General features: G+C 56.5%; 50 protein-coding genes and 1 pseudogene (2 of these 51 running past the window's edge). 29 read left to right on the top strand and 22 right to left on the bottom strand.

What is annotated here, in order from left to right; genetic code table 11:
• The 5 genes in view from QRN55_RS03085 to QRN55_RS03065 are tightly spaced (at most 51 nt apart) and all read left to right on the top strand, a layout consistent with a single transcriptional unit that may run on beyond the window.
• On the top strand, positions 1–959 hold the 3' portion of the coding sequence (locus QRN55_RS03085; RefSeq protein WP_284774704.1) for an ABC transporter substrate-binding protein. 64 nt of this gene lie to the left of the window's left edge; 959 of the gene's 1023 nt are visible here — the last part of the coding sequence; its start codon lies off the left edge, out of view; the stop codon is at positions 957–959.
• A 51-nt stretch (positions 960–1010) separates the two neighbouring features.
• Positions 1011–1778 carry an ABC transporter ATP-binding protein gene (locus tag QRN55_RS03080; RefSeq protein ID WP_112500237.1) on the top strand — a complete coding sequence of 256 codons (768 nt, stop codon included), beginning with the start codon at positions 1011–1013 and terminating at the stop codon, positions 1776–1778.
• Positions 1735–2628 (top strand): ABC transporter permease, encoded by an 894-nt coding sequence (locus QRN55_RS03075; protein ID WP_233136744.1) that lies wholly within the window; start codon positions 1735–1737, stop codon positions 2626–2628. The genes QRN55_RS03080 and QRN55_RS03075 overlap by 44 nt, the downstream gene beginning before the upstream one ends.
• 29 nt (positions 2629–2657) lie before the next feature.
• A complete protein-coding gene (locus tag QRN55_RS03070) occupies positions 2658–3689 on the top strand; it encodes a zinc-dependent alcohol dehydrogenase (RefSeq protein WP_233123600.1) in 1032 nt (343 codons plus the stop codon).
• Positions 3689–4417, top strand: coding sequence for a DUF4286 family protein (locus QRN55_RS03065; RefSeq protein WP_112500234.1), 729 nt, complete (start codon positions 3689–3691; stop codon positions 4415–4417). Before QRN55_RS03070 ends, QRN55_RS03065 begins: the two co-directional genes overlap by 1 nt.
• Positions 4418–4460: 43 nt before the next feature.
• Here the strand turns inward: QRN55_RS03065 and QRN55_RS03060 are convergent, their stop codons facing one another.
• From QRN55_RS03060 to QRN55_RS03020, 9 genes are all read right to left on the bottom strand, one after another.
• Positions 4461–6200: a M14 family metallopeptidase gene (locus QRN55_RS03060; protein ID WP_233123601.1), complete on the bottom strand. Its 1740-nt coding sequence runs from the start codon at positions 6198–6200 to the stop codon at positions 4461–4463.
• Positions 6201–6205: 5 nt separating this feature from the next.
• Positions 6206–7054, bottom strand: a complete 849-nt coding sequence (locus QRN55_RS03055; RefSeq protein ID WP_233123602.1) for an ABC transporter permease — start codon at positions 7052–7054, stop codon at positions 6206–6208.
• A gap of 5 nt (positions 7055–7059) precedes the next feature.
• Complete coding sequence (locus QRN55_RS03050; protein ID WP_233124931.1) at positions 7060–7983, bottom strand: ABC transporter permease; 924 nt, start codon at positions 7981–7983, stop codon at positions 7060–7062.
• A 63-nt stretch (positions 7984–8046) separates the two neighbouring features.
• Positions 8047–9579, bottom strand: a complete 1533-nt coding sequence (locus QRN55_RS03045) for an ABC transporter substrate-binding protein (RefSeq protein ID WP_284774697.1) — start codon at positions 9577–9579, stop codon at positions 8047–8049.
• Positions 9580–9620: 41 nt separating this feature from the next.
• Positions 9621–11447, bottom strand: coding sequence for an ABC transporter ATP-binding protein (locus QRN55_RS03040; RefSeq protein ID WP_284774695.1), 1827 nt, complete (start codon positions 11445–11447; stop codon positions 9621–9623).
• A 553-nt stretch (positions 11448–12000) separates the two neighbouring features.
• Complete coding sequence (locus QRN55_RS03035) at positions 12001–12768, bottom strand: EAL domain-containing protein (protein ID WP_502871276.1); 768 nt, start codon at positions 12766–12768, stop codon at positions 12001–12003.
• Between the two features lie 232 nt (positions 12769–13000).
• The gene (locus tag QRN55_RS03030; RefSeq protein ID WP_233123606.1) at positions 13001–14071 is read right to left on the bottom strand and encodes a lipocalin-like domain-containing protein; all 1071 of its coding nucleotides are present in this window, start codon (positions 14069–14071) and stop codon (positions 13001–13003) included.
• Positions 14061–16469: an ABC transporter permease gene (locus QRN55_RS03025; RefSeq protein WP_233123607.1), complete on the bottom strand. Its 2409-nt coding sequence runs from the start codon at positions 16467–16469 to the stop codon at positions 14061–14063. The genes QRN55_RS03030 and QRN55_RS03025 overlap by 11 nt, the downstream gene beginning before the upstream one ends.
• Positions 16466–17125 (bottom strand): ABC transporter ATP-binding protein, encoded by a 660-nt coding sequence (locus QRN55_RS03020; RefSeq protein ID WP_111839270.1) that lies wholly within the window; start codon positions 17123–17125, stop codon positions 16466–16468. The genes QRN55_RS03025 and QRN55_RS03020 overlap by 4 nt, the downstream gene beginning before the upstream one ends.
• An 835-nt stretch (positions 17126–17960) precedes the next feature.
• Between QRN55_RS03020 and QRN55_RS03015 the strand changes: the two genes are divergently transcribed.
• Complete coding sequence (locus QRN55_RS03015) at positions 17961–18695, top strand: FadR/GntR family transcriptional regulator (RefSeq protein WP_111839625.1); 735 nt, start codon at positions 17961–17963, stop codon at positions 18693–18695.
• On the opposite strand, the gene QRN55_RS03010 is transcribed toward QRN55_RS03015, so the two are convergent.
• Both QRN55_RS03010 and QRN55_RS03005 read right to left on the bottom strand, forming a co-directional pair.
• The gene (locus QRN55_RS03010; RefSeq protein WP_284774688.1) at positions 18692–19480 is read right to left on the bottom strand and encodes a DUF7402 domain-containing protein; all 789 of its coding nucleotides are present in this window, start codon (positions 19478–19480) and stop codon (positions 18692–18694) included. The genes QRN55_RS03015 and QRN55_RS03010 overlap by 4 nt on opposite strands.
• A 12-nt stretch (positions 19481–19492) precedes the next feature.
• Positions 19493–21271: a heparinase II/III domain-containing protein gene (locus QRN55_RS03005; protein ID WP_284774759.1), complete on the bottom strand. Its 1779-nt coding sequence runs from the start codon at positions 21269–21271 to the stop codon at positions 19493–19495.
• 222 nt (positions 21272–21493) lie between these two features.
• Between QRN55_RS03005 and QRN55_RS03000 the strand changes: the two genes are divergently transcribed.
• From QRN55_RS03000 to QRN55_RS02965, 8 genes are all read left to right on the top strand, one after another.
• Positions 21494–22438 carry a carbohydrate ABC transporter permease gene (locus tag QRN55_RS03000; RefSeq protein WP_233123610.1) on the top strand — a complete coding sequence of 315 codons (945 nt, stop codon included), beginning with the start codon at positions 21494–21496 and terminating at the stop codon, positions 22436–22438.
• A gap of 4 nt (positions 22439–22442) precedes the next feature.
• The gene (locus tag QRN55_RS02995) at positions 22443–23279 is read left to right on the top strand and encodes a carbohydrate ABC transporter permease (RefSeq protein ID WP_045231938.1); all 837 of its coding nucleotides are present in this window, start codon (positions 22443–22445) and stop codon (positions 23277–23279) included.
• Positions 23280–23283: 4 nt separating this feature from the next.
• Positions 23284–24456, top strand: a complete 1173-nt coding sequence (locus tag QRN55_RS02990; protein ID WP_233123611.1) for a glycoside hydrolase family 88 protein — start codon at positions 23284–23286, stop codon at positions 24454–24456.
• A 15-nt stretch (positions 24457–24471) separates the two neighbouring features.
• Entirely contained in the window at positions 24472–25581 is a 1110-nt protein-coding gene (locus QRN55_RS02985; RefSeq protein WP_233123612.1) for an ABC transporter ATP-binding protein, read from the top strand.
• Between the two features lie 18 nt (positions 25582–25599).
• Complete coding sequence (locus tag QRN55_RS02980) at positions 25600–26283, top strand: DUF624 domain-containing protein (RefSeq protein WP_284774681.1); 684 nt, start codon at positions 25600–25602, stop codon at positions 26281–26283.
• A 43-nt stretch (positions 26284–26326) separates the two neighbouring features.
• Positions 26327–27607 carry an ABC transporter substrate-binding protein gene (locus QRN55_RS02975; RefSeq protein WP_233123614.1) on the top strand — a complete coding sequence of 427 codons (1281 nt, stop codon included), beginning with the start codon at positions 26327–26329 and terminating at the stop codon, positions 27605–27607.
• A 64-nt stretch (positions 27608–27671) separates the two neighbouring features.
• The gene (locus QRN55_RS02970; RefSeq protein WP_233123615.1) at positions 27672–29537 is read left to right on the top strand and encodes a DUF2264 domain-containing protein; all 1866 of its coding nucleotides are present in this window, start codon (positions 27672–27674) and stop codon (positions 29535–29537) included.
• A 5-nt stretch (positions 29538–29542) separates the two neighbouring features.
• Positions 29543–31171 carry an acyltransferase gene (locus tag QRN55_RS02965; protein ID WP_233123616.1) on the top strand — a complete coding sequence of 543 codons (1629 nt, stop codon included), beginning with the start codon at positions 29543–29545 and terminating at the stop codon, positions 31169–31171.
• On the opposite strand, the gene QRN55_RS02960 is transcribed toward QRN55_RS02965, so the two are convergent.
• The gene (locus tag QRN55_RS02960; RefSeq protein WP_284774757.1) at positions 31158–32732 is read right to left on the bottom strand and encodes an LTA synthase family protein; all 1575 of its coding nucleotides are present in this window, start codon (positions 32730–32732) and stop codon (positions 31158–31160) included. The genes QRN55_RS02965 and QRN55_RS02960 overlap by 14 nt on opposite strands.
• 116 nt (positions 32733–32848) lie before the next feature.
• On the opposite strand from QRN55_RS02960, the gene QRN55_RS02955 reads away from it, so the two are divergent.
• Positions 32849–33766 (top strand): lysylphosphatidylglycerol synthase transmembrane domain-containing protein, encoded by a 918-nt coding sequence (locus QRN55_RS02955; RefSeq protein WP_284774676.1) that lies wholly within the window; start codon positions 32849–32851, stop codon positions 33764–33766.
• Between the two features lie 52 nt (positions 33767–33818).
• On the opposite strand, the gene QRN55_RS02950 is transcribed toward QRN55_RS02955, so the two are convergent.
• A complete protein-coding gene (locus QRN55_RS02950; RefSeq protein WP_233123618.1) occupies positions 33819–34583 on the bottom strand; it encodes a CDP-alcohol phosphatidyltransferase family protein in 765 nt (254 codons plus the stop codon).
• Between the two features lie 21 nt (positions 34584–34604).
• Positions 34605–35711 carry a GTP cyclohydrolase II RibA gene (gene ribA, locus QRN55_RS02945; RefSeq protein WP_233123619.1) on the bottom strand — a complete coding sequence of 369 codons (1107 nt, stop codon included), beginning with the start codon at positions 35709–35711 and terminating at the stop codon, positions 34605–34607.
• 366 nt (positions 35712–36077) lie between these two features.
• Between ribA and QRN55_RS02940 the strand changes: the two genes are divergently transcribed.
• Genes QRN55_RS02940 through QRN55_RS02925 form a run of 4 tightly spaced genes read left to right on the top strand, consistent with a single transcriptional unit; the run spans position 36078 to position 39115 of the window.
• A complete protein-coding gene (locus tag QRN55_RS02940; RefSeq protein ID WP_233123620.1) occupies positions 36078–36866 on the top strand; it encodes a zinc-dependent alcohol dehydrogenase in 789 nt (262 codons plus the stop codon).
• Between the two features lie 13 nt (positions 36867–36879).
• Positions 36880–37278, top strand: coding sequence for a 6-pyruvoyl trahydropterin synthase family protein (locus tag QRN55_RS02935; protein ID WP_233123621.1), 399 nt, complete (start codon positions 36880–36882; stop codon positions 37276–37278).
• Positions 37275–38321, top strand: coding sequence for a glycosyltransferase family 4 protein (locus tag QRN55_RS02930; protein ID WP_284774664.1), 1047 nt, complete (start codon positions 37275–37277; stop codon positions 38319–38321). Before QRN55_RS02935 ends, QRN55_RS02930 begins: the two co-directional genes overlap by 4 nt.
• On the top strand, positions 38318–39115 hold the full coding sequence (locus QRN55_RS02925) for a class I SAM-dependent methyltransferase (protein ID WP_284774662.1): 798 nt from the start codon (positions 38318–38320) through the stop codon (positions 39113–39115). The genes QRN55_RS02930 and QRN55_RS02925 overlap by 4 nt, the downstream gene beginning before the upstream one ends.
• Here QRN55_RS02925 and QRN55_RS02920 read toward each other — a convergent pair.
• The 3 genes and pseudogenes from QRN55_RS02920 to QRN55_RS02910 all read right to left on the bottom strand — a co-directional run bounded on the left by QRN55_RS02920 (position 39044) and on the right by QRN55_RS02910 (position 40876).
• Positions 39044–39862: a RibD family protein gene (locus tag QRN55_RS02920; protein WP_284774660.1), complete on the bottom strand. Its 819-nt coding sequence runs from the start codon at positions 39860–39862 to the stop codon at positions 39044–39046. The genes QRN55_RS02925 and QRN55_RS02920 overlap by 72 nt on opposite strands.
• Before the next feature lie 27 nt (positions 39863–39889).
• A pseudogene (locus QRN55_RS02915) lies at positions 39890–40421 on the bottom strand (cytochrome b).
• A gap of 182 nt (positions 40422–40603) precedes the next feature.
• Positions 40604–40876: a PepSY domain-containing protein gene (locus QRN55_RS02910; RefSeq protein WP_112500206.1), complete on the bottom strand. Its 273-nt coding sequence runs from the start codon at positions 40874–40876 to the stop codon at positions 40604–40606.
• Between the two features lie 142 nt (positions 40877–41018).
• Between QRN55_RS02910 and QRN55_RS02905 the strand changes: the two genes are divergently transcribed.
• From QRN55_RS02905 to QRN55_RS02895, 3 genes are read left to right on the top strand one after another with little or no spacing between them, the layout of a single operon-like run.
• The gene (locus QRN55_RS02905; RefSeq protein ID WP_112500205.1) at positions 41019–41330 is read left to right on the top strand and encodes a PepSY domain-containing protein; all 312 of its coding nucleotides are present in this window, start codon (positions 41019–41021) and stop codon (positions 41328–41330) included.
• A gap of 6 nt (positions 41331–41336) precedes the next feature.
• Entirely contained in the window at positions 41337–41996 is a 660-nt protein-coding gene (locus QRN55_RS02900; RefSeq protein WP_112500204.1) for a response regulator transcription factor, read from the top strand.
• A complete protein-coding gene (locus tag QRN55_RS02895) occupies positions 41993–43354 on the top strand; it encodes a sensor histidine kinase (RefSeq protein ID WP_284774657.1) in 1362 nt (453 codons plus the stop codon). The genes QRN55_RS02900 and QRN55_RS02895 overlap by 4 nt, the downstream gene beginning before the upstream one ends.
• A 49-nt stretch (positions 43355–43403) precedes the next feature.
• Here QRN55_RS02895 and QRN55_RS02890 read toward each other — a convergent pair whose 3' ends face one another.
• Entirely contained in the window at positions 43404–44975 is a 1572-nt protein-coding gene (locus QRN55_RS02890) for a SulP family inorganic anion transporter (RefSeq protein WP_112500202.1), read from the bottom strand.
• Positions 44976–44980: 5 nt separating this feature from the next.
• The gene (locus QRN55_RS02885; protein ID WP_111839295.1) at positions 44981–45685 is read right to left on the bottom strand and encodes a carbonic anhydrase; all 705 of its coding nucleotides are present in this window, start codon (positions 45683–45685) and stop codon (positions 44981–44983) included.
• Positions 45686–46215: 530 nt separating this feature from the next.
• Between QRN55_RS02885 and QRN55_RS02880 the strand changes: the two genes are divergently transcribed.
• Complete coding sequence (locus tag QRN55_RS02880) at positions 46216–46602, top strand: DUF6180 family protein (RefSeq protein WP_233123626.1); 387 nt, start codon at positions 46216–46218, stop codon at positions 46600–46602.
• 8 nt (positions 46603–46610) lie between these two features.
• Positions 46611–47087, top strand: a complete 477-nt coding sequence (locus tag QRN55_RS02875) for a heme-degrading domain-containing protein (RefSeq protein ID WP_422387333.1) — start codon at positions 46611–46613, stop codon at positions 47085–47087.
• Positions 47088–47181: 94 nt separating this feature from the next.
• Here QRN55_RS02875 and QRN55_RS02870 read toward each other — a convergent pair whose 3' ends face one another.
• Together QRN55_RS02870 and QRN55_RS02865 are read right to left on the bottom strand one after the other, a co-directional pair.
• Positions 47182–50040 (bottom strand): CHAT domain-containing protein, encoded by a 2859-nt coding sequence (locus tag QRN55_RS02870; protein WP_284774652.1) that lies wholly within the window; start codon positions 50038–50040, stop codon positions 47182–47184.
• A 611-nt stretch (positions 50041–50651) separates the two neighbouring features.
• Positions 50652–51080, bottom strand: coding sequence for a hypothetical protein (locus QRN55_RS02865; RefSeq protein WP_284774650.1), 429 nt, complete (start codon positions 51078–51080; stop codon positions 50652–50654).
• 181 nt (positions 51081–51261) lie between these two features.
• Here QRN55_RS02865 and QRN55_RS02860 point away from each other — a divergent pair, with 181 nt between their 5' ends.
• Positions 51262–53349, top strand: coding sequence for an ankyrin repeat domain-containing protein (locus tag QRN55_RS02860; RefSeq protein WP_284774649.1), 2088 nt, complete (start codon positions 51262–51264; stop codon positions 53347–53349).
• Positions 53350–53578: 229 nt separating this feature from the next.
• Here the strand turns inward: QRN55_RS02860 and QRN55_RS02855 are convergent, their stop codons facing one another.
• Positions 53579–54271 (bottom strand): FadR/GntR family transcriptional regulator, encoded by a 693-nt coding sequence (locus tag QRN55_RS02855; protein WP_284774647.1) that lies wholly within the window; start codon positions 54269–54271, stop codon positions 53579–53581.
• Between the two features lie 156 nt (positions 54272–54427).
• Between QRN55_RS02855 and QRN55_RS02850 the strand changes: the two genes are divergently transcribed.
• The 4 genes from QRN55_RS02850 to QRN55_RS02835 form a co-directional block, all read left to right on the top strand.
• The gene (locus QRN55_RS02850) at positions 54428–55225 is read left to right on the top strand and encodes an ABC transporter substrate-binding protein (RefSeq protein ID WP_284774645.1); all 798 of its coding nucleotides are present in this window, start codon (positions 54428–54430) and stop codon (positions 55223–55225) included.
• 64 nt (positions 55226–55289) lie between these two features.
• Positions 55290–55961, top strand: a complete 672-nt coding sequence (locus tag QRN55_RS02845) for an amino acid ABC transporter permease (RefSeq protein WP_284774643.1) — start codon at positions 55290–55292, stop codon at positions 55959–55961.
• Positions 55961–56710, top strand: a complete 750-nt coding sequence (locus QRN55_RS02840) for an amino acid ABC transporter ATP-binding protein (RefSeq protein WP_284774641.1) — start codon at positions 55961–55963, stop codon at positions 56708–56710. Before QRN55_RS02845 ends, QRN55_RS02840 begins: the two co-directional genes overlap by 1 nt.
• A gap of 29 nt (positions 56711–56739) precedes the next feature.
• Positions 56740–57671, top strand: partial view of a cysteine desulfurase-like protein gene (locus QRN55_RS02835; protein ID WP_284774640.1) — the 5' portion only. The gene runs 334 nt beyond the window's last position; the window shows 932 of its 1266 coding nt (coding positions 1–932); it begins with the start codon at positions 56740–56742; the stop codon falls past the right edge of the window.

Below are 57671 nucleotides of genomic sequence, written 5' to 3'. Positions count from 1 at the left end.
CTTTCGGCCTGCCAGCGCGCGCCGCAACGCGTAATCTCGCAGTGCTTCACCTTGCCAGCCATGCGCCAAGCTTCATCGCTTTCGAGCGCGGCTACTACAAGGAAGCCGGACTGGACATTGAACTGAAATTCTTTGAAGCAGCGCAGCCTATGGCCGTTGCAATTGCGTCAGGTGATGCCGATTTCGGTGTGACCGCGATGAGCGGCGGGCTCATCAGTCTTGCTCAGAAAGACGCCATCAAGGTTATTGGCGGGGCGCTGACCGAACAAAAGGGCGTTACAGGCGCGATCATTCTTGCTTCGAACAAAGCCTATGACGCTGGGCTTACCGATCCTTCAAAGCTCGCGGGAAAAAGCTTCGGCATCACCACGGCTGGCTCCTCCTTCCACTTCATGGCCCACAAGATTGCCATGGCGAACAATATCAAACTGTCTGACATGCAGCTCCGCCCGCTGCAAAAGCTCGGCGCTATCGTCGGCGCTCTCACAACCGGTCAGATCGATGCCTGGGCGATTCAGCCAAATGTCGCTAAAAAGATGATCCGTGAAGGCGCCGCCAAGCAGATCGGCCTAGTCTCGGACTATGCGCCGGATTACCAGGTTACGACCGCTTTCACCTCGACCAAGAACGCAGCCAATGAACGCGAAATGACGGCGGCGTTTGTCAAAGCCTATTCGCGAGCAATTGGGGACTACAATGCTGCTTTCATGGATAACAAGGCTGACGACGCCGAACGCGACGCTCTGGCAAAAATCGTTCACAAATATGTCGAAAGTGACAGCCCGTTCGAGACTGCCAAGCAGAACCTGATCGATGGAGCCATGCGCATCAACGCCGATCTCGCACTGTCGCTCGGTAGCTGTGTCGAGCAACTGGAATGGTTCAAGGCCGAAGGCATGGTCAAGGACGCCATAACCAATGAACAGTTGTTCGATACGTCCTACGTCAAGACAATCTAATCAGCTTGCGATTTTTCGCGGAGGCATCGCGCCTCCGCCAAGGAGGCCCGTATGGACCTTAAGCTTAAAAACATCAGCCATTCCTACGGATCGGTCGAGGTTCTCAAAGATATCTCGCTTGATATACAGCAGGGACAGATCATCTGTCTGATAGGGCCATCCGGTTGCGGTAAATCGACCTTGCTCCGCTTTTTAGGTGGTTTAGAAAGACCGAGTTCGGGCGAAGTGCTGCAAATCGGCAATCCGCCGAAGGGGTCTCTCAATCCTCTGACCTATGTTTTTCAGCACTTTGCGCTACTTCCCTGGCGTACCGTGGAAGGTAACATCAAGCTCGTTCTCGAAGATCACGGCCTGAGCAAACGCGATATGGACGACATCGTGACGGATGTTCTCGAGCGTACCCGTTTATCAGATTTCAGGCAGGCACTCCCGAAACAGCTGTCGGGTGGCATGCGCCAGCGTGTCGCGATCAGCCGCGCTCTTGCCGTGCGCCCCGCCGTGATGTTGATGGATGAGCCGCTTTCAGCACTCGACAGCCAGACCCGTGAACTTTTGATGGATGATCTGATTTCACTGTGGACTCGCCAGCCATTCACGTCTGTCTATGTGACGCACAATCTCAACGAAGCCGTTCGGCTCGGCCACCGCGTTGTCGTCTTGTCTCGCCGACCCGGCCAGATACGCGAAATCGTCGATATCGACATCCCACTGTCCGAGCGCCATCTCGGAGATTCCGTGCTGGAAGAGAAGCAGAAGCAACTCTGGGACCTGATGCGTGAAGAAGCCATGGCCGCTGACAAGGAGTTGGTCAATGTCTGACGTTAACGCAGTTGCCAATGCTGCCGGATTATCAGGCGACAACAGGACAGAAAACAAGAGAGCACCGGTGCGATCAGTCGAGTTTCGCGGCGGTGGTTTTGCGCCAATGCCTGTGCGTGGCATGGGCATTGCTGTCTTTGTCGTCCTGATCGCGCTGGCCGAAATCGGTACCCGTAGCGGCATCATTTCCAACCTGACCCTGCCACGACCATCCGCCGTTCTGGATACCTTCGTGCAACTCTGGCAAACCGGACTGCTGTGGAAACACTTGCTGCCATCGCTACAGCGACTGTTCGTCGGGGCATTCCTTGGCATCGCGGTTGGCATATCGGTTGGGGTCATGATCGGTCTGTTCAGCTATGTCCGTGCCGGTCTGGTGCCCTTGGTCGCTGCGCTCTTTCCGATCCCCAAGATCGCGCTTTTACCGCTGTTCGTGATTTGGTTCGGCATCGATGAAACGTCGAAATACGCGTTGATTGCCTTTGGCACATTCACGCCGACAGTGGTCGCGACCTACGGCGCCGTCGACAACGTCGATCGCACGCTGATCCGCATGGGCCAGAGTTTTGGTCTGAGTTGGTGGTCGATCATCAGAAAGATCGTGCTGCCCGGCGCTTTTCCGGCCATCTTGTCCGGCCTACGTGTGTCGATTTCCATTGCCATTATCCTCCTCGTCGCAGCCGAAATGCTCGGTGCTCAATATGGTGTTGGCTCCTACATCCTGGAGGCAGGCTCACTCTATGATCTCGAAAAGCTTTTCGCCGGTGTGACGATACTCTCTGTCATGGGTTTGATCGTCAATTTTGCAATCGGACAGGTCGAGAAGCGCTTTCTAAGCTGGCGCGGCTGACACCCAGACTTCACCAACGGAGATTCAATATGCTGGCATTGCAAAAGGTCCGGCCCGGCAGCGGCGTGCAATTCAACACTCTGGCCGAGCCCGACCACGTCGCCTTGGGCGAAGTGTTGATCCGTGTGCATTCCGCTGGCATCTGCGGTACCGACCTGCATATCGCGCAATGGACACCTGGATACGAATCGATGGAGCGGGCAATGCCCGTCACGCTGGGCCATGAGTTTTCCGGCACGATTGAACGGGTTGGCAAAGATGTCCCGGCGAACGCCGTGGGCACTCGTGTGACAGCAAGACCCTCCACCACCTGCGGCAAGTGCGATGCTTGCCTGAAAGGTGACGAGGACAATTGCTCCGACCGCAAGGGTGTCGGTATCGGCCGGAACGGTGCTTTCACCTCCTACGTCAGCGTTCCCTTCAAGAACTGCCACGCTCTACCTGATAGTATCGATATGAATGTCGCTGCTTTAACAGAGCCGATGACCGTTTGCGCGGAAGCTGTTGCGACAGCAGAGGTGCAGCCAAGTCAGACCATCTTGGTCATCGGGCCTGGCTTTATCGGTCAAGGCATTGCGATCCTTGCCCGCCACAAAGGAGCGAAAGTGGTGATTATGGGACGCGACGACAGTCCGCGCCTCGACCGCCTCCGAGCTGCAGGTTTTGAACATCTGATCGATACAAGTGATGTCGAGATGGGACCGGCGCTTGCTGAGTTTGGGCCCTTCGACGCGATTATCGAAGCGGCAGGCGTGCCAGCGCTTGTTGCTGCTACGCTGCCATTCCTGAAGAAGCGCGGTATTTTCACTGTTGTCGGCATCCACGCCACTCCTGCGCAGATCGATCTTACCTCGCTCGTGCGGATGCATCAGCAAATACGCGGATCCTACAGAGCACCTGCCGATAGCTGGGATGACGTCATCTCCTTCCTCGATGGTCATCAGGATTTGATGCGGCAGCTGATTTCACACAATCTACCTTTGACTGACGCGTTAGTGGGCTTTGAGGCTGCGCGCAGCCGTGAAGCATCCAAAGTCATTTTACGCATGGGAGACGTTTGATGGCCGCTGCCATTTTAGCACTCTGGAACGATTACCCTTCAAACCTCGCCGAAGAATACGCGGCCTGGCACACGTTCGAACACGTGCCAGAGCGCTTGACAGTACCCGGAATGCGAGCTGCACGCCGCTACGTTTCTTCGGTCGACAGCGAAAGATATTTCACGCTTTACGAGCTTGAAGACATCAAAGTCATTGAGCAAGACGCTTACTTCGATCTTGTCCGCAACCCGACATCTTGGTCGCTTAAAATGCGCCAGCATTTTTCAAGAGTTCTGAGAATTCCAGGCGAAATCGCGATAATCGGCGGTAAAGGCATCGGTGGAGCGGCAATCGTCCAAGCATATGCTGTAGAGCGTACCAAGGCCAAGGCATCAATGTCAGAGCTCGAAACTCTGTTGAGGCAATTGCTCATTGAAGCGCAAATTGTGTGCTTCCGAGCCACAATAGCAGAACCTAACCAGAATTATGAGGTTTTCACACAGGAAGAGACGACTGACCTGGACACTGTGAATGTCGTGGTCCTAATCGAGGGTGAATCAGTTGAGGCACTCTCGCGCAATCAAACAATCATCACGCAACGCATAGAAGCACTACTTACGCCACGTAAATGTCTGCGGGCAGACCTCTTCAGCCTGCTCGTAAGCTACCGCGAGGACGAGTTTCCCGATAACCGGGCAGGCATTTCAAGCCGTATAAGTGACACATATCTGAACCCATCCGATCCATAGGAATAAATCTCCAATATGATTTTTCATACGGGTTCAGCCAAATCTATACGCCTGATCGATTAGAATAACCTCTCATAATCTCCTGCCACGCCTCGTACGCAGACACCACCGTCTGCATCTGCGCGGTGTGACCAGCTATGAAATCGTCGCCGTAGATCGTTTCGTCTGGATACTCGGTTATCAGCGTCATCGGTACCGTGTGTCGATCATCGACCGATGAAAGGCACGGAAAACCGTTGATGATGCGAAAACCGGTCTCGCCGGCGTGGATTTCGTAGAGTGCGATCTGGCGATCATTATAGTCCAGCAGACCGGGGATTGTGCCAAGATGGCGGGTAACCTTGTCGAGCAAGGCCTCGGCCTGTTCGGTCCAGCCAGCGTGATGACGCATGACAAGAAAGAAGCCTTTTGGCAAAGTCCACATCGCAAAATTACGCGGCACATACCCCGAGAGCGGACGGGTCCATTCGTGCGAGGGATAACCGTGAAGATTGACGTGCAAGGTAGCTCCGCTTAAGTCTTGCGCTTTGAAACGGATTTCCTTTTCGTTGAGATACGCTCCCGAATTCTCAGGCGTCCGATACTCGAGATCATCTCCCAACGCGGTATAGCGCGCGGCGTGATGCATATGTCTTGGATTATCGACGCGAAGCCGTTGATGGATGGCGTAACCATCAGGGTTTTCCAGCGGCGAAATGGTGAAGTGCGCACCCGCCTTCGTCTGCAATTCAAGGGCCGCACGGAGAGCCCCGACGATGCCTGTCGTTTCATTCGGGTGTTGTCCGCCGCTGATCATGACGGCGGCGTCGTTTCCGCTGACATAGCGTGCGGTCACTTGCCTGCCTGATCTGGCGCGGGCAGTGAACGCGTCGCCACCTATTTCGGTCAGCAGATTTGATATCTGATCTGTCGATAGCGGGGCAGCAGCTGTTTCGATTGCTTGGTCCGCGCTATCCAGAAATGCCGTGCCCAATGGCCTGGTTTCGATACGCACCGAAATTCCCGCGTCACTTTTGATGACTTCCGGGACGATCTGGCCGGGTTTCAAGCCACGATCACCAAGTGGACGACCGGATTTTTTCTGGAAGAATTCGAGAAGTGAGAAGTAGAAATCCTCATGCAGGGCTTCCCGCAGGCTGACCATCTCATCGCCAATGGAAAGCGGCAGATCCTCGGAAGGATAAAGGACGCGAATATTGAGCTCATCGAAATAGGGCTCTTTATTTCCCCAATAGTGTGTTGCGACTGCGTTAATCGCGCTCTCGAACAAACGCTCGTAGTCCGTTTCAAGCCGCTCATCATGCTCGCCGTGGCGCAGCCAGCCGGTTGGCGAGACATTGGTTTCTCCAACGATATCGACATGGACGCGATTTGGCGCGAATACCTTCAGTGTCTCGGTACCAGCTGCCCGTTTCAGAGAAACGTCATAGAAAAACGCATCATCTGCACGCGGCACGAAGTCAATTTTGATCTCTCCGACCAAAGCGGCCAACGGATAGGCCTCGAGCCGAAACCGATTTTCGGGTGCGTCTGGGTGAACGGGATATGCGATCTGAATGCTCTCGACGCCTTCCAGGTCAATCTCTTCCAGAAAGCTATGGAGCAACGGCTTGTAGGCACTGCGGATGCGTGCCGTCACGCCTTTTTCTGCAAGGCGGCGCTCGGCATCACGTCTGCTCTTCACGTCATCGAATGTCCATGCTTCCAGGGACTGCCCGGGAACCGCCTGCTCGACCAAATCATCAAGAGTGCGCTTGAATGTCTGTCTAAATATCTCTGTCATGGCATTTACCTTGAAGTTCTACCGGTCGGATCGAGGCTATCGCGCAGCCAGTCGCCCAGAAGATTGAGGCCAAGCACAGTGAGAAGGATTGCCAGACCAGGGAAGACGCTGACCCACCAGGCGATCTGCAAATAGGTGCGACCATCCGCCAGCATGCCGCCCCAGCTTGGAATGGTTGGATCGACCCCCATGCCAAGGAAGGTAAGGCTGCTTTCCAGCAGGATATTGTTGGCCACATTCAGCGTCATCAGCACGATGACCGGGCCGATGAGGTTTGGCAGCAGATGCTGGAAGATGATGCGCCAGTCTTTGACGCCGATAGCGCGCGCCGACAGGATGAATTCCCGCTCACGCAGTGTGAGCACCGAGCCGCGCACGAGGCGCGCATATTGCACCCACTGCGACACGATCAGCAATATGATGGTGTTGGTGAGGCTGCCACCCACAATGGCAATGAATGTAATGGCCAGCAGAATGAAAGGCATGGCAAGCTGGATATCGGCAAAGCGCATCACGACCATATCCCAGAAGCCGCGGTAGTAGCCTGCAATCAGGCCCATCAGCACACCGAAAACCACGGCACCGATGACAGACGTAAAGCCCACCAGCAGCGAAATCTTGCCACCTGCCACGACACGCGCCAGAACATCACGGCCCAACGGGTCAGTGCCGAAAGGGTGTGCCGCGCTAGCAAACGGTTTTGCAAGCCGCGCCATCAGATCGATCTTTTCCGCACCGCCGGGGAAAAGCACGTCGGACAGAAGCACGGCAGCGCAGATGACGATGGTCAAGGTTGCACCCAGCACGAATTCAAGGCTGTAGAACCGCGAAAGGCGGAAGGTTTTGGTTGCCATGTCGGTTACTCCGTGCGGATACGGGGATCGACCAGCCCGTAGGCGATATCGACCAGAAGATTGATGCCGACGATCATCAGCGACAGCACGGTAATGACGGCCTGCAACACGGGGTAATCGCGTGCACCAACGGCATCGAATGCCAGCGAGCCCATGCCCGGCCAGTTGAACACCCGCTCGATGACAACGATGCCGCCCAGCAACCCGCCGAACTGCAAACCGAAATAGGTGATGAGCGGAATAGCGCAGTTGCGCAGCGCGTGCTTGTAAAGAACCTTGCTTTCGCTCAAGCCCTTGGCACGCGCAACCATGATGTATTGCGATTGCAGAGTATCCAGCATGGCCGTGCGAACGAGACGGACATTGGTGGCGGTGAGAATAACGCCCATCGTCACCGCAGGCATGACGTAGCTGACCGCGCCACCCATACCACTTGGCGGAAGCCAGCCGAGTGTGATCGAAAACAGCAGGACGAGCATCAGCGCGAGCCAGAAATTCGGAAAGGACAGGCCGAGCAGCGAGAATATCCTGATGGCCTGATCGACACCCTTCCCTTTCGAGGTCGCCGCCTTGATGCCCAGTGGGATCGACAGCGCAATCGACACGATCATAGAAATGAACGCCAGCATCAGCGTTGCCGGTAGCGCATCACCGATCAGGCGCGAGACTGGCGTGCCACCGATGAAGCTCTTGCCAAGGTCCAACGTGACTAGGCCCTTTAAGAAGTTCATGTATTGCACGAAGAACGGTTGATCCGTGCCAAGCGCGACACGTATGCGCATCAAATCTTCTTCCGTCATGCTGCCACCGCCCTGAAACATGGTAACGGCAGGGTCGCCGGTCAGGCGAATGGCGAATGAGACGAGCAGCGTGATGGCGATGACGACGAATAACGCCTGCAACAATCGCTTGATGAGGAAACCGGCCACGTTCTTTTCCTTGCAATGGGGATGGTGACGCCGCCCCTTGAGAGCAGCGTCAAACATTCATTTTTACTCGACGGTGACGTCGGTCAGTTTCAGGCGGTTATCCGGCGGGGCGACGAAGCCCTTGACCTTCTTGCTGACGCCATAGATCGCGTTGCTGTTGTAGAGCGGCAGCTCAAGAGCCTTCTCGGCAGTCGCTTTGCCGATTTCCTTCAGGATGCGCTCACGCTCCGCGCGGTCCGTCAGCGGGCGTTGGGATTCCAGCAGCTTGTCCAGCGCAGCGTCCTTTTCGTAAGGATTCCACTTTTCACCGGAGTGATACATGGAATAGGCGGTGTTGTCGTAATCGAAGGTCCAGCCGCCCCACTTCTGCTGGAACATGGCACCGGTCTTACCCTGCGGAATGATATCATTCAGCAGAACGTTGGTTTCATAAGGCTTGATGGTGGCGGTAATGCCGACCATCTGGAGGTAGCTGGCGATGACCTGCGTAACCTCGTTCATCGTCGCGTCATTACCACGAATATCGATCTGAACAGTTGCACCCGGCTTTACGCCAGCCTCTGCCAGAAGCTTTTTTGCGCCTTCTGGATCGTAAGGAAGCGGTTTCAGTTCTGAGTCGTAACCAAATGACAACGCGCCCTGGAAGCTTGCGATTTCAGAGCCCTGCCCTGCAAGGATCGACTTGACGATGGTCGCACGATCCACTGCCATGATGATCGCCTTGCGAACCTTCGGATCAGCCGTGATGCCATCACGCGTATTGAAGCGCAGAGCATCGACGGTTGGGCCGGGAACGCTCACGATTTCCAGCTTGGAATCGCCCTGAATGACCGGCAGCATGCCAATAGGGATCGTAGGCGGAATGACGAGATCGACACGGCCAGCCTGGAGCTCGGCAACGGCTGTCGCCGGTTCGGAGATGAAGCGGTAATCGAGCTCAGACAACTTCGGCGGGCCGCCCCAGTAATCCGGGTTTGCTTCCAGCTTGATGTTCACCTTCGGCGCGTAGGACACGAATTTGAATGCACCCGTGCCGACAGGATTGGTGTTGAAGTTGTCTTCACCCTTTTCCTGAATGTACTTTGGCGGCACGATCATGGCACCATATCCGGCAAGCTTGGTCAGCAGAACGGGATCGGGAGCCTTCAGCTTCATGTCCACGGTGTTCTCGTCGATGATCTCGACGCTTTCGATGGCCGTGTAGTTGGAACGCTGCGGCCCCTTCGCACCCTGTTCGCCAAGCAGGCGATCGAAGGTGAACTTGACGGCTTCCGCGTTGAATGGCTCGCCATTGTGGAACTTAACGTTCTGGCGAAGCTTGAAGCGAATGCGCTTGCCTTCGTCCAATTCTTCCCAGGATTCAGCAAGACCCGGCACGAGCTTCAGATCAGGGCCACGATAGGTCAGGCCATCGAAGATGTTGGTGGCAACGGCAGCCCACTGGACCAGAAATGTATCGATGGGGTCCCAGCTGCCTGGGTCCTGCGGGGTGGAAATCGTCATTTTTCCGGCTGCAATTGCCGGTGCGGCAGTAAAAGCCACGCTTGACAGGGCAAGCGCCACGAAGGCCGTCAGCCCGCTGTTTATTCTGGTCATTGATCTGTTCCTCTCAGATAGATGCGATTTTTCGCGGTTTTTCAGGCGCTTCTTGCGACGAAGTGACCTGGATTGATTTCCTCGTGAACGAGAATTGCGGGCTCATCGCCGACGCGACGAACAGGATTGGGAATTTCACCCTCGATCATTGCGGTGTGCCTGACGGCAGCAGGATCAGCGACCGGCACTGCCGACAGCAACCGGCGTGTGTAATCATGCGTCGGTGTCTCAAAGACCTGTCGGCGGCTGCCCAATTCCATGATCTGGCCGAGATAAAGAACAGCAACGCGGTGGCTGATCTTCTCAACCACGGCCATGTCATGGCTGATGAACAGGTAGGCGAGACCGCGTTCGGCCTGCAAATCCATGAACAGGTTGATGATCTGCGCCTGAATGGACACGTCGAGCGCCGACAGCGCTTCGTCGGCGATGATCAGCTTCGGATCGGATGCCAATGCGCGCGCAATGCAGACGCGTTGGCGCTGGCCACCCGAGAACTCGTGAGGATAACGCTCGGCCACGGCGGAGCTCAGGCCAACGCGTTCGAGGAGTTCGTCGACCCGACGGCGAACCGCCTTACTGCCGGAGATCAAGCCATGCGTGTTGATCGGCTCGGCAATCGAAAACGCAACCGTCTTGCGCGGATCGAGCGAGGCAAATGGGTCTTGGAAGATGTATTGAACTTCCTGTCGCATGCGAAAACGTTCCGCCGCAGACATGGATGAGTAGGTCCGCCCGGCAAAGGCGATCTCGCCACCCATTGACGCCTGAAGCTGCTGGATCGTACGACCGATGGTCGATTTGCCGGAACCGGATTCACCGACCAGCGCCAGAGTTTCACCCGGATGAATGTCGAAACTGACGTTCTGGACGGCACTGAGGCGATGGGTCGCCTTGCCGAAAAGGTTCTTCTTCACATCAAACCGAACCAGCAAATCCTTGACCGACAAAAGCGGCTTTTCATCGTATTTCGCGGTGTCCTGCACGCGCTCTTCACCGATGATTTTGGGCTCACCATCTTCCAGAACCGTCAGCGGCGTGCGTTTGGGAAACTCCTCCCCGGCCATGCTGCCGAGACGCGGCACGGCCGATAGAAGCATGCGCGTGTAGGGATGCTGCGGGTTGGCGAATATCTGCCCAACGGGGCCTTCCTCGACCTTCTTGCCTTTCCACATGACGACGACGTCATCGGCCATTTCGGCAACGACACCCATGTCATGCGTGATGAAGACCATGGCCATGCCGAGTTCTCTTTGAAGGTCGCGCATGATGTTGAGGATTTGCGCCTGAATGGTGACGTCGAGAGCCGTGGTCGGCTCGTCTGCGATCAGGAGCTTTGGGCGGCAGGCCAGCGCCATGGCGATCATCACGCGCTGTCGCATTCCGCCCGACAATTGGTGCGGATAGCGATCCAGAAGTGCGGCCGAATCCGGCAAACGCACCATATCGAGAAGCCTTCGCGCCTCTGCGGAAGCGGCCGTCTTGCCCATCTTTTCGTGGAGGATCAGCACCTCGCAAATCTGATCACCGATAGTGAAAACAGGATTGAGCGAGGTCATCGGCTCCTGAAAGATCATGGCGATGTCTTTGCCCCTGATGGAGCGCATGTCCCTCTGCGAAACCTGGAGCAGATTCTTCTCACCAAACATGATCCTGCCGGTCGGAAACTTCGCGCCCATCATATCTGCCAGACGCATGGTCGAAAGCGAGGTTATCGACTTTCCTGAACCCGACTCTCCTACGATAGCAACTGTCTTCCCAGCTGCAACGGAGAAGGAAAGATCATCGACAACGCGACTGGCGCCAAACTCGACACTCAACCCCTCAACCGAAAGGAGCGGCGCGAGTTTGTCCATTGCGTTCGTCATGTCTGCGTCTCCAGCGGCGCTTGCACCATATTATTCAATTTCAAATCCGTCATGGGTACGAAGACATTGAGCTACAATCAAATGCGCCCTTACGGTCCCGACCCACCAAAAACAGGAAATGAATTGCTAATTAAGACGCTACCAAAGCGGAACAATCATGTCTATACTGTTGAACAATATTCTATCATTGCCTAACAATCGTGCATTTGACCACTCAAAAAGCAGTGGGTTGGTGAACCAGTCGGCATTGGGTGCCCGACTGAATCAAGGCGAAAAAATGCGCGCTTCTCGACCACATCGGTCAAGCTGAGCCGCTGCACGCTTTAACGCGCTGTCATTGATGAGTTTTCGAAGGATGTTGCCTTTACCGCTTGTGTGCGGGACTATATGGCCATCAGGCTAGGGCGACTCGGGTATCCGCCTTTTTTTTCAGACAGTTCTATCGTCGAGGCAGGTTGTTGACCACGGCTAGCCAATCTCTCTAAGCGATTTCTGTTCCAGCGACTGGCACGCAGGTTCCGTGAGCGAATTCATTTGGTAGTTGCTATAGCAATCACGCAACCTTTGAAAAGAGTGCTGCTGGCATATTTGGAATTGCTAGGGCTTCGAAGCTTGGTTTCGCCAGCACATAGCCCTGAATAAGCGAGACTCCAAGGTCCTTCAGCACGGCCAACTCATCCACTGTCTCGACACCTTCGCACAGTGGGACAATTGCTAGGTCTTCCAGCATGTTTAACGTGTGCTTGACGATCGTGCGTCTGACCGGGTCGATATCGATGCCACGGATTATGTCCATGTCGAGCTTGACGATGTCTGGCTGAAAGTGGGTCAGAAGACCCAATCCTGAGTGACCTGCTCCGAAGTCATCTATTGCCGTCTTGAAACCCATGTCCCTGTATGTTCTCAAAATATGGAGCACATGTTTGGTGTCGAGGACTTCGCTTTCGGTAAACTCGAAAATGATACGATCCAGTGGAAACCCGGTTTTCATGGCGGTGGCCAGTGTAAGGCGAATGCAGGCACGAGGCTCGTATACGGCGTTTGGCATGAAATTGATCGAGAGCTTCACATCGTCAGCCGGGCTGTAAAGGCTTGACGCCAGTTCAATCGCCTTGACACGACATTGCTGATCGAATGCATAACGATTATCAGTCCTGACCTGCCCAAGAACGGAACCAGCGCCTTCGCCATTCGGCCCGCGCACCAATGCTTCATGAGCAAAGACTTTACCCGTGGTGATATCTACGATGGGCTGAAACGCCATTGAAAATGGCACGTCGAATGCTGCACCATCGTGGCAACCACTGCACTGTGTCGGCATCCGTCATCATCCCATGTCCGCTATTTTCGAAATACTAAATTATAAGGCGTTAAGATTGTGCTGATGTGCGATCTCTAATTTCAACATTCGAGCTTACCGCTCAAGCCTCTAGTTTTGGGAACAGGTATGTACTTCGCCATAAAGTGGCATCACGACCAGGCAAAGAAGGAAAATGAGACAGTGAACCGCAAGCGAGCCGCCCAGCGTTCTGTCCACATACCGACTGGTTTCTCTAATAGCCGGTCATCTCGAGGTACCCCGCTCCCTTCGTGCTGCCGCTGATGCTGATCGGACCCTCCCAATATGGTGGCGACGTCGCCATCCAAGACCCGTCGTTTAATGGCTGGGTTGTGATGTCGAGCGATTTCTTAGGGATTTGTATACGCCATCCAACCGGTATACTGCGCCCGCCTGCCTCAGCCCGCCGGATGAGTTCCAGACGAACGTCGTCCTTCGACAGCGGTGTCGTCTCCCCATCAGCGGCAATCCAGTTTGCCGAAATGAACCCATCCTTGTCATCGCGCAGCCTGAACGCCATCAGCTTCTCACCCGCTTCCAAATGAATTGAGAACCAATCCCACCCAGTCTGATTGCTGGCGAGCGGCTGAGATGACCATTCCCTATCCAGCCATGCCTTGCCGGTGACCTTTACGTCGGAGCCGGCAAGCTTGATCGCCCCTGTTACCCGATAGAACGGCTGCGAGTAATAGTAGCTAGCTTGGCCCGCCGCGGATTTTACGGAAAAACCGCGATCTCCTTGCAGGACGAGAGGTCCAATTGCTTTTAGGTTCAGGTCGTAGCTGAAGTCGCTTCCATTGGCTACCAGGGTGAGATCCGCCAGTTGATCCCCACGCGACGATGTTGCGCCCTTCATTTTCCAGTCATCGATCCAAGCTTCAAAAGGTGCGGTACTGACCCCTGCCTGCCCGACGCCTCCCCGACCGAGGCGCTCAGCGAAGTAGTGCTGGTCTTCCGTTGTGAGGGCGGCATGGCCGATCCAGACCTGTGGGTCTGAAAATCCCTCGCTGTTTCCCGGCACCAAGGCTGACCGGAACAGTGTCCACTGCGCGCCATATGTTTTGCCATCCTCACCTTCAAGATTGGCTGTTACGTACCACCATTCGATCCGATAATCGGGGTGAGCGCCGTGGTCTGCCGGGAAGGATAATGCGTGTCCTTGCTGGGGCACTGCAAAACCGTCTGCATCTGAACCCAGCCCGGCGAAGCCTTGCGACTGGCTGCTACCAGCGGAGACGGCCATGAATATGGCGGACAGGATCGCGACCGACTTTCTAGCGTTCATTGGCGAATATCCTGAGCAGATCGGCGGGGTTGATCGTCGCCAAGCGGCGGACAGGCACAGCGACCGATAGCAGAGCGGCAATCAACGCAATTGCGCCCAGCCATACCCAGTCCAGCGGGAAGACCATCATCGGTAGACGCCAGCCGAATGCCTGAACGTTGACGATTGCCAAGAGCACCCACGCCAATCCGAGGCCGACAGGAATGGCGGCGATGAAGGTGGCGAGCCAGAGCGCCAGAGTGCGGGCGATTTCGTACAGTGCCAGATCTCGCCGCCGGATGCCCATTGCCCAGACCGGCGCCAATTGCGGAAGGCGAATGCCGGAGAGTGTGAGCAAGCTGGCGAACATCGCGAACCCGGCAACTCCGAGCGTCAGCACGTTCAAGGCGCCGGTGACTGTGAATGTCTGTTCGAAGATGGCTCTTGATTGCTGCTTGAGAGATGCCTGATCGATAACGGCGGTTTCGGGAAGGCCGAACTCGCTGACGATCTGCCGCTTGAGATCTTGTGCGCGTTCGGGCGGCACACGGACGCCGTAGCGGAGTTTGGCCACATCGGGATAATAGGCGACGAGGCTGTCTATTCCGACCATGACCTGACCCTTGGTATTGCCGTAGTCCGAATAGGTCCCCACTACAGTAACGCTCCATTCGCCTGGCATGGGAAGGATTTGCCCAAGCTTTACATCGCCTCGGCGCCACATTTGCTCATTGATGAGAGCACCAGTGCCCGCAGCAATCTTGTCCCAGGCATCTGCATCCGCCACGATCAAGGGCCAGTGGGCACGGTAGGTTGGGTCGTCAGCCACACCGAAGATTTGCATTTGCTCTCCCAGCACATCGCGCTCCACGCTCCAGATTGGGAGCACCGCTGCGGCGTGCTGTGAGAGCCATTCGCGGAGGCGTCTGGCTTGCTCCACGTCCTGTGCGGTCACGTAGAGTTCCGCTGCCAGGCGCTGATCCAGCCAACCAAGGAATGTTAGCCGGAAGCTTGAGACCATTGTTCCGACGCCGATATTTGCTGATAGTGCGAGCAGAAGTGCCATCAGCGCGAGCGACAGGCCCGGTAGTTGCAGTCTTGTGTCCGCCCAGAACCATTGCGTCAAAGCCCCGCGGGAAAAGCGTTCTGCCAGAGAAAGGCCGATGGCGAGCATACCGGGGAGCAGAAACGCGCTCCCTAACAACAAGCAGCCCAGCACTGTAAACCCCACGACAAGCCCGGACCCGCCAGCGGCCAAGATGACCCCGAGAGCCAGCAACGCTGCCGCCGCTGTGACCTGATAGGTGAGTGTTCTTGCCGAAGCTCTTGCCCAGGCTCTGGGCTGAGCGGACATCGGAATGGGCAATGTCCAGACCCGCCACAGGCTCTGCGCTGAGGAGATCGTCGTCCCGCCAAACGCTATTGCCAGCCCTGTCGCCCACCACTCTGGTCGTATCGTCAAGGAGCCTGACACGCTTGCGCCGTAGAGACCGCGCAGGGTTGCCGCCACGCCCGGCATCAGAGCGGAGGCGATGAAATAGCCCATGATGACGCCGATCAGGCCGGAGATGAGCGCCAACCCGGCCAGTTCGATGACCAGCATGATTGTGAGCGCTGGCAGCGAGACACCGAGGGACCGTAATGTCCGAAACGTTCCACGCCGCTGTTCAAACGTCAATCCGGTTGCCGAATAGACTATGAAAAGGCCGACGACGAAAGATAGGAAACCGAACGCGGTGAGGTTGAGATGGAAACTGTCCGTGAGGCGAGCGACGTCCGGTTGATCGTTGTTTTCCCGCAGCGTCAGTTCCGGCGCGATGTTTTCAACGGGTGCCAATCCCGGCTTTTGCGCGCCAGCGACGACGAGCCGGGTGATCTTGCCATGAGTCTCCAGCAGACGGTCGGCGACCGAGATATCTACGAAGGCCGCTTCATCCGGCACGCTATCGGAGATATTGATATCCATATCCGTTTTGCCGCGCAGCTTTTCTGCCGTTGCAGCTGAGACGACAAGTTGGCCAGGGGGCGAGAGGAACGTCAGAAGATCGGACCCATCAGAAACCGGCGCCACCTGCCCTTCCTTCGGCATGCTGAGCGGATCGATGCCAATCAACCTGATGCGTGCTTGGCCGAACCGGTGAATACCTTCGATGACGGGAGAAACGTTCCAACCTGTACGGCGCAGATTGCCGTAGGACCGGATCGAAATGCCGGTGCCATCCTTGGATACGACTTGGTCCAAAGCGCCTTGTTCAAGAACGGATGCGGCTCGGGCATAGCTGGCGCTTGCCTCAGCATTGATGGCCTGCACCCCCGACCAAAGCGCTGTTGCCAGCGCTATACCCATCACCAGTGTCAGCAATTGCAGTGGCTTACGCCGCCAGTGGGACAGCAGGGCCATGAATGCAACAAACCTCATCCGGCAATCCGCCCGCTACACAGGACGACTTTCCGATCCAGCCGATCCGCCAATCTGGATGAATGGGTAACGAGGAGAAGCGCAGAGCCTGCGTTGCGTGCAAGCGTAAGCATCAAATCCAGCACGGTATCGCCGGTGGCCTCGTCGAGATTGCCGGTGGGTTCGTCTGCTAGAATAAGAGGAGGCCTGACCGCAAGCGTCCGCCCAATCGCCACACGCTGCTGCTGCCCACCAGACAGTTGCTCTGGATACCGGGCAAGGTAAGCACTCAAGCCCAATTCTTCCGTGAGTCCGGCTTCCCATGCCGGGTCGTGTCGACCCGCAAGTCTCGCGTGAAAGGAAATATTCGCCGCGACATTCAACGACGGGATCAGGTTGAATTGCTGAAACACGAGGCCGACTTGCGTTCTGCGATATCTTGCACGCCCTCCATCGTCAAAAGACGAAATATCCTGCCCGCCTACGACCACCGAGCCACCGTCTGGATGATCGAGCCCTCCCACTAGGTGAAGGAGCGTGCTCTTGCCGCTGCCAGACTCACCCGTCAGCGCCACGCTTTCGCCTGCCAACACATCAAGATCGATACCTTTCAATATCTCGATTGTCCCTTCAGTGGTCGTATAGGATTTGCGAACGCCGGAAAGGGAAAGAATCATAATGGCCTCAAGGCGGTTGATGAATGCCTAAGGTAACATGTCTGAACCTCTTTGGAGAAACCTGTTCTTGACGCGAGACTACGCGTGTTACTCGATCACTCCACTATCTCGCCGGACCGATCTGGTAAGAAAGAACAAAGGACTGGTCCCGCGTCAGAATGCTGACTAGCACGCGAAGGCGGATCGGTAAGCGCTGAAGGGCGAAGACTCAACGCGAAACCACGTGCTGGCACATACCAGGAAAACCGTTTTCTATGGGCCACGGGGGCACATTATACGACCAACTGAACAAACCGGTTCAGCGGCTGTTGTTATCCAACGACCCGATACAACATGATTTCCGGTATAAAAAGGACCCATACACTCCGAATGCCGCTTTGCCCGTGTTCATCAAGCGACCTAAAAAAATAGATCGGTTTCACAACGCTTGGTGCGAAGAAAATAACCTCAGCAAAACGAATGATAGAGCCACCGAAGTGGCATCGGGCTTGGTGGACTGGTACGTCTTATCCTCAGCGCACGAAGCTGGATAATCACCTGAGCTACCGGTATCCGAAACGATAGAAACGCTGCCGGGGCGGCTTAGCCGGCTGAGCGCGGCATCTATAGGTTGGGGCTGGGACGACACGTAGCGTCTATTAATGACGTCGAACTTGCCAACTGTAACGGCACCACTCTCCGCTTCCTAGGGATAGCCAACACAGTTTTTGAGATCATATTAAGTTCGTTTCCACAAATATCCAGTAAATTGGTATGATCATTGAACTTTCCTGAAATTCATCATACATATTTGTAGGAGCTTACTCTTCGCTCGATTTTCAATGATGGTGACCGCGTGCCCCAAAAGCAGAAACGTAGCAAATCCTCCGGGTCTCTTGTCACCAAAGTCAGCGTGAGTCTCAGAGACGCCATTGCATCCGGTCAATACGGCCCTGGAGACCGCTTGCCCAGCGAGATTCAAATGACGGAAACGCATGGCGTCAGCCGTACCGTTGTTAGAGAAGCGGTCACGGCGTTGCGTTGCGACGGGTTGGTGGAGGTCCGTCAGGGGGCCGGAATTTTTGTTCTCAAGAAGGAAAGAGACGGCGCTCCGGTAAAGATAGACAAAGCGAGACTGTCTTCGGATCTCGAAGTGTTGGAAATTCGCACCCCGCTGGAAATCGAGGCAGCGGGGCTTGCGGCACTTCGCAGGTCGCCGTCTCAGGAAGAGGCGATTTTCGAGTGCCACGCCAAAGTGCTGGACTGTCTCGAGAACAACCAGTCCATCCGCGAGGCGGATCTGGCGCTGCATTTTGCGATTGCGGCGGCGACCAACAATCCGCTGTTCACGCAATTTCTGGAACTGCATGGACCCGCGGCCATTCCGCAATCCCGCTTCGTTCCCAAGCAGCAGGAGGTTGACCAGACCGCCTATCGACGCCTGATCCACAGGGAGCATGAGGCCATCATCGTTGCGATTTCAGACCGGGACGAACAGGCGGCAAAGCTGGCCATGCAGGAGCATCTGCGCGGCAGCCAGCTTCGCTACCGCGAGATGATGCGCGATCTGCGCGGGATCGCTGCTAACTAGGCGACGTCTGCGCCCCACACCTCGAATTGGGTGAGCGCTGGAAACGGCGATGGATCATCTGCCTTTTTCAGGTCATGCAAGCGCACCCATTCGACCGTGCGCGGCGGCATGGCGAAGGCTTGAGCGGCACCGGATTTGACCAAGGGGACCGTCAGCACGTGGCCATCTGAAAAGGTCATGCTGGCCTCGTTCCACCAGGCATCATGGGGGAAATCTGCCCTGAGATACAGCGTGACCTGATCAACTAGCACGGGACGCCCGAACGCCAAAGTGAGCGTTGCCGCCGGGTCCTGATTGATGCCCCAGCTGGTATAGGGCCAGAAGCCGTGATCCGTGTTGGCCTTTTCGCCATCGATGGCATTGCGCGCAGCAAAGACGGCCTCGCCGCGCGTTTCCACATTGGCTTTCGCATGGGGAAAGAGCGTCGTGTTGTCGTGGTGATCGAAGGGATTGAAGGCTAGGTTTCGGCGCGTCAAAGCCTCATCTGGGTGAACGCGACAGGCGGATAAGCGGTGGAGGTTGCCCAAGAAGGACTGCGGCGGATAGGTCTTGCGCGTCAGGCCGAACGGGATAGGAAGAGAGAACTCCGTACCCGCCAGAAAGACACGCGCGGGCGGCATGCCGGCATCGAGGCTAAGATCGATATAGCCAGGTTCTGCCGCTTCGATGACGATCCTGTTACCTTGCGCATACTCACTACGATAGACCAGAAAGACTTCGTCGTCGCAACTGGCTTGCGACAGGACCGTGCCTGCGGCGTTGACAACTTTGAGTGTGAGCTTCATCGGCATTCTCCCTTAGCGGATGACGAGGCGAAGGCGTTTGCCTTTGAGCGGAATGAGGGTGCGGTGGATCGCGTCTGGCCATGACTGGCGCAAGCGCGGATCAGCGATCTCGATCATTTCGACGGTGGGCACCGCCGCACCCTCGATATCGATGGAACCCAGGTCACCCAGAACCAGCATGTTGCCAGCGATACGGGGCTTTTCGACCGTCATGAGCGACAGAACGGCATCTCGCTCGCCCTGGTGGTCATCGACGATTTCGACATACTGACCACGGACAAGCCTGATGGTTCTGGTGTAGCTTTGGACACCGGCCTCCGGCGGATAGGCATCGGCGAGATCAAGAGAGATTTCAGCATGCTGTTCAGTGAAATCGACACGGAAATTGCGGGCGGCGAAGGCATCGCCATCCTTCTGCATAACGGCGCCGAAGCTGGGGAGATTGTGGAAGGCCGATTGCATGGTCCAGATGTCGTAACGCTGCGGCGAGAAGGTTTTGGCCGTGTAGGTCTCGACGCCGACATCGATGAGGAAGGGACGGCCATGCTTGTAGAGCGTGACGCTGCCGACATCATTGTGGTTATGGCTTTCGCCATTGTTGCCGCCCTTGACCGCAAGATCGAAGATATCATCGCGGGCGATGGCGAGTTCTATGCCGGAGTAGAACATATCGACTTTGGCGGGCGGCGTGACACTAGCCTCGGCCAGTTCCTGCTCTGCCAGAACCGCTTGCACACGATACCAGAGGTTCCATTCGTCCTGCCTCAAGCGCCTGGGCGAACGCTGCCAGCGATCTACGGCGAAGGCCTGAAGCGCTGGCGATGCGATGGTTTTGCCGACGAGATATTCACGCAGGCCGCTGGTCTCGAACCGCGCAGGGGCGTCTGCGAAGTTGAAGAACTGGTCATCGGCGACATGCATATGCCGAATGAATTCGGCCATGTTGCGGAGCTTGTCTTCGCTCAAAAGCGCGGCTGTCACGCCGGGGGCCGCTTCTTCTAGAACCGCTAGTCCTGTGAACAGGCACAGTGTCGCATGCCCGTAATAGAGTGCGCCCTCTTCACAGGCCCCGTCCTCCGCGTAGTCTTTTTGGAAGGCATCGAGGCTTTTCAGGGCCTGTTCGGCAACGGCGCGGCGGGTGGGCTGATCGGTGGGCTGCAAAAATGTGGATAGGAGGACGTTCTGCGTGATCCACGCCGTCCAGTTGTTCATCCGCTCATCGCCACTGCCCATCCACCAGAAATGGCGCGAGAGGTAGGGCCGGGTGATGCGCTGGTCGATTTCGCTCGATATTCGCGCCAAGAGGGTGGCGTCCAGTTGGGAGGCGAGCAGGAACGAGACGAGCGCCAGATTGGCCGCTGTTTCCGCCGCGAAGAGATCGATCACTGGGTTCTGCGGGTCGGGAAGCGGGGTGCGAGGACCGCCACGGACATGAGAATTGTGCGCGGGCAACTGCCAGCCGCTTTCTTCGCAGATGAGCCACAGGCCGTCGACGATTTCAGCGAGGAAACGTCCATCACCCTCGATACATTCTCCCAGAATCAGCGCGTTCAGCTTGAGGCGGCGCGCAAAATAGAGTGCTTCGAAGCGCGAGCGGTTGCCGTTTTGAGTGTACTCCATGTAGTCGCTGGCGAGGATGGTGGACCACGGCTCATTGAGCGCCTTCACGGCAGCATCGATCAGCTCTGCGCGGCTGGCCTGCGATGCGGAGCGGCGGATGCGTTCAGCCGTGACATCGGCTGCAAAATCACCCAGCCTATTCGGCAAGAGCGGTATCAACTCTGCAAACACGCCCTGACCTCCCGCGCGTTCGATCTTCGATAGCAAGGCTCCTATCATACGTCTTTTTGAATCTCCAGAGAATTTGTCTGACTTTAAGTGAAGTTGTTTGACCAATGCGGATTTTGTGCTATCAAAACGGCAGGAGGCATCAGGTGAAAATCTGATGGCAGGAGAGAGTGCAACAGTGTGCGCCGGTCATGATGACGGCGGGCCGACAATGGGAGGAATGCCGTGGCCATTGCGACCGCGACTGACACACAGGCAGCCCCATACCGCAAGAAGAAGGTCCGGATCGTTTCCAAGAGACGACGCCGGATCGAAAATGCGCTGATCGCCTATTCCTTCATCGCCCCGAACTTTCTCGGCTTCGCCATCTTCACGCTCGGCCCTATTCTCTTCGCCTTTGCGCTCGCGTTCATGCATTGGGATGGCTCCAATGCCATGAGCTTTGCGGGGCTGGATAATTTCTGGCGCCTGTTCGAAGACAAGGCGTTCATTTCAGCCTTCTGGAATACGATCGTCTATACCGTCGTTTCCGTGCCTGCGACGCTGGCGTGCGCGCTGGGACTGGCGGTGCTCCTCAACCAGAAAATTCTCGGGCGCGACTTCTTCCGCACGGCGATGTTCTTTCCCTACGTCGCGTCGCTGGTGGCAGTGGCCGTCGTCTGGAACATGATTTTCAACCCCGAAATGGGGCCGGTCAACATGCTGCTCTATACGCTGGGCATGGACCCTGCCGATATGCCCGGCTGGGCAGCGGACCGGCATTGGGCGATGGTGACAGTCATTCTCTTCGGCATCTGGAAGAGCATGGGTTACTACATGGTGATCTATCTCGCCGGGCTTCAGGGCATCAATTCCGAGCTTTACGAGGCGGCAGGGCTGGATGGCGCCAATGCCTGGCAGAAGTTTATCCACGTCACGCTGCCGCAACTGGCGCCGACGACGTTTTTCGTCACCGTCATGCTGACGATCCAATCCTTCAAAGTGTTCGATCAGGTCTACATGATAACGCAGGGCGGGCCCGGCACATCCACGCTGGTTCTGGTCTATCACATCTACAACGAAGCCTTCATTTCCTGGGATCTCGGTTATTCCAGCATGATTGCGCTCGTTCTGTTCTTCCTCGTGCTGGCCGTGACCGTCGTCCAGTTCAAACGGCAGCGGGAGGACTGAGACGATGCGAATCATGGGCCGGAAAGTCACCGTGGGAACGATTGCCGTCTACGCCACGGTCATCGCGATCACCATCGTCATGCTGCTACCGTTTGCGTGGATGCTCTCGGCATCGCTCAAGCTCAGCCGCGATGTTTTTGCCTTCCCCATCGAATGGATACCGGCGCAGCCGCGTTGGGAAAACTACACCGAGATATGGACGAAAATCCCGCTGGCGCTGTTCATCTACAACACGTCGAAGCTGACAATCATCGTCACGATCATGCAGTTGCTGACATCGAGTTTCGCTGCCTATGCCTTTGCCAAGCTGCACTTTCCCTACAAGAACACGCTGTTCCTGGGCTACATCGCTACCATCGCCATGCCGTGGCAGGTTTATATGGTGCCGCAATTCCTGCTGATGCGGGAATTCGGCCTCAACAACACCCATCTGGCGCTGATCCTGCTGCAAGCCTTTACCGCCTTCGGCGTGTTTCTGATGCGGCAGTTCTATATGTCGATACCCAACGAGTTGTGCGAGGCGGCGCGCATCGACGGCATGAACGAATACCAGATCTGGGCGAAGATCATGCTGCCTCTCTCCAAGCCTGCGCTGTCGACGCTGACGATCTTCACCTTCGTCACGACCTGGAACGACTTTCTCGGGCCGATGATCTATCTGACGAAAACCGAACTGAAGACCATCCAGATCGGGCTTCGCATGTTCATTTCGCAATATTCGGCAGAATACGGGTTGATCATGGCCGCGTCCGTGGTGGCGCTGATCCCGGTTCTCATCGTTTTCCTGGCGCTGCAACGTTTCTTCGTCGAAGGCGTCGCTTCCTCAGGGATCAAGGGTTGATGCCATGCTGAATTTTACCAACACCCAACCGAACCCGATTACCTCTGCCGAAGTCGATGCGGCGATGGCAAAGGCCGTTGAACAGGTGCGGCGCAACCTGCCGGTGTTTACCTACAAGGCACAGAACCATTCCAGCGTTGGCAATTTTTATCCGGCCGTTGCCAACGACCAATGGACCGCCGGGTTCTGGCCGGGGCAGATATGGCTGGCCTTCGAGCATACGGGCGACAAGGTGTTTCAGCATGCGGCGCAGATACAGGTGCAGAGCTTTTTGCACCGGATCGAAAACCGCATCGAGACGGACCATCACGATATGGGCTTTCTCTATTCGCCCTCCTGTATCGCCGCCTGGAAGCTGGTGGGGGATGAGGACGGCAAGCGTGCGGCGCTGATGGCAGCCGACCAGTTGATGGAGCGGTTCCAGCCCATCGGCCAGTTCATCCAGGCATGGGGGCGCAAGGGCAACCCGAATGAATATCGCTACATCATCGACTGCCTGCTGAACCTGCCGCTGCTCTACTGGGCAGCTGAACAGACGGGGCGCGAGGACTACCGCGATGTTGCGCTGGCCCATGCCCGCACCACGCTTGCCCATTCGGTACGGCCCGACGATTCCACCTATCACACGTTCTATATGGACCCGGATACCGGCGCACCGGTACGGGGTGTGACGAAGCAGGGTTATAGCGACGAGAGCTACTGGGCGCGTGGCCAGGCCTGGGGCATTGCGGGAATGGCGTTTTCCTACCGCTACGAGCGCCTGTCCGCCTACCGCGATGCCTTCGAGCGGCTGCTGGCCTTCTATCTGAAACGCCTACCGTCCGATCTCGTGCCCTATTGGGACCTTGTCTTCACGGAAAAAGACGGCGAGCCACGCGACAGTTCGGCAGCGTCCATCGTTGCTTGCGGCCTGTTGGAAATGGCCGATCTGGAAGAGGCTGAGAAGGCGCAGCAGTATCGCGATCTGGCCCGACGCATGGTGAAAAGTCTTGTCGATAGCTACTCGGTCAAGGACCCCGGCATCTCAAATGGGCAGCTTCTGCACGGCACCTATTCGAAGAAAACGCAGCACAACACCTGCCGCGGCGAAGGCGTTGATGAGTGCGTGTCCTGGGGCGATTATTATTATCTGGAAGCACTGACGCGATTGTCGCGCAACTGGGCCTCCTACTGGTGAGCGCGTGAGGGACATATGGCAAGCATTTCGCTGAAAAAACTCAACAAGACTTTTGGTGCGCTCAAGGTCGTCCACGATATCGATCTGGAGATTGCCGACAAGGAATTCATCATTCTGGTCGGCCCGTCCGGCTGCGGTAAATCCACCACGTTGCGGATGATTGCCGGGCTGGAGGAAATTTCCGGCGGCGAGCTTTGCATCGGCGAGGACGTGATGAATGACGTGCCATCCAAGGACCGTGACATCGCCATGGTGTTCCAGAACTATGCGCTCTATCCGCATATGACGGTCTATAAAAACATGGCGTTCGGGCTGCAACTGAGAAAGGCACCGCGCGACTTCATCGATGAAAAAGTGAAGGAAGCCGCCAATATTCTCGACATCACACATCTGTTGAACCGCAAACCGAAGGCGCTGTCCGGTGGGCAGCGGCAACGTGTGGCGCTGGGCCGCGCCATGGTGCGCAACCCAGAGGTCTTTCTTCTCGATGAGCCGCTATCCAACCTCGATGCCAAGCTGCGCGGCACGATGCGGGCTGAGATCAGCAAGCTCCACAAGCGGCTGGATGCGACCTTCATCTATGTGACGCATGACCAGATCGAAGCGATGACGATGGCCGACCGCATCGTGGTGATGAAGGATGGCCACATTCAGCAGGTGGATACGCCACAACAGCTTTACGACCGGCCTATTAATATGTTCGTTGCCGGTTTCATCGGCGCCCCGCAAATGAACATGCTGCCGGTAACCTTGAAGCGCGACGGTGAGCGTTTCACGGCTGTCTTCGATGGCAAGCCGATGCCCTTGCCCGCCAGCATCGATATTGAGCGGCTGCGCCCTTACGAAAACAAGGAGGTCATTCTCGGCATTCGGCCTGAGAATTTTCACGAGTTTGCACCTGCTGATATCGACGCAGCCAACACCGTGCCATTCAATGCCACGCTGGAGCTGGCCGAGCCAATGGGATCGGAGGTTCACCTCAATCTCGTCGCAAACGGCAAGGCACTGATCGCGCGCGTCTCGCCGCGCTTCAAGGGCAGACTGGGCGACGATATCACCCTCATTGCCGACCTGACTGGCGCGCAGGTGTTCGACCCGGAAACCGAACGCTCCATTCTCTACTAACCCGCTGGGAGGCGCATGATGCAATGGCTTGAAGGACTTTGGACAAGGGAGGGAGCCGGGATCGAAAAGGATGCCCCGCGCGCCACCGGCCTTGCCCTGTTCTTCGATATCCTGAAACGCGAATGGTGGGAGTTGGTGAAGCTCAACCTGTTGTTCCTGATTGCCAGCTTGCCAGTGGTGACAATCCCTACCGCGACATTCGCCATGGCGCGGGTGTCCCGCTCCATCGTCTCGGATGAAAACACCTATCTGCTGCGCGACTTTCTAGAGGCGTTTCAGCGCTATGCGGTGCGTGGCACGGTTCTGATGCTGGCCAGTGCAGCGCTAATGGCCGCCAGCACCTATGCCGTTATCACCTACGCAAAAGCGGTGCCGGATGGGCTGATCTATAGCCTGCCGTTGGCGATCAGCGTCGTGATGACGCTGTTTGTCAGTCTCGTCTCCGCCTATGCCATCGTGCTGACGGTGACTCGCGATCTACCGCTTATCAGCTTGTTTCGGCAATCGGCATTAATGGCGCTGGTGAAGCCGCTTCCGATGCTGGCAGCACTGGCTTTCGTCGCAGCGCTGTGGCTTGCGCATATCCTGTTTTATCCGGTGTCGGTGTTCATGCCTGCCACCATTAATTTTTCGCTGGGCATCTTCGCTATCTGCTTTGCAGCAAGGCATATCGAGGTCTTTGACCTCAAAGGGACGCGCTGACCGACACTATCAATAAACCACACAGTCCGGGAGGAAACCGACTATGGAATTCAACACGACACGACGTGCATTCGCACTGGCCACCGCAGGCATCGGCTTTGCCATTGGTATGGGAGGGGCGGCATTTGCGCAGAGCGATGCGCCGGTGACGCTCAAATGGGCGCTGTGGGATCTCGACAAGGGCGCCTACTTCAAGCCGCTGATGGATGCTTATAAAGCCAAGCATCCCAATGTCAGTTTCGAGCCTGTCGATCTGGGTTCGCAGGACTACACGCAGATGATTTCAACGCAACTGACGGGCGGTTCGAAAGACATCGATATCGTTACCATCAAGGATGTGCCTGGCTATGCCAACCTCGTGCGTGCTGGCAACATCACCGATCTCAGCAGCTATATGAAAGACCAGAAGATCGACCCGGCGGGTTATGGCGGGCTGATCGAGGAACTGAGCGTGGATGGCAAGATTTTTGCTTTGCCGTTCCGCTCGGATTTCTGGATCGTCTATTACAACAAGGACGTCTTCGACAAGGCGGGCGTCCCCTATCCAACCAATGACATGACATGGGCGCAGTTCGATGAAATCGCCACCAAGCTCAAGGGCGGCATGGGCCAGAACCGCGTCTATGGCGCGCTGCTGCACACATGGCGCTCCACGGTCCAACTACCCGGCATTCAGGACGGCAAGCAGACGCTGGTCGATGGCAAATACGAGTTTCTAAAGCCATGGTATGAGCGGGCGCTTGCCCTGCAAAAGAGCGGCGCAATCCCGTCCTATGCATCGCTGAAAACCTCCAACACTCATTATTCCGCGCTGTTCTTCAACGGCACCATCGGGATGATGCCGATGGGAACGTGGTTCATGGGCACGCAGATCGCCAAAGTGAAATCTGGCGAATCCAAGAGCGCCAATTGGGGTATCGTCAAGTTTCCGCACCCCGATGGCGTCGAAGCGGGTACGACGGCAGCGCAGATTTCCGGCCTGTCGGTCAATTCCAATTCCGCACACAAGGAAGCGGCGCTTGATTTCATCAAGTTCGTGACCGGGCCGGAGGGTGCGGCCATCGTCGCCTCGACCGGCACCTTCCCGGCGTTGCGATCGGACACGGTTGCGCAGACGATTGCCGCACTTCCCGGCTTTCCGCAGGACCAGAACAGCAAGGATGCGCTGAAAGCTGGCAAGGCCTATCTGGAAATGGCCGTCAACCCGAATGCTGCCCGCATCGAGGTGGTTCTGAACCGCGTCCACGATGCGCTGATGACCGACAACATCTCCATCGATGACGGCATCAAGGACATGGACGACGGTGTCAAAGCCATTAAGTAAGCATCAGGCGGTCGCAGGTCTCTTGCGACCGCCGTTTTTATGATCTGTTTTTGGATAACATGCCGTGCATCACGATAACGCCAAGGCTAACCCGCTTTTCAACAATCCACTTTTGACGAGAGACGATCTCGCAAAGGCTGTGATGGATCTGTTCAACCCGCTTTTACCGTATTTTTCCGAAGGTGGGGCGCGGGTCCGGCTGAGTGCCACGGGCGCGATCTTCGATTATCCGGCAGCGGAACTGGAAGGCTTTGCGCGCCCGCTTTGGGGAATCGTACCGTTGTCAGCGGGCGGATATGACTTCCCGTATTGGGAACTGTACCGGCGCGGTCTGGCGAACGGCACCAACCCGGATCATGCCGAATATTGGGGCGATGTTTCAGACCGCAACCAGCGGCTTGTGGAGCTGGCCGCGATCGGTTTTGCGCTGGCCATGGTGCCTGAGCACATCTGGGAGCCCTTGAGGGATGCGGACAAAGAAGTCGTTGCCGCCTATCTGCTGGCAGCGCGCGAACGGGAATTCGTCGATAATAACTGGAAGTTCTTCCGCGTTCTGATCGATCTCGGTCTGGAGCGCGTGGGCGTTGCTTTCGACAAAACCAAGACGCACGCCTATCTCGATGAACTCGAGGCCTTCGACATTGGCGATGGCTGGTACCGCGACGGACCGGTGCGGCGGGTCGATCACTACGTGCCCTTCGCCATGCATTTCTACGGGCTAATCTATACGGTGTTGGCCAAGGGCGATGATGCGCGCAAAACCCGGCTGCTCCAGCGCTCCAAACGCTTCGCCAGCGATATCCGCCACTGGTTTGGCCCGGATGGCGCTTCGCTCGCCTTCGGGCGCAGCCAGACCTATCGTTTCGCGGCGGGCGGTTTCTGGGGCGGGCTCGCCTTTGCAGATCTGGAAGCTCTGCCGTGGTCTCAGGTCAAAGGCTATTACATGCGTCACATCAGATGGTGGGCGAAGCTACCGATTTGTGACCGCGACGGCGTCTTGTCCATCGGTTACGGCTATCCCAACCTGTTGATGAGCGAGAGTTACAACTCGCCCTGCTCGCCCTATTGGGCGCTGAAGTTCTTCCTGCCTTTGGCACTGCCGGGCGACCATCCGTTCTGGGTTGCGGAAGAAGCAGAGCCAGAAACATTTGCCGAGCCGGTGCCCTTGCCGAAACCCGGCATGGTCGCTTTCCACACGCCCGGCAATGTCGTGGTTCTCTCCTCGGGCCAGCAGCATGACAAAATGCGCGGCGCGCAGGAGAAATATTCAAAATTCGTCTATTCGACGCGCTACGCCTTCAACATCGAGGCAGACGACCGGCATTTTGCAGCGGCCAGTTTCGACGGAATGCTGGGGCTATCGGATGACGGCGTGCATTTTCGCACGCGTGAGACGATGGAGGAGGCTTTGATTGCCGGGGAATGCCTCTACTCGCGCTGGCGGCCATGGGCGGATGTCGATATCGAGACGTGGCTCGTGCCGCGCAACCCTTGGCACATAAGGCTGCATCGCATCCGCACCCCACGTCCTCTGCAAATATCCGAAGGTGGATTTGCCATCGAACGAGCCGATTTTAATCGTGACCGGACGGAAGAGGGCGAAGGCGGTGCTGTCTGTTACGGGCAGGCCGATACAAGCGCCATCTTCGATCTATCGACTGGCACCCGGCGGGTCGGTCTATGCCACCAAGCCATCGCCAACACCAATCTCATACATGCCAGAACGCTTGTTCCGCAGTTACGAGGCACGATCGCGACAGGCGAGACGCATCTTATCACGGCCTGCATGGCTCTCCCCGCCGACACGGCAGCGGAAGCGGCATTGGCCGAATTGCCGGTTACTGCTGATCTGTCTGCGTTGGAAGAGACGTTCAGGCGCGATGGACGGCGGGTTGCGGCCTTTGCTCTGAACGAAAATCGCGAAGGCTGACGCAGATGAATTCCCAACGGTCGGATCGGCTGAATATCGTTACCTGGGAACGGACACAGGAAGATATCGACAGCCCTGACCATCAGGCCCGTCTAGAAAGTTTGAAGCACTGCGCCAATGCTCAATTCGGGCCAGGCGTTTACATCGCCGACAAAGCTGAGGTGTATACGGACAGGTTGATAATGGGTGCGCAGTCGTGGATTGCCGGTCATGCAATCGTGCGCGGTGACATTGAACTCGGCGACAACGTATCGATCAACCCTTATGCCTGTATTTCAGGGAAGGTGAAGATCGGTAACGGCGTGCGTATCGCATCTCATGTCAGCATCGTCGGCTTCAATCACGGCTTCGATGATATCGAGACCCCTATCTACCGCCAGCCGCTGACCTCGCTCGGCATAGAGATTGGCGACGATGTCTGGATGGGTGCCAATGCGGTTGTTTTGGACGGCGTGAAGATAGGACGCGGAGCGATCATTGCAGCGGGCGCGGTGGTGGCAAAGGACATTCCAGCCATGGCCATCGCAGGTGGCGTTCCCGCCCGGGTTTTGAGATATCGCGGCGAGCAGACGCACGCGACAAAACTGCCGGAAACCGAGCGTCTATTGCGGGAAATCGGAGTAGAGATAGCGGGCGACTGGCGCACCGTCATTCGCTCACATGAAAAGGGCGGCGTCTATCGTTCACCCGATGCATCCGGCAATGACGTCGAAAGCGTGAGGCATCTGTGCGACGCAATCGAGATCGCGGCAGCATTCGGAGAGGAAGCTACGGCCTTCGACGCCAGAAAAACCGTAGCTGACTTTCAGGCGATGCAGGATAGCAAAACGGGGCTGTTTTTCGACGCCAACCACAGCCATTCCTCGCCGCCGGAACAAGACCAGAATGTTCTCTACAATATTCTGGCGGTCGGATATGCGCTGGAATGTTTCGAGGCTGCGCCCAAGCACCCTATCGCGTTCGTGGAGAATATGACTGCCGACGACCTTATTCGCCTTCTGGACAATCTGCCATGGCAAAGCCGCGCTTGGCACTGTGGTGCCACGGTCGACGCCGTCGCCACGGCGCACCATTTCAACAGGCGATATTTCACATCCAGCGACAACCTTGCCGTTCTCTTCGGATGGCTGGCGCTAAATGTCGATAAAACGACAGGGCTGTGGGGTGAGCCAACGACCACGCAGGGTCTGCTGCAACCGGTCAACGGCTTCTACCGGCTGACCCGAGGTTCCTACGCCCAATTCGGTCTGCCCGTTCCCTATCCGCAGGCGGCAATCGATTCCGTTATTGCAAACTACCGCGCATATGGAGCGTTTCAGGGCAAGGATTACAACGCCTGCAACCTGCTCGACACGATCCATCCTCTTCTTCTCTGCCTGAAACAGACCAATCACAGACAAGAGGAGGCAAAAAATATTGCCCGCGAAACTGTGAGACGGATCAGGGAGCGTTGGCAAAAAGGCAGGGGATTTGCTTTTGCGGAAGGACACTCTCCTGGGTTACAGGGCACAGAAATGTGGATGTCAGTCCTTTGGCTGGCCGCGAAGCTGCTGGGCGAAGACCAATTTCTGCCATTCAAACCGATGGGCGTTCATCGCGTTGAAATCGTCGGCGCGAACCCTACCGCCCGCTGAGTGCATCGATTAACAGTTCACGCAGTTCGTTCATCGGCCACTCGCGCGTCGCGTTCATGGGTGTCATACTCGCGGTAAAGCCTTCTCTTTGAAATCGGTTGAGGAGCTGCATATCGTCCGTGACGATGTGCACCGGTACGGCTCTTGATGCGGCTGGGCCAGTGATGATGGATGCGGGCTGGTGATCCCCGAGAATAATATAGACAGTGCCACGCCCCTGTCGCGCCATGAAGTCGCCCAGCGTGGCGAGCGAGTAATCGATGGTCTGGATATACTGGCTGCGCACGCGGTCTGGATCGGCCCAGACGACAGCAGGAGGATCGCCGCTGGTTGCTTGGTCGTTGAAAACCGATCCATCGCCAATCTGATCCCAGTCGATAAGCTTTGGCACTGGCGTCCAAGGCGCGTGGCTTGAGATAAGTGCGATTTCCGCCATCACGTTTTGTTCACGGGCGTGGGCAGGTTTTACCGCAAGGCGATCAAAGGCGGACATTGTGTACTGGTCCGGCATCGTGACCCAGTTGAAGGGCTTGCCGCGATATTCGAGACCCGACGCTGGAAGTATCTGATCATAGCCGAAATAGTCAGACTCCGGCCAATCCATGGTAATGGCTGGCATGACAGCGACGCTATGCCAGCCAGCTTGAGAGAACAGTCGGTTCAAGCTCGGTTGCTGGCTGATCATCAAGCGGTCGTACCGCGCCTGACTATCGACCCAAAGGCCTGATAGCAATGTGCCGTGCGCCAGCCAGCTTAGCCCACCAACGGTGGGAGAGGTGATCCAGCCGCTTGCCGCATGGAGTCCTGCCGCTTCGATCTGTTTATCGATTGCGGACAACCTAGGGAGCGTCACGCCTGAGTATCGCGGGTCGTCGACTGCTGATCGCCCGTAGGATTCCACGAAGATCAGGACGACATCCTTGCCCTTCACCGCCTGAAAGAGGTCCTTTCCATGGCGAGGGCCAAGTCCGCTTGCGAGCTGCTGCTCGAAAACCTGCATATCCGCGGCAGAACGAACGATAAGAGCAAGTCTTGCCGAAAGATAAGTTGGCGTTTCAAACTCGACCTGCGGCTTGCCGAGAAGAAGGGCCAATCCGCCGATGACAAGGATGGCTGCGAAAGCGCCGAGCAGCATCTGCCGTAAGCGTCCTCGCGCCTGCGCCATCCACCGCAGCGACATGAGAAAGACTGCCGCTACTGCCACGATGAGGATTATTCCGCCTGCCAGTGCGGCCACGGCGGCGGGCGTGCCCAATGTGCGTGATATGAGGTTCCAGCCGTCACTCAGCATCTTGATGTCGAGATATGGATTGAACTGCCGCTGGAATGCGCTCTGCACGCCGATATCGGAAAGCTTCAGGAAGAGAACGAGAAAGACAACAGCGCCGGAAAAAAGGATAACGACACGCCTCAACCATCCCCGCAATATCAGTGCCAGAATCGCGATGAGAGGCCATTCCAGCGGTAGGCGCGCAAAGGCCCCGTAGCCCAGTGCGTCGGGATGATCAGGCAGGGTGAAGGCAAGGAAAGCAGCGACAGAGAAAAGGAGTGCTCCGACCATCGCTTTCAAGTTAATGTGTTCTCCACCTGTCCCGAATTTTCCCATCAAACCAAACTGCTCCTGTTTATCGCACGTAAAATCTGATGGAAGCCGACATACTGTAAAGGCCGCAACGCTTGAACATACTGCGAATATTCGTGTCCGTCATGATGTTGGCAATCCTTGCCATGATTGTGGTTCGCACCGATCTGACCGCGCTTCAGCAATCCCTCGCGCGCGTTTCGTGGGCGGCCATCATTTCTTGTATCGCGCTGGTACAGGTGCAGATCATCCTTTCCGCCCTGCGATGGCGCTTCACCTCGCAGCGTCTAGGGCAGGACATCGCGCCGCTGAAAGCGATCCGTGAATATTACGTCGCGAGCCTTCTCAACCAGACGCTTCCGGGAGGAATGAGCGGTGATGCCGTGCGCGCGTGGAGAATGCGGGGTGATGAACCGGGCGGATGGAAGCAGCCTGCCAAAGCCGTTCTCTTTGAGCGACTTTCCGGGCAGATTGCGCTCTTCGTTCTGGCGTTGGTGGGGCTTGCCATATGGCCCATCGTCACCGGTGCCAATTTCGGCCAACATACGCGGCATTACCTTGTTTTCGGCGCAACAGTGATTGCGGCGGCTGTGATTGTGCTGCTTTTGAAGAAGCGACGTGGTGAGGCCAGAAGCGCTCTGCGCGAGAGCCTTCTGGATGTTTTCGTCAGGCGCAAGGCCTGGCTTTTTCACACCGTCACGAGCATCGGCATTCTCTCTGCTTACATCGGCGTATTCTTCATTGCGGCACAGGCAGCTGATTCCGGGCTGCCGTGGATCGCGTGTTTTACGATCATTCCGTTCTGTCTCGTGGCGATGCTGATCCCGACCGGATTTGGCGGCTGGGGTACTCGTGAAGCTGCGGCCATGGTACTCTGGCCCATGCTGGGGGCGGCGTCGGTCGATGGACTTGCTGCAAGCATTACGTATGGAGGGCTCTCGCTTGCCGGTGCAGCACCCGGAGCCATCTTCCTCGCCACAGCGGTATTGCGAAAGCGGCCAAGCCACGCCTGAGGCAGGCATCACGAGTGCGCGATCTGTCAAGACAGCAAGTCGGCTGCGACGGTCACGCTGCCATCCGCTTGCGTAGCAGATAAACGATGTCGATGGCAAATGAGATCACCAGCATTGCAAGAGCGGCGGCGGCGAGATAGGCCGAAACCGGCGCCGTGACAGCCGGAACCAGAACAAAACACAGTATTGCCCCCTGCACGACGCAAACGAATTTGCGCCGCAGCGAAGGTGGAAGATCACCAGAGAGAAACGGAGCCACCCAGCCTGCTGCCACAAAGAGGTATCGCATCAAGCCGATCATAAGAACCCACGCGCCAGCCTTATCGAGCATGGCGGCTGCTGCCGAGAGGATCAGGATGAGGAACGCATCCACCTCCATATCGAAACGAGCGCCTAACTCGGATTCCTGACGGTATCGGCGGGCAAGATACCCATCGATACCATCCAACGCCAGCGCGACGACCACGACACCGACCAATATCCAGAGAACCGTATCCGCCGTGTGCAGGCTTTCAAAACACAGCACCATCGCGCCTGTGAGGCTTACGAGCGAGGCCCGAAAGGCGGTCACGATATTGGCGTAGCCGAACCTGCGGTGTGGATATTTCGGGAGAAGATACACCACGAAGCCGAAGATGACCGACAGGGAAATCACGGCAGAGGCGACGAAATCCCAACCCAAGGACATTTCTGTGCGAACGAGCAGCGCAACAATGATCGTGCCCAGCATCAGACAGGCGAGATGTGCCAGCGTGTTTTGAAAAAGGGGCCTTCGGTCCCTGAGACTATTGGGCGTACCGCCATCGATCAGTGTCATTCATTCACCCGCCCACATATGTCACTCAGCCGCAACAAGTGCCTTCAAATCCATGAGATGCCCGGCACGAAGGGTCTTTGTGCGAAGATAGTTCTCGTTTTCCGCCGTCACCGTTCCCGTCACCGGAGCACGCGCATCCACTTCGATACCCCCTGCCCTGATCGCACTGATCTTTGTCGGATTGTTGGTGTAAATGGCGACCTTTGAAATATTCAAATGCTGCAGCATTGCGATGGCCGCCTCGTAGTGTCGGTGGTCCGCTTCTAGACCGAGTTCAGCGTCTGCATCGATCGTATCTAGGCCAAGATGCTGATATCCATAGGCACGCATTTTCGCGCCGATACCCGTGCCGCGTCCCTCCTGATCGAGATAAAGGAGAACACCACCGCCCGCTTGTTTCAGCAGCACCAGTCCATTGCGAAGCTGATCGCCGCAATCGCATTTCAGCGAACCGCAAAGATCGCCGGTGATGCAGGAAGAGTGGATGCGGATAGGCACGGTGCGCGATACGTCCGGTTTGCCGACGACAATGGCAATCTGGTCCTTTTGCGCAAGTCCACCCCGGAAAACGACGAATTCGGAGTCCCCCAAATCCTTGAGGGGAACGCGCGTGCGGACGACCTTCTCGAAGCGCTGACGTGCAACATCTGTGCCCTTCAAGCGATCTGCGGATAATTCGCAGCACCCATCAAAGCTGCCGTGCGAGCTCGAGACGTCGGCAATCACCATGGCTGGGAGAAGAAGCGCGATGCGCGCCAGTTCTGCGGTTTGCGATGCGAGCGCGTCAGCCTCCATCCACCTTTCAGGCCTTTCAGCACCGAGCACGTAGGATAGTGTGGAGGCCTGCTCAAAATTCACGCCGGAGAGTGGCGTCACGATATCTCCGTTGCCGACGATGCCGAGCCGCGTGGCGCGGGGAGCCGTTAGCAACAATGAGTGCCGGTTCTCAGTCGCCATGGCAAACTGGTCATAGAGCGAGGGCGCGACAGCATCCAGCGCCAAAACGGCAAGCTTTCTCTCATTGGAAGACAGAAGAACCGGGCGACCATAACGAAGCTCCGAAACGGCGCGTTCGACTTCAATTTCAGGCGTGGTGAATTGAAAAGGTGACTGGCTAATAGGCGACATATGGCATGCTCTCCCTAGACGTTTTTATTTTTTACGGAGAAGATCGTTCTTGGATTTCTCGGGGGGCAGAAATTTATTTCGGCATTGTGCACGGAACAAAACGCGCCTCTCAGCGATACGCTCCATTGAATAAGCATTTGTGGGATCACGCTTTTGGCATCTTCTATCGGCACCGCAGCGCAGAATCGGCAACGAACAAGTCGCGCGCTATGGATTGCGCGCGCAAATCATTGCGAGATAAGAGACGATAGCCTCAGACAGCTTGATGACAACGAGGTAATCGTCCGCAGTCTCTACAGCGGTATCAGTCGCGGAACGGAATCCCTCGTCTTCAACGGCGCGGTCCCATCAAGTGAATTTGCGCGGATGCGCGGCCCTCATATGGAAGGCGATTTTTCGTTTCCTGTGAAGTACGGCTATTCCTCCGTTGGGGTCATCGAGGTCGGGCCAGCGGAGTTGATCGGCAAAAACGTCTTTTGCCTTCATCCCCATCAGGATAACTTCATCACGACGAAAGACATGGTTTCCGTGCTGCCGGAAAATCTTCCGTCAGGCCGCGCCGTGCTGGCGGCCAATATGGAAACTGCGCTCAATATCGTCTGGGATGCTCTCATCCAACCCGGCGACCGTGTCGCGGTGTTTGGCGGTGGTGTTGTCGGGACTTTGATTGCCAATCTGATCGGACGGATTGCGGGGACAGAGAGCGTTCTCGTTGACAGCAACCCCGAGCGCCGCGCGCACGTGCAAGCGATGGGCATCAGCTTCGCAGAGGCGGGTAAGCTAGATGGCGAATTCGACGTGCTCATCAATGCGTCAGCGTCCGGCGCCGCCCTCGCAGATGCCATTCAGCATGGGGGCATCGAAGCGCGGATTGTCGAAGCAAGCTGGTACGGCGACAAACCGGTTACCATATCGCTAGGCGGTGCGTTTCATTCCAAGCGGCTTTCTCTCATCAGTTCGCAGGTAGGGTCCATTCCTGCGACGCGCAAGGCACGCTGGAGTTTTGCGCGGCGAATGGCGAAGGCTCTTGATCTGCTACACGACGACCGCCTCGACAACCTCATTTCCGGCGAGACGGCCTTTGCTGATCTGGCAGAGGACTATCCACGTATTTTGTCATCACAAGACACGCTTTGCCATCGCATCCACTACTAACGAAAGAGAGACCATGTTCGCAGTCGAAGTCAGAGACCACATCATGATTGCCCATAGCCTTCCACGCCCGGTTTTCGGCCCGGCACAGGGAATGCACGGCGCAACCTTCGTCGTGGATGCGGCCTTCTTCACCAAAGACGTCGATGAGGACGGACTGGCCGTTGACATAGGCGCAGCCACCACTGTCCTCTCGGAGGTTTTAAAGCCTTTGAACTATAAGAATCTGGATGAACTCAGCATCTTCACAGGCAAGATCAGCACGACGGAAGTCATCGCGAAACATGTCTTCGATGAGCTTGCTTCTGCGGTTGCCGCAAAGCGCCTCGGTCCCGGAAGCCACCGAATTTGCCGTCTGAAAATAACGCTGCATGAGTCTCACGCGGCACGCGGCTGGTATGAGGCTGATCTTTGAAAAAGCGCCTCACGTTTGCATACCCCGGAAATCTTGAGCTCAAGACAGGAGGATATGGCTACGACCGGGAAATCATAAAGGGTTTGCGTGATCTCGGTTGGGACATAGACCTTCTCGCGGTTGGGGACGGATTTCCTTCACCTTCCGCGCAAACGCTGCAGGAAGCTGGAGATCGCCTTTCAGCACTTGAGGACAGTAAACTGGTGATGGTCGACGGCCTAGCTTTCGGCATTATGGATGATTGGGCGAAACAGGAGTCCGAGCGCCTCAGGATCATAGCCCTCGTTCACCATCCGCTAGTACTTGAGACTGGATTGAGCGAAGAGCAACAGGTGCGCTTACACGTCAGCGAAACAGCAGCGCTGGCTGCAACGCGCCATGTCGTGGTGACATCTACGATGACGGCGGGCGAGTTGGCTAGGAAATTCAATGTGTCGCCTGATAAAATCACGGTGGCAGTTCCAGGCACAATTAAGCCGCCTGTTGAGAATAAGCAGCGGAACGAGACCCCGCAAATCCTTTCAGTTGGATCCCTTACCAAGCGCAAAGGATATGACATCCTGATTGCAGCGCTTGAACAAGTCGCCGATCTTCCATGGCAAGCAACGATCATTGGGAGTCCGCATCTGGACCCACCCACAGCCCATGCCCTGGCAGAGCAAATCAATACGCTGAAGCTTTCGGATCGCATCATTCTGGCTGGGGAGTCTGACGACCTCGTCCCCGCTTACGCAAACGCAGACATCTTCGCGCTTGCCAGCCGCTATGAGGGTTATGGCATGGTCTTTGCTGAAGCCCTGTCGCATGGTCTGCCGATTGTAGCCTGCAAAGCGGGCGCGGTGCCGGATGTCGTGCCTGACGATGCGGGCTTTCTGGTGCCGGTGGACGACGTGGACGCGATGGCGGCCGCACTCAGGGCGCTGCTGAGCGATCCCCTGGAACGCAGACGTCGTGCAGAGGCTGCTGCGCGCGCTGGTGCGCTGTTGCCAAGCTGGGCTGACACATCGGAAATCATTTCGAACGCATTGAAAGAGTTTGCATGAGCGGCTTCGACAAGAACTGGCTGACACTTCGGGAAGCAGCGGACCGAGACGCCAGATCGAAAGTCCTGCTTGATACGGTCAACACGTATCTCGGTCCGCATCCGCTACCTCACATCATCATGGATATCGGATGCGGCACGGGATCGACTTATCGAACGCTGTCTCCTGCTTTGCCGGGGGCCGTATGGAAGCTGCTTGATTACGAGACAGCCCTTTTAGACGAGGCGAAGCGTCAAATCGGAGACAGTGAAAACATCGAGTTTCACTGTCAGGACCTAAACCAGTTGGACGAGACACTGTTTAACGGCGTCGCTCTGGTGACAGCATCGGCGCTCTTCGATCTCTGTTCGGAGGAGTTCTGTAACCGGTTCGTCGATCATCTCGCACGACGCAAGATCGGACTCTACGCCGCTCTCAACTACGATGGCATCATGGAGTGGTCGCTCAAGCACCCGTTGGATAAGCAGATCGTGAAAGATTTCAATCGTCACCAGCAGTCCGATAAAGGTTTTGGTCCGGCGCTGGGCCCAGATGCCTCAGATCGTCTCACTGCTTTGTGCGAAGCGCGCGGCTTCATCGTGGAAACGGCAAAAAGCCCGTGGCGACTTGGGCCTGAGACAGCCGAATTGCAGAAAGAGTTTCTCTTAGGATTCCGCCAGCCTATTCAGGAAATCGGAAACATCAGCAGCGCAGACTTCAAAGAATGGCTCGACTTCCGCCTATCAAACATTGGCAAAAAGGGCAGCGTCTGCATCGTCGGCCATACGGATTTCCTTGCTCTCCCGGACGCTTGAATTCACCTCCGATTTCAAGCGGCAGTCGAACAGCACATCACTGCCGAGCGCATAAACGTCGGCGGTGGGACGGTGGGCATTGCAGAGCTTGGCAATCGGCGGCAAGGATATGCCGCACGGGCCAGATCCAATGATCAAGGGTGAAATGGCAACGTGGAGGCGGTCCACGAGATTTCCGTCGATGAAGCGGGCGATCGTTCTTGCTCCACCTTCCACCAAAATTCGCTTCAAGCCGCGCTGCGCGAGAGCGTCGAGAATATGAGAAGGGTCCAGCCCCACAGGTCCTCGCTTCAGCGTCACTACATCGCCACGGTGTGAAGTCTGCGGCGCGTCATGCCCTCGGATGACTATGACGGGCGCGCCGCCATCATGAAACAGACCCTCATTTCCTGTCAGTTCACCGCGACAATCGATGATGACACGGGTTGGGCTTGGGCCACTGACCTCACGCACAGACAGGCGTGGATTGTCGTTCTTGATCGTGCCGATCCCCACGATGACGGCATCGACCAGAGCGCGACAGCGATGGAGATGCGCAAGTCCATCGGGCCCGGATATGTCCCGCGCGTCTCCGCTCGGTGTAGCGATGCGGCCATCCAGGGACTGACCGACCTGTGCCAGAACAAAACCTCCTGTTGCCGAGGCGATAGGGCCGTAGAGCGTAAGGGCAGCATCCGCCTCTTTTCTCCTCACCACATCCTTGCCGTCACGAATGGAAAGAAGCCGTGCCCAGATTCTGTCAGTCATGTGAAGATTGCGCATCGACGTTCCTGTCTAGAGAATACGGTAGAGCGTGGTGTCCCGACGGATCAGATGATGGAAGATCACTGCCAGCATGTGTAACGCAAAAAGCCCCAAAACGATCCACGCGCTCCATTCATGGATGGCGGACAGTGTCGGAGCGATCTGCGGAGATTTACCGAGGGGACTCCAGACCGGCACCACCCCGAACCATTCCAACGGAAAGCCGTGAGCGTTGGTTGCCAGAAATCCCGACCGGCATGACGATGAGAAAGACGTAGATCAAGCCATGGACCGTATGTGCGGCGATGCGTTCCAGCGCCGGACCTTGGATCGGAGGAGCGGGTGTGTACAACCGGGCACCGACCCGCAGTAACATGACCCAGAGCACGAGGAAGCCCAGGCTTTCATGGACGAGATAAAAATCGAGCTTCACCTCTTCCTTTACAAAGCCGATCATCAACCCCATCGGCCATGTCAGGAAAACGAGCAGTGCGACGATCCAGTGCAGAACGCGTGAGAACCGGCTGTATTTCGCCACTTGATAGGTTTGATCGTGGGCCATGCTCTTCCTCCTCCGATACGAAGATACTCTCTGAAGAGCAATGAGCAACCAGTCGGTTCAAATCTCCAACATGCTTTGAACATAATCGGTTTTGTTGGCTTCGTGCGTGTTGATTGGAAGGTATGGCAACAGAGGGTTTGGACAAGGGATTCTTTCCCTTGTCCACTGAGCCTCCACAAGGCTCAATCTGCGTCGATATGAACCTGTTCGCCCGTCTGTGGATGAAATGATATTTCGACTTCCCGTCCGTCCTTGTTGCGGGCCTCGACCTCATAGCATCCGTCATCGATATCGATCTCTCGCACGTCGATATCGAGAGGTGCAATTTTTGCCCTCAGGTCGGCTTCGCTCATCCAATCGGCGATCGGCACATTTCCACAACGACGGTCGTCATCTGCGTGCGCCGTGGTTGCAAAAGCAGTGAGTGCGATAGCGGTTGCTGCGAGAATTTTCATGGGATGTTCCTCTATTAGGGCTTCGCTGTGTTGATCCAGGCGTCTTGCTCATGGATTGATCGCACAGTACGAATGTCCCGCTGAGGAACCGCTGACACGGTCTGTCAGCGAAATTTCAGCCAGAGCCTGCTATAGACTGACAATGAACAGCGTCGTTTCCACATTTGCGTTTCTGATGATCGCTTTTGCCTTCGCACTACCTGCACATGCGGATGATAGCGAGTTGGACAGGCTACGTGATGCTGTTCAACGGGGGGAGGTCATGCCGCTTTCCGAACTTCAAGCCCATGTGCACCGCGTGGCTCCGGGTGAGATCGTCAAGGTCGAACTGGAAGAGGATGACGGCAAGTTCATCTACGAGTTCAAGGTCCTCCAGGCAAACGGCCGTCTGGTCGAGATTGAAATGGACGCGCGGGACGCCCGCGTCCTTGACGTAGATAATGACGACGATTGAGCCCGGATGCGTATTCTACTTATCGAAGACGACCCACTGATTACCCGAGACGTCAAACGTCATCTCGAAACCAACGGTTATGTGGTTGAGCACGAGAAAGATGGCGAGGCAGGCTGGTTTCGCGGCGACAGCGAGGAGTTTGCGGCGGCTGTACTTGATCTTGGCCTGCCCGAACTAGACGGCCTATCCGTGCTCAAGCGATGGCGCCAAAGCGAGAGGGAATTGCCCGTTCTTATTCTGACCGCTCGTGGCAGTTGGCAGGAGCGTGTCGAGGGAATTGATGCTGGTGCGGATGATTACCTCGCAAAACCCTTCCAAATGCCGGAGCTCCTTGCCCGTTTGCGTGCTATTATCCGGCGATCTCAGGGAAAGGCCGCGCCTATCCTTCGCGCCGGTCGCCTCGGCATTGATCCCCGCACAAAAGTCGCATCACTGAACGACGTGCCGGTCGAACTGACTCCGCTCGAATATCGGTGCCTGAATTATTTGATGGCACACGGGGAACGCCACGTCTCGCAAATGGAACTGACGGAACAACTCTACGCGCAGGACTTCGAGCGCGAAAGCAATTCGGTTGAAGTCCTGATCGGGCGGTTACGCAAGAAATTTGGCAAGGACATCATTTCAACCCGGCGAGGCTACGGCTACCGGATCGGAGAAGCATGAACACATCGCACCGGAAGCGGCCTTTGTCCATCCGCAGTCGCTTCCTGATCGTCTCACTCATTACCGTTCCGTGTGCCCTGACCTTGGCTGGGGTGTTCATGGTCTCCGTGTTCTCCACCAATGTCGAGCGCAGGCTGGACGCGGATTTGACGGGCCATATCAACAACATCGCCGCGACCCTGCAAGTATCGCAGCAAGGCCAACTGCAACGCCCGAACGGTTTCATCGACAAGCGATTTACCGATGCCTATAGCGGGCTTTATTGGCAAATCGGCGACGCCACGTCGAACAACAGGTTTCGTTCCCAGTCACTGTGGGACTTTACTCTGGATGTGCCAGTCGATTTGGCGTCGGATGGTGCGGTTCATCGCTTTGTGTTGGCAGGCCCGGAAGGAACGACGCTTGCAGCCCAGTTGCGCCAGATCATGGTACCGACAGTTAATGGTCTCACGACGCTCAACGTCACTGTTGCAGCAGACAAAAAGCCATTGGAAGACGCCGGGTACCAATTCGCAGCAGATCTCGCCCCCTATCTAGCCGGGCTTGCGATCTTCCTGATTGCTGCATCCTTCGTTCAGGTCATATTCGGCCTGAGGCCAATCTCATCGCTGACATCTGCGCTCAACACCATCCGCGAACGTCGGACAGGGAGATTGGACGACGTTCTGCCCATAGAGTTCCAGCCCGTCGAACAGGCCGTCAATCGCCTGCTCGATGCTCAGGCTCAATCGCTCGAAAAAGCGCGCCAGAGGGCTGGCGATCTGGCACATGGTTTGAAGACACCGCTGACAATACTCGGCAATGATGCACTCACCCTCAGGGAAAAGGGTGAAGTCGAGATGGCGGACGAGGTAGATGGGCTATTGGCTTACATGAAAGGCCATGTCGACGCAGAATTGACGCGCAGCCGGATCGCGACGAATGCTGGCATGCGCCAATCCGACGCCAATCTTCAGGAGATTACCGACCAGATCGTCCGCACCCTTCAGAGAACGCCGAAGGGCGACGCTTTGACCTGGCGGATCGATATCCCCACTTCGGTGGTCCTTCCGCTTGATCCCCACGATCTGCGAGAGCTGGTCGGGAATGTGATCGAGAATGCGGTCAAGTGGGCCAGTTCGGAGATTGTCATTGCCTATGCCGACAACAGTCTTGGTATCAGCGACGATGGCCCCGGCGTCGATCTCGATAAGATCGGCTCCCTGACAGAGCGTGGTGTGCGGCTGGATGCGAAGGTGCCCGGAACCGGCTTCGGCCTGTCCATCGTCAGAGAAATTTGCGACGTCTATGGGCTTGCTCTGTCCATCGACAACCGCAGAACGTCAGGGCTGCACGTTCGTATCGGGTTCGGTACGTAGTTGCCGGAAGGGCAAGGCCGTGCCCTGCCCTTCCGCTTTACAAATTCGCTCAGGCAACCTCTGCGTAGAAACGCTTGAACTGAGGAGCAACGCTTGAATGACGTTCCGATCCGCCGACCGTCACTTCGATCTTTCTTCCGCTGCGCTTTTCTCTTTTCAGCCATTCACTGATGGTTTCAGCGCAGGTGTGATCGAGATACTGGAGGTCCTGGGCCTTGAGTTCCACCTTGTGACCCGGCGGAACACTCTCGAAGGCCGACAGGATCGACGGCACATTCGTGCATGTTGCCGCACCTGCCAGATTGAGCACCACGGCATCCTCGCTGTCCTGACGGTCGATGCGAAAACGGCGGCGTAGATGCGGAATGATCTGCGCGAGAGACAGAGCAAGCCCCACGGTGACACCCACCAGCAGATCCTGCACCACGACCATGGTGACCGTTACAGTCCAGATCGCAACAGGCATCCAGCCGTAATGGCCAAAAAGCGTCCGCACATGCTGCAGGCTGACGAGACGCCAACCGGTTACGAGCAGAACGGCCGCAAGTGCCGTCAGGGGAACGATTGCCAGCAATTGCGGCGCCAGCGCTATCAGGCACAGGATCCATGTGCCGTGCATGATTGTCGAAAGCCGCGTCTTGGCACCCGCCTGCACGTTTGCAGAAGAGCGCACGATGACGCCGGTGATTGGCAGACCGCCCAGCATGCCGCACAGACCATTACCGATGCCCTGAGCAAACAGTTCCTTGTTGAAGCGTGCGGGTCGCCCGTCATGCATTCGATCCACCGCGGCCGCGGACAGAAGCGTCTCCGCACTTGCAATGACCGCAATCACGATAGCGGCAATCAGAAGGCCGGGCTCCTGCAATCGTGCAAACTCTTCCACGCCCGGTATTGTCACCGCATCGAAGAGAGACGCCGGAAGCTCGACACGACGGATCGACAGATCAAGCATTGCGGCAAGAAGGGTGGCGACAAACACCCCGATCAATGCGCCGGGCACAAGCTTCATGGAATGCGGACGCAGTTTTTCCCATCCAAGCATGAATGCAAGTGTGACCAGTCCTATCAGCAACGCGCTGAGGTGGCTGGTCATGCCGTCCTGCCAGAGATGCCCGACAGTCTCATCGATAGCCACCACGTTTTCTATCGCGCCAGCGGCAGGCTTGGCATCCATGAGCACGTGGATCTGACCGAGGATGATCAGAATGCCGATACCCGCCAGCATGCCGTGGACAACGGCAGGCGAAATGGCACGAAACCAGGACCCGATCCGCAGAAAGCCCGCCAGGATTTGCAGAATACCGGCAAGCACCAGCACGGGACCCAGAGCGGCAATGCCGTATTGGTCGACAAAGCCGAACACAATGACGGCAAGTCCGGCAGCGGGTCCGGAGACCTGGAGGGGAGACCCGGCAAGGGTACCGACCACGATGCCGCCGATGATGCCGGATATCAGACCCATGGCAACAGGCACGCCGGACGCTATCGCAATGCCAAGGCACAAGGGAACTGCGACGAGGAAGACAACGATCGATGCCGCAAAATCCGCAATCGTCGTTGCAAACGGTTTGGTGAGCGGGCGACTTTCGTCGCTCTCAGTCCACGCTTTGTTGCTCATTGTTCTCACCCCGCCATTGCAAGGTTTGCGGGTTCGGGAACGACATGAGGCTCCGCACGACCACTGACGGCAACGGGAATCGGCTCGCTATCGGCGACATCCCGGAAGCGCGAGCTCTGGCCGTCATAGGCCAGCACGCTGCCGCAATCGATGTCGAAAAACCAGCCATGCAGTGTCATTTCATTGCGCGCGAGGCTTGCGGCGACCGATGGGTGCGTCTGAAGGTGCGCGAGCTGAATGACGACATTTTCCATGGCAACCGCACGCACGCGCTGCTCCTCATCGATATCAGGGGGATAGGCCTGGCAGACGATGGAGTGGGCGGCGTGTCCGTGGCGAAGCCAAGCGGCCACATTTGGCATGCTGCCAAGGCGCTCCGGGTGGCAGAGCCCCTTCATCGCGCCGCAATCGGAATGTCCGCAGACGATGATGTCACGAACGTTCAAGGCAACGACCGCATATTCAATCGCCGATGAAACCCCGCCATTGGCTGTCTGGAAAGGTGGCACGATATTTCCGGCATTGCGGCACACAAAAAGATCACCTGCATTGGCCTGGGTGATCGTTTCCGGCATGACCCGGCTGTCTGCGCAGGAAATGATCAGCGCCTGCGGTTGCTGGCCCTCTTTCGCCAGACGGCGGTAGAGCGATGCCTGATGCGGAAAAACGTCATCCCGAAAGCTGCTGAGACCCCTAAGCAAATCGTCCATTGCTTGTATCCTTCCTCTGCTCAGACGAGGCCCTGTGACGGCCCCCGCCTCACTGAAGCGATTATTCGCACCGCACAAACTAGGGAGGGGAAAATGACAAGTAGCTGACGATAAGAACCCGAAGAAATTTCGAGCTGACTTAAAACGACCAAAAGATTCAATAACATACAATCCTAAAATAAATTTCTTTTCATAGCTTTGGATGAATTTCCTGGTTAATCTTGTCAGAGGACGTATGAGATTTCATCCCCTACCATTTGCAGAGGCTGCGCGTGTGCAACGCACACGAAAGCCAACGAACTGGGGCCGTTGAAACGAAACATCGTTGCTATAGCCGTTTAATTGTCCTTCGCCCCCACTAAGCTAATAACCAAAAAGTGCCCGCTGACACCGCTTGCGCAAACCGGTCTCACGCTCAATAAAAGACTGTAAAGATACCGGTTCAACGAAACACTCTGACCTCACTCATGACAGGCTTGTTCAGCGATGATAACTCTCCGTATTAGGCACATCGTGCAGGAGGAATCTCGATGAAAGACGCTTTACTCGTACTGACTATTTCCACGGTGACTATTTTGGGAGCAAGCGTGCCGGTCCTTGCGCGAAGCAACGACTTCAACCTCACGTATTACGTGGAGCGGACGCCGGAAGCTGCACTGGACATTAAAACCTGCGGCGCGGCTGTGGAAAATGCAGCCGCCAAGGCAGGCTACGAGGCAAATGTCCAAAACTTTCCGGGACAGCTCGTCCTTGTTAGCGGAGGGAAGGAAGGTCAAGGTGTCTTCACCGTTCAATGTATTGAAGTCGAGAAAATGACCGTGAGTGTGGTTCAGGGGATCGATTACCGCAATCAGAAAGCCGCTCTTGGTCAATTCGCTGATGACGTTCAAGCCGCCATCATCGCAGCAAAGAAGTAAATTGGAACATGACTGTGACCCAAGCGACCCCGACCATCGACAGCGTGATTGCCGAAGAAGCATTGCTTCATATCCCGACGTTCCATTATGACTTCGCCTGGACGCTTGGGAGCATGATCCGACAAAAAGCGGCAGAGAAACAGTACCCCGTCGCAATCGAAGTCAGGCACGGAAACGACGTCGTGTTCGCCACGCTTCTGCCAGGGGCGACGATCGACAACTTTGGCTGGACCAAACGCAAATGCGCGGTCGTCCATCGCTTTCATCGCAGCTCCCTCAGGGTCAGGCTGGAAGCAGCCTCTAGGGGCTACGATTTCAACGCGAAGTTCGGGTTGCCGATCACGGAGTACGTCGCCAGTGGCGGTGGGTTTCCATTGATCCTGACGGGAGGCACGCTTGTGGGTTCGGTGGCTGTGAGCGGACTTCCGGACGTCCAGGATCACACGCTCATTACTGAAACTCTCAAGGAAATGCTGGGCCTTTGAGGACCTCAGCCTTTTGGTCGATATTCGCCCTCAATCTCATTCATCCGCGTCCCTAGACGTCCATAACGGTTGGAGACATGCCGCCGCATAAACATTATCCCTCGAAAAGCACGAATGCCGCCCAGAGCGACGGATCCTCGGCCTTGTTGATCTCGCCTTTCATGGCTGCGATCCGCGTCTTGCGAAGCGCAGCAGCATAATCGAGTTTTTCCTTGGACAGCACCCGATAATAGTAGGCCATGAAATTGGCTGTGCCTTCATCGTTGACATCCCACAGCGCAAGCAAAGAACGCCTCGCACCGGCGATGGCCAGTGCGGTCGGCAGACCTCGGACATTTCCGAGACGGCTGGGATCACCCTGTGCGGTCTGGCATGCTGAGAGCACGACGAGATCGACCGAGGACAAATCCCAGGTCATCAGTTCACGCGCGTAGAGCGTCCCGTCTTTGTCGCTGATGCCGGGCTTTTTCGCGTTTTGCGCCCCGGCAACAATCAGACCGCTGCGCCACAGGGCGTCAACGGCATCTGGACCATTTTCCTCGTTGAAAAAGCCATGGGTGGCGAGATGGACAATCGATGCATCGGTAGACGCCCGGCGGATGGATGCCTCGTCGCCCTTGCGGCCTCTCAGCGACTGCACCGCCATCCCGGCTTCCCCTAGATTGTCTGCGACATCGCGCATCTCGTCGCGCGTGAATGGAAGCGGCGTTTCGTTTCGATAGCTCAAATCGCCTACGATGAGCGCGCTTTCGCCCGCCGCCGGTCTGTCGCGCTTCTCGGCGAAGAAAATCGCGTCGGCTCTTGTCAGAAAGTGCAGCTGGAACGCCTCGTCGAGATATCGTCCATCAGGTGCCTTCATGACTGAAAACGGGATGCTGTAAAGTGCCGCATCCAGCACGATGTACAGCTGCTTTTTGCCAGCAATCACACTCTCCAGCGGGCCGAAGAGCCCGGCATAGAGCTTGGCAAAGCGCTGTTCCACATCTTCTTCCGCACCGGCCTGCGCCATGATGGCCGATAGTGACCCAAGGTTGACGATGGTGGGTACATGGTCCCGTTGCCGTATGATGGCCTCGAGCCGTGCATCGTCACTTTTGTCATCACCATTGCGGGTGCGACGTGAATTCACGAAGAAATCGATCATCACTGAATCCGGGGCCAGCGTATCCTCAATATCCGGGGCCAGCGTATCCTCAATGGTATCAGGTGTACCGCCCTGCACCAGCGAGGCCGGCAGCTGTTCGCGTGTCGCTTTCAGCTCCGCAAGCATCTTGCTGATATCGCTGTCCACATCGCCAGATGACAGAAGTTCCTGCTGCTGCCCCATCAGCCGCACGACCTTTTCAGTCAAGCGTTTGAGGTTTGGATCGGTGATTGTTTCGGCAGCCATGCGCAGACGGGTCCGCTCCCCGCTTTCCATCGACTTCCAGCGTGTGACGGCATTCGCATAGGCAGAGGCGGCCTGCGGATTGGACTGCGCAAACTCGCCGAATGCCAGCAGCATGTCATCGGCAAGGCGTCGCGTGGTTTCCGCGACATATCGGTTACCGGAAGAGCCGACCTCCCGCAGCATCCATGAAAACATCTTTTCATCGAGCTGTTCAAACGACTCCAAAGTCTTGGTATCGTTACGCCGTAGATGCGCCGTTGCCACCTCCAGTTCGGCATCGAACGTGATCGGATGCAGTTCGCCGAAGGCTTTGCCGGAGATGTCGTAGGCCTCTTCGCGAAGGGCAAGGGCCTGGTTCGTGTCGTCACGCATCTCGAACTGCTCTGCGGCCAGTTGGGCAGTCTTGACCCGCATCAAGTCGGGAGCACTCCGCCAATCCTTGATGGCAGCCATTGCTGCCAAAGACGCGTTGTCCAGCCGGGCGTTCCGGCTGAAATAGGCGTCTGCATAGGCCTTCCACTTTTCGCCCTGGGCTGCATGTTCCGACGTCGGGTCGGCGAGCGCTTCACCGATCTGACGCTGCTCCTCAAAGGCCTTGAGGGCGCCCTCCTTGTCACCCAAAGCGAGGAGGTCCAAACCAAGATTGGAGGCGCTGACGAGTGCTTGAATACTGGCCCGACCATAATGCGCGATACGCACCTTGAGAAGGAATTCATCGATACCGCGCGCGACCTCTGGATGATCGACCATGCGCAGCGCCTCCGCAAAATTGTTCGCGGTGCGCCAGGTCAGCGGAGCGTTTTCACCAAGGGAGGCAAGAGCGGTCGTATAGACCTCCTCCTGAATATTGAGGCCTGATGCAACGGCGCCGTTGGCGACAAGCAAGGAAGCAAGGTTGTCCCCACCGGCGATCGCTTGTTCGGATGTCTTGCCGAATTGCCTGTCTAGCAACTCGCGCGCCATGCGGGCTGCGTCAATCGACGTATCGATGTCGTCGCCGGATTTGGTGAGGAAGCGGGAATATTCGAACCACAGGGTAGCAAGTTCCCGGCTCTCCTTCTTTGCGGCAGTCGTACCGAGGCCTTCTGTGAAAAAAGCTTTGGCCGTTTCGGTCTGCCCACTATCAGCAAAGGATTGCCCCGCCCGCCTGTATTCATCAAGGGTAAGGCCGTGATTTTTTCCCGCTGCGGCATATTTCAGGGCCGCTTGAAGCCGTGGAAGGCCCGTGTCGATGTCACCCGTCTGAAGAAAGCTGTACGCGCCGAAAATACGAGCCATTGTCTCAAAGACACTTCCCTTACCGGCAAGAGCTGCGGCCCTGGTGATATAGCCTTCCATCAACCGCGTTTGAGTGGCGCGATCACCAGTTGCGCCTACCGCGTTGAGGAGAAGGTTGTAGAAAACAGCCAGCTCTTCGCGGTCGAGTTCCTTGTCCAAATACTCTTGAACAGCAAGACCATCGCGAGCGGCACGGTCCCAGTTTCCCACCATGGCGTCTAGCTTGAGCGCTTGAAGCCCGAAGCGCCCGGCCAAGAAGCTTTGACCGTCCTTCCGAAATTCCAAACTTGTCTTCCATGCCAAAGCTCTGGCTGCGTCGGCATCAGTTTCCGAAAGTTGATTGACTTGCTGACCGATCTCATGCGCGCGGGTTTCTGCAGGGCGGCCTTGTGCCGCAAAGACGTGGCACGAGAGGAAAAGCAGGATCACAAGCACAGAGCTGGCTATCCGTAAGAGCCCAGCCAACCCTGCGGTCTTCGTTAAACGCAGTGCCTCCATCAAGCTTTGCCTCGCTGAACGATCGAAATAATCCAGGCAATCACATTCGCCAAAGCGATGACAATGCTCGCGCCGATGAACATCCGTGCCGTATCGAGAGCTCCCTGGTTCGTCAGGATAAACCCGAAAGTTCTGTCAACGCACCAGTCCCCGCAGTTTGGTCGGGCAAGATATGATGCGACGTTAACGAGGCTGAACAGACACCATGTCAGAAGCGCTTGATAAAGCACAATCGAAACGATCAAAAGCTTCCATTTCCAATCCATCTCAATATCCCTGACGCCCGCATTAAATTTCTATAGTAAAAGCCAAAAATGCAACTCTCTTAAAACGTGATTACCGCGACGATCTTTGCAAGTCGCACTTCTTCGGTCGCAAGCCGAATGCGCTCGTTGACGCTAACCCATAATGAGGAGCTCGACACAATCTGACCCTTGATCGCGACCGATCCCGAATTCTCTGTAGCCACTAGAACGAATGGCATATTCATCGAACTGCCGTGGCGCCGATAAACGTAGGCGGTTAAAGGCATCGCTATCCGATTTGATTAAAATCTTTCTATCGATCAAGCTCTTGACCGCTTCCTCGGAAACGCCGCACCAGCGTGAGACGATAGCGTTGTCCATGGACCCCATATCCTCGGAGCTTTCCAGATTTGCGGCAGCGAAGACCTGTCGAAAGTCATCATCATCGATGTCACGTAACACTGCCGCCTTGTCAGGCGGTGTTCTTTTGATCTCCATTTCTCCGATCTGTTGAAGCACGATTGCCCCTATCGAAAACAGCGCCACGGCGAGGCAGCAGATGCCAATTATAAAGTTTTTCAACTTGAGTAACCCAGTTTCGGCAGTTGCTGCTCTGGTGACGTCGAGGTTTCCAACACATCCTTATCTATTTCAGATGACACGAAAGCGTCGAATTGTTAAGCCTTTGGTTGTGCTTTCAGAGCAGTTGTTTTTCCCTAAACACATCTTTTCGTAGCTGCAAAACGGGAGTTGAGCCAGGCACATGGTTTTGAATTCGAACATGACGCGACGCCGTCTGCTTGGTACGACAGGCATGCTTCTGGCATCGGCAACATGGATTCATGCAAACTCTTTGGAGAAACAGGCTTTGCTGAAGCTTTGGGATGAATGGAAAGCCGACTGGCGGTGGATGGAAAAACGGACAACCGACCTTGGATGGAAGGTCACGCCTCTTCGGATCGGACCACCAGCGTCAGAGTTGCAGGTTCGAGTCCTTGAGAGCCGGTTTGGTTTTCCTGTACCGTCTCAATTACGGGCTGTTCTCACACAGCTATCAGGTGAAGTGGAATTTGGCTGGTACGTGCCTTCTCATCTTCATTCCATGGAGAGAGACGAGATGCCGACGATGAGCTTCAATCGCGGTGATATCTGGAGCCTATCCCACATCGAGCAGATGGCCATTCCGATCTTTTTGGAATGGAAAAAGGATCTGGCGTCACAGGACCTGTCGGAAGCCCCCAACAAACCGGAGATGTGGGAGCATCAGTTTCCATTTTACAATCTCATCAACGGTGACTGGCTGACGATCGATACGTCCGACGCGGACCCTGAAAAGCAGCCGGTTCGCTATTTTTCCCATGATCTGGAAATGATCCACGGACTGGCAGTAGCCCCGAATTTCTTCACCTTCATGACGCAGATGTCGAAGCTTGGTCTCGCGGGCACGGAATGGGCGTCATGGATGCGATTCAGTCGAGGTCAGGTGAACGACACGTTTTATCTGGATGCAGACACACCCGGTGCGAAGGGATGGCTGGCTTGGATAAGGCGCGACACGAATGGCACCGAGCCGGACGAACCGCCGATTGTCGTGGTCGAAGAGACAGTCGCAGATGTAGCCTTGCTCAAGGCGGCGCGGGCGAACTCCCTCTTAGGCGTCAATGCCGCACTTCTGGCAGGAGCAAAACCGGATTGCGTGCCCGCCAGTCAAAGACTGATGGAGGAGATGGTTTGGGGCGAAGAGTTCTACACCGCGATATCTTACGCGATACGCAACAACAATACGGCAATGATCGAGCGGCTTCTTCAGGTGGGCGCGACGCTCAACACGCGACTGTTGCCGTTGAATGTTGCCGTTAAAGAAGGTTCTCTAACAACCGTTCGCTGGCTCATCGAGCATGGTGCTAGAGTAAATGGGTGGAAGAACCAGCGATACTGGCCCTTGCATGATCTTGTCGTGACACGCAGCGTGGTCGCGTCCATGACGCTAGAGGAATATCACGACACGCTTCGCAAGAGCTACAGCGTCAGCGGTTCGTCGCTGGATTCAGAGATTGAGAAGCAACTTAAATGGCATATCAGCCGGGCGGATTACATCCAGATGCTGGAAGCCCTGCTTGCCGCTGGTGCGGATCCCGATGCGCGGTGGGACAACGGACTGACGATGCTCGCCTGGGGCGGTGACGTTACTGCCAAAGTGTTGCTCGCGCATGGAGCCGATCCCAACATACGAGACACAAGAGGCGCCACGCCTCTCCATTTCGCCCGCACTGGAGAAAAAGTGCGCTTGCTGGTCGGCGCCGGTGCCGATATCAACGCGCTTGAGGTCTCGCCGGACGTTGAGAACAGCTCAGGATATACGCCTCTTCAATCTGCGTTGCTGACTCAGAAGCTGAGCGGAGACAGCCCCATAACCGCGCTGCTCGAACTCGGCGCAGACCCGAAACGTCTCAGCGCCGACGGTCGCACAACGCTCGCCTATTGTTTCGATGAAGTCAGTTTCAAAATGATTTCCGCCAGAGGCGTCGATCCCATGACGCTTCAACCGGGAAGACAAACGCTTCTTCACAATCTGACAAGCCACCACTGGCTCCCTCGCCAAACCTTCCCGAACGAAGTGGCCTTCATGGATTTTCTGATGGGTCTGGGCATAGATATCAACGCGCGCGACGACAAAGGGCGCACAATGCTTCACTACGCTGCGGAAAGAGAAGAAAACGAAGGTTCCAAGCCAAATTACGAAAGCGTTATCGCACGCGGGGCCGACAAGAACATCGCGGACAACGACGGAAAACGTCCGTTCGATTTGGTGGCGGGGTCTCTTGTGGATATCCGAGCGGTGCTGAAGTAAGTATTCGCGGCTTTTGCACTCGGATCTGCGGCAATGATCCACATCGTGTAATCAGCATGTCGGCATTCTGTTGCGCCTTGGAAAGACTTTAACAGCGTTATTCTAAGGTCATTCTTTGGTGACAGCTGAGAAGCTCTGTTCTCGATGTCGGAGACGTTGGACACGAAAGTTCAGATCACGAGGCCTCTGAAGCGCGGGCGACAAATCGAGATCGAGAGATTGCGCGCACCTATGGCTGTAAGCCTGCGCACCGTGCCGTATTGCGGATATGCGCCTCCATCTCGCTCCGCGCCAAAGCGGCGTCATTGGCTTTGAGAGCTGCGATGATACGTCGGTGCTCTGCAATGGATTGCCGCATTCTTTCAGGGTCCGTGATCGGGATTGGTTGGCGCTGGGTTTCGGTGACTTGATCCCGCACCGTCTGATAGAGCGCCTTCAGCATGGTGTTGGAGCAGGCCGACACGATGGTGCCGTGAAACTCCAGATCGGCGTCAACATTGGCGAGCAAATCCTGATTGGCCCAACAATCCTCCATGGTCTTGGTCGCCTTTTCCATCTTTTCCAGCTGTGTCTGGGACAACCGTCCTGCGGAAAGGCGCGCGATTTCGCCCTCAAGCAAAATGCGGGTCTGGAAGACATCGAAGACGGAATAGCTTTCCGAATAGCGCCAGGGCGCCATGCCCGATTCGCCAGCCGCCCCCTCACCAGCAGCCACGAATGTCCCGCGTCCGGCTTCCGTTTTCAAAAGGCCTAGCGTTTCCAGGGTCAGCAATGCCTCGCGTAACGACGCCCGACTGATGCCGAATTTTTGGGAGAACTCACGCTGGGACGGGATTTTCTCGCCTGCCTTCAATTGCCCGGCCTGAATCATGGCCTGGATTTCGCGGGCGACCGATTGTGGCACAAGCGTTTTGTTGAGCATTCTGTCTCTGTTTCCCTGAAAGCCGCCCCGGCCCTTCCGATATATTTTTTAAGTAACATCTTGCAAAGCATAAAAGCGCGTGCTTGTTTGGTCGGACTGGTCTGACCAGTTAGACCAACGTAGATTGGCTCAAAACATAAAACAAGGGGTTCTCGCATGCATCACGTTTCGCGCATCAAAAGCACACTTCTCGCAGGGCTCGTTTCCGCGCTCGGCGTGTTCAACGTTCACGCCGCCGATCTAACGGTCGGTGCCAATATCGGCAACGTTCCATGGGAATTCGAAGACGCCAGCGGCAAGGTCACCGGCTTTGAAGTCGATCTCGTCAACGAAATCGCCAAGCGCCTCGGCAAGTCGGTCGAATTCGTCAACACACCGTTCAACGGTCTTTTCCCTGCGGTCCAGTCAGGCCGCATCAACATGGCCATCTCCTCGATCACCATCACCGAAAAGCGTCTGGCATCCGTCACCTTCGCCCAGCCTTACTACGATAGCGACCAGTCTTTGACGGTAACAGCTGCTTCCGGCATCATCGGCCTCAAGGGCATGAGCGGCAAGGTCGTCGGCGTTGACACCGGATCGACCGGTGACATGTGGGCTGAAGCGCACAAGGCCGAATACAAACTTGGCGAAATTCGCAAGTTCGAAGGTTTGCAGCCCGCAATGCTCGATCTCGTTGCCGGTCGTATCGATGGCTATATCTCGGATATTCCGGCCCTGCTCTATTACGCCAAGGACAAGCCGGAGCTGAAGGTTGTCGAGCGCATTCCGACGGGTGAAAAATACTCGATCATGTTCAACAAGGGCGATCCGCTCGCCACTGAAGTCAACACCGTCATCACCACGCTGAAGGGCGAAGGCTTCATCGCAAAGCTGCATGAGACGTGGTTCGGCGCAAAGGCCGAGGACACGACCTCGACGGTTGCCGTGCTCGACATGCCGAAGGCCAAGTAAGGCTTGAACCGCATCCGGCGGGACCAATCACGTCCCGCCAGATTGCCAAGGGAGCCACTTCGGCATGAACCTCATCAATACCTTTTTCAATGTTCCCGTGTTCCTCAACAGCCTGCCGCAGCTACTTTGGGGCCTGGTCGTCACGATCCAGATCGGTGTCACCAGCATTCTTTGCGGCCTGATCGGCGGTCTGTTTCTGGCGGTGGCACGCCTTTATGCCCCCGCATTCTTCAAACTGCTGATCCGTGGCTATATCGATATCTTCCGGTCGATCCCGCTGCTGGTGCTGTTGATCGTCGTCTATTACGCGCTGCCCTTCGTTGGCATCCGGTTGTCGCCATTTCTGTCTGCTGTCACGGCACTGTCGCTGGTCTCCGCCGCCTATACGGCTGAAATCTTTCGTGCAGGCATCGAGGCTGTGCCGCATGGGCAATTCGAGGCATCCGCAGCGCTTGGTTTCTCCAACCGCAATACGATGGTCGATATCATTCTGCCGCAGGCGATCCGCATCGTCATTCCGCCGCTGACCAATAATTGCATCAACGTCATGAAGGACACGGCCCTCGCTTCGGTCGTTGCAATGCCGGACCTATTAAAACAGGCAACGCAAGCGCAGGCGCTGAATGCAAACCCGACGCCGCTGATCGGAGCCGCCCTTATCTATATCGCTCTGCTCTGGCCGATGGTCGCCGTTGTCGCACGTCTTGAAAAACACTTCAGCCGGGGGAAGCGTTGATGGAAAAGACCGCATCCCCCCTCATTTCCATCCGTGGGCTGACCAAGGCCTATGGCACTTTCACCGTGTTGCACGGCATTGATCTCGATGTCGCCGAAGGCGAAGTCGTATGCGTTATCGGCCCTTCCGGGTCCGGCAAATCGACGCTTATTCGCTGCATCAACCATCTGGAAGCCTTTGCCCCTGAAAGCACCATCACGGTGGATGGCATTCGCGTTGCGCCCGGTCCGGCCCTTGCGAAGGTGCGCGCCGAAGTCGGCATGGTGTTCCAGTCCTTCAATTTGTTTCCGCATATGACGGTTCTGAGAAACGTCATGATTGCGCCCATGCGGGTGCGCAAGACGCCCGAAGCGGAGGCTGAACGCAAGGCGCGCGAGCTGCTGGCACGCGTCGGCATTTCCGAGCAGGCGGAGAAATTTCCCGGCCAGCTCTCCGGCGGCCAGCAGCAGCGTGTGGCAATTGCCCGGGCGCTGGCGATGGAGCCGCGCGTGCTGCTGTTCGATGAGCCGACATCCGCCCTCGATCCTGAAATGGTCGGCGAAGTGCTGGATGTCATGCGCAAGCTGGCTGGCACCGGCGTCACCATGGTGATCGTCACGCACGAGATGGGCTTTGCCCGTCAGGTGGCTGACCGCGTCATTTTCATGGATGGCGGCAGGTTAGTGGAGTCAGGCACGCCAGCGGAAATTTTCGATAACCCACAAGAGGCCAGAACGCGCGACTTCCTTCGCGCCGTTCTCAATCATTGAATAAAAATACCATTCGGGAGACACCAGGAATGACCACCATTTCACCGCTCAACCTCGATTATGTGCGCAGCCAGTTTCCAGGCCTGTCACGCGTCTGGACTTTCTTCGACAATGCCGGCGGATCGCAAATCCTTAAGGGCGCGCTGGACCGCATCAATACGTTTCTGATCGAAAAAAACGTGCAGATCGGAGGCTCCTACGAGGTCTCGCAAAGTGCAGCCAACGCGCTCTACGAGGCCCGGACTGCTGCGATGCATCTGGTCAATGCATCGAGACCGGAAGAAATCGTGTTCGGCAGTTCCACCACGGCGCTGCTGCAGAACCTTGCCCGCGCCATGCAAAGCCAATTGTCTGCGGGCGATGAGATCATTGTCACCGTCAGCGACCACGAATCCAATATCGGTCCCTGGGACCGGTTGCAGGATGCGGGCGTTACGCTCAAATTCTGGCCGCTGAACAAGGAAACACTGACGCTCGATCTGGCCGATCTCGAACCGCTGATGAATGAGCGCACCAAAATGGTCTGCGTCACCCATGTCTCCAATATCTTGGGCTCGATCAACCCTATCCGAGAGATCGCCGATTTCGTGCATGCGCGTGGGGCAAAGATTTGCGTCGATGCCGTGGCCTATGCCCCGCACCGCGCTGTCGATGTGCAGGCCTTCGACGTCGATTATTACGTCTTCAGCCTCTACAAGACATATGGCCCGCATTATGCGCTGATGTATGGCAAATACGATCTTCTGCTGGAACTCGACACGCTCTACCATTATTTTTACGGCAAGGACAAAGTGCCGGGCAAGCTGGAGCCGGGCAACCCGAACTATGAGCTGGCCTATTCCACCTGCGGCATCGTCGATTACCTGACCACATTGGGCGAGCAGGCTGGCGAGACCGGCACGGTGCGCCAGAAAATCGAGGCGGCCTTTGCAGCCATCACCGCGCAGGAAAATCTTCTGAC

The organism is Agrobacterium sp. lyk4-40-TYG-31 (genome assembly GCF_030209855.1).
Classification (GTDB): Bacteria; Pseudomonadota; Alphaproteobacteria; order Rhizobiales; family Rhizobiaceae; genus Agrobacterium; species Agrobacterium vaccinii.
This window is presented reverse-complemented; position numbering and strand designations above follow the sequence as displayed.

What these genes read in the sequence shown, in the direction of transcription:
- QRN55_RS03080 (WP_112500237.1), top strand. Translation starts at nt 1,011, where the DNA reads ATGGACCTTAAGCTTAAAAACATCAGCCATTCCTACGGATCGGTCGAG.
- QRN55_RS03070 (WP_233123600.1), top strand. Translation starts at nt 2,658, where the DNA reads ATGCTGGCATTGCAAAAGGTCCGGCCCGGCAGCGGCGTGCAATTCAAC.
- QRN55_RS03065 (WP_112500234.1), top strand. Translation starts at nt 3,689, where the DNA reads ATGGCCGCTGCCATTTTAGCACTCTGGAACGATTACCCTTCAAACCTC.
- QRN55_RS03060 (WP_233123601.1), bottom strand. Translation starts at nt 6,200, where the DNA reads ATGACAGAGATATTTAGACAGACATTCAAGCGCACTCTTGATGATTTG.
- QRN55_RS03055 (WP_233123602.1), bottom strand. Translation starts at nt 7,054, where the DNA reads ATGGCAACCAAAACCTTCCGCCTTTCGCGGTTCTACAGCCTTGAATTC.
- QRN55_RS03045 (WP_284774697.1), bottom strand. Translation starts at nt 9,579, where the DNA reads ATGACCAGAATAAACAGCGGGCTGACGGCCTTCGTGGCGCTTGCCCTG.
- QRN55_RS03040 (WP_284774695.1), bottom strand. Translation starts at nt 11,447, where the DNA reads ATGACGAACGCAATGGACAAACTCGCGCCGCTCCTTTCGGTTGAGGGG.
- QRN55_RS03035 (WP_502871276.1), bottom strand. Translation starts at nt 12,768, where the DNA reads ATGCCGACACAGTGCAGTGGTTGCCACGATGGTGCAGCATTCGACGTG.
- QRN55_RS03030 (WP_233123606.1), bottom strand. Translation starts at nt 14,071, where the DNA reads ATGAACGCTAGAAAGTCGGTCGCGATCCTGTCCGCCATATTCATGGCC.
- QRN55_RS03025 (WP_233123607.1), bottom strand. Translation starts at nt 16,469, where the DNA reads ATGAGGTTTGTTGCATTCATGGCCCTGCTGTCCCACTGGCGGCGTAAG.
- QRN55_RS03020 (WP_111839270.1), bottom strand. Translation starts at nt 17,125, where the DNA reads ATGATTCTTTCCCTTTCCGGCGTTCGCAAATCCTATACGACCACTGAA.
- QRN55_RS03010 (WP_284774688.1), bottom strand. Translation starts at nt 19,480, where the DNA reads ATGAAGCTCACACTCAAAGTTGTCAACGCCGCAGGCACGGTCCTGTCG.
- QRN55_RS02995 (WP_045231938.1), top strand. Translation starts at nt 22,443, where the DNA reads ATGCGAATCATGGGCCGGAAAGTCACCGTGGGAACGATTGCCGTCTAC.
- QRN55_RS02990 (WP_233123611.1), top strand. Translation starts at nt 23,284, where the DNA reads ATGCTGAATTTTACCAACACCCAACCGAACCCGATTACCTCTGCCGAA.
- QRN55_RS02985 (WP_233123612.1), top strand. Translation starts at nt 24,472, where the DNA reads ATGGCAAGCATTTCGCTGAAAAAACTCAACAAGACTTTTGGTGCGCTC.
- QRN55_RS02980 (WP_284774681.1), top strand. Translation starts at nt 25,600, where the DNA reads ATGCAATGGCTTGAAGGACTTTGGACAAGGGAGGGAGCCGGGATCGAA.
- QRN55_RS02975 (WP_233123614.1), top strand. Translation starts at nt 26,327, where the DNA reads ATGGAATTCAACACGACACGACGTGCATTCGCACTGGCCACCGCAGGC.
- QRN55_RS02965 (WP_233123616.1), top strand. Translation starts at nt 29,543, where the DNA reads ATGAATTCCCAACGGTCGGATCGGCTGAATATCGTTACCTGGGAACGG.
- QRN55_RS02960 (WP_284774757.1), bottom strand. Translation starts at nt 32,732, where the DNA reads ATGGTCGGAGCACTCCTTTTCTCTGTCGCTGCTTTCCTTGCCTTCACC.
- QRN55_RS02950 (WP_233123618.1), bottom strand. Translation starts at nt 34,583, where the DNA reads ATGACACTGATCGATGGCGGTACGCCCAATAGTCTCAGGGACCGAAGG.
- ribA (WP_233123619.1), bottom strand. Translation starts at nt 35,711, where the DNA reads ATGTCGCCTATTAGCCAGTCACCTTTTCAATTCACCACGCCTGAAATT.
- QRN55_RS02940 (WP_233123620.1), top strand. Translation starts at nt 36,078, where the DNA reads ATGCGCGGCCCTCATATGGAAGGCGATTTTTCGTTTCCTGTGAAGTAC.
- QRN55_RS02935 (WP_233123621.1), top strand. Translation starts at nt 36,880, where the DNA reads ATGTTCGCAGTCGAAGTCAGAGACCACATCATGATTGCCCATAGCCTT.
- QRN55_RS02925 (WP_284774662.1), top strand. Translation starts at nt 38,318, where the DNA reads ATGAGCGGCTTCGACAAGAACTGGCTGACACTTCGGGAAGCAGCGGAC.
- QRN55_RS02920 (WP_284774660.1), bottom strand. Translation starts at nt 39,862, where the DNA reads ATGACTGACAGAATCTGGGCACGGCTTCTTTCCATTCGTGACGGCAAG.
- QRN55_RS02910 (WP_112500206.1), bottom strand. Translation starts at nt 40,876, where the DNA reads ATGAAAATTCTCGCAGCAACCGCTATCGCACTCACTGCTTTTGCAACC.
- QRN55_RS02905 (WP_112500205.1), top strand. Translation starts at nt 41,019, where the DNA reads ATGAACAGCGTCGTTTCCACATTTGCGTTTCTGATGATCGCTTTTGCC.
- QRN55_RS02900 (WP_112500204.1), top strand. Translation starts at nt 41,337, where the DNA reads ATGCGTATTCTACTTATCGAAGACGACCCACTGATTACCCGAGACGTC.
- QRN55_RS02895 (WP_284774657.1), top strand. Translation starts at nt 41,993, where the DNA reads ATGAACACATCGCACCGGAAGCGGCCTTTGTCCATCCGCAGTCGCTTC.
- QRN55_RS02890 (WP_112500202.1), bottom strand. Translation starts at nt 44,975, where the DNA reads ATGAGCAACAAAGCGTGGACTGAGAGCGACGAAAGTCGCCCGCTCACC.
- QRN55_RS02885 (WP_111839295.1), bottom strand. Translation starts at nt 45,685, where the DNA reads ATGGACGATTTGCTTAGGGGTCTCAGCAGCTTTCGGGATGACGTTTTT.
- QRN55_RS02880 (WP_233123626.1), top strand. Translation starts at nt 46,216, where the DNA reads ATGAAAGACGCTTTACTCGTACTGACTATTTCCACGGTGACTATTTTG.
- QRN55_RS02875 (WP_422387333.1), top strand. Translation starts at nt 46,611, where the DNA reads ATGACTGTGACCCAAGCGACCCCGACCATCGACAGCGTGATTGCCGAA.
- QRN55_RS02860 (WP_284774649.1), top strand. Translation starts at nt 51,262, where the DNA reads ATGGTTTTGAATTCGAACATGACGCGACGCCGTCTGCTTGGTACGACA.
- QRN55_RS02855 (WP_284774647.1), bottom strand. Translation starts at nt 54,271, where the DNA reads ATGCTCAACAAAACGCTTGTGCCACAATCGGTCGCCCGCGAAATCCAG.
- QRN55_RS02850 (WP_284774645.1), top strand. Translation starts at nt 54,428, where the DNA reads ATGCATCACGTTTCGCGCATCAAAAGCACACTTCTCGCAGGGCTCGTT.
- QRN55_RS02845 (WP_284774643.1), top strand. Translation starts at nt 55,290, where the DNA reads ATGAACCTCATCAATACCTTTTTCAATGTTCCCGTGTTCCTCAACAGC.
- QRN55_RS02840 (WP_284774641.1), top strand. Translation starts at nt 55,961, where the DNA reads ATGGAAAAGACCGCATCCCCCCTCATTTCCATCCGTGGGCTGACCAAG.